Raw genomic sequence first — 57671 nt, 5'->3', positions numbered from 1 at the left:
TTACAGAAAAGGATGTAGAGTTTGTCTCTATGGGTATTCCGGATGCACAGGCTGCTTTGGCGGGCGGTACCGTTGACTGCGCTTTGCTGGCAGGCCCCACCGCATACAATGTAGCGAAGGATGGCTTTAAAATTGTAACAACGGGCAAGGGTCTTGTAGATGCAACGATTGTTGTAGCTACCAGCCAATCTTTCTACGATAAAAACCCGCTCTTAGTAAAGCGTTTCTTGCAGGCAGAGGAACAAATTCAGTCTTACATGAAAGAAAACACAGAAGATGTTCTGAAGATAACCGCCAAAGAAACAGAACTAAGCATGGATGCAGTGAAAGAAATGTACCCCATGTATGATTTTAAAACAGAGATTACCGATGCTGACATTGCTTCCATGAAAAAGACTGAGAAATTCATGAAAGACAATAAGATGATTGAAAACAATGTTGATATTGATCAATTAATTTTAGAAGTAAAATAAAGCCTTTTTTACTCAATTTTGAATTGTATTTTATGAAATATCCCCTTTTTTGCTGTTTGCGAAAAAGGGGTATTCTTTTTGCCACAAAAAACATATGTATAAAAGACATAACCGTTTTCTTTTTCTTTATGTTTAAGCATATCCGGGACAGGATGCGAATAGAAATTATGTAGAAACAGGAAAAGGAGAGAAACTCTATGGAGTATACACTCAACCGGCAGTCCATCTGCGCAAGTGAGATCATATTTGACGGTTGCCAGGAACAGCCGATCGACCTGGATTTCAGCCTTCCTGATTATTGCCCGGATATTCAACGCATCCTGAAATGCCAGGTATGCCCCCGCATAACCAACCGAAGTATTGTTGGGGACCACTTGGAGATTGAAGGCTCTGCAGCGATAAAGGTAATATATCTGGATTCCGGCGGCGGCTGTATTCGGTGCTGCGAAAATGTAAAACCATTTTCTGCATCCATTCCGCTCAAAAAGCAGGCCGATAATGCAGTTATATTCACCAGCTCTCGGGTAGAATACATTAACTGCAGGGCAACCAGCCCACGCCGTTTGGATATTCACGGCGCATTCTCCATTTGTGCTAAGGTTGCTGAAAAAGTCAACAATGAATTTGTAAGCAATATTCAAGGCGAAGATATTCAGCAAAAGCAAGAGCAAATTCCCGCCAGCCAAGTAACCTCCATCGCTCAGCAGCAGTTTTCTGTTGCGGAAGTGCTAGAAATCAGCGACAGCAAGCCGCCGGCCAATGCCATTATACGTTCCGGTGCCACCGCGAATATTTCAGACTACAAAGTAGTGTCTGGCAAGCTGATTGTAAAGGGAGAGGTAAGTGTTAAGCTTTTGTATGCTCCCGAATCAGACGATATGCTTCCGGAAGCAATGGAATATGTGATTCCATATAGCCAAATGGTGGATGGCGACGGCCTGGAGGAAGGCAACCTGTGCGATGTAAGCGTTAATGTGCTGAGTACAGATTTGCAAATTAAGAGCGACTCTTCTGGTGAAAATACGCTATTTGAAGCAGAGGTACGACTTGCCGCTAACCTAATGGCATATGAGGACACCGAAGTTTCCATTGTAACCGACGCCTACTCAACAAAATATGAACTGGAAACACAAACACAATCAAAACCGGTTTTCCGTCTCGTTGAGATGATTAGTGATAATGTAACTCAAAAGAACAGTTTCGACATTGGCGAGGGCGGAATCTCAAAGGTAATCGATGTTTGGAATGAAATAAGCAGTGTTTCTGCAGAAGAAGAAGAGAACCAAATTCGTTTTACTGGCAAGCTGAATCTATGTATTCTAGCACTAAACGCGCAGGAGAAGCCTTTCTACTTTGAAAGGGTTATCGACTTTACGGGTGGCCATGAGTGGCGCAAAAAAGATGCAGGTGTATTCTGCGCTCCCCGGGTAGAAATCAGTAACATTAGCTTCCGAATCACCGGCGGTACTGGTGTTGAAGTGAAAACAGAACTCATGTTAAATGCCGCGGTGTTCCAGTCTAACAGCCATAAAATGATTGCAGGTGCAAATGCAGATGAAAATAAACTGCGCCAAAAAGATGATTCTGCCGCACTCACGATTTACTTTGCAGATGCGGGAGAAAACCTGTGGGATATTGCACGGCGCTACTGCACATCGGTCTCTGCAATTAAAAAAGAGAATGAGCTGGAGGAAGATTTTGCTGAGAATAGGGGGATGCTTTTAATTCCTATGTGAGCAATCCTAAAAAAATAAAATTCTCTGCCTGAGGGGGAGGTAAAATGGAAGAGCGCAACATTTATCAAGATATTTCGGAACGCACCAACGGTGATATTTATATTGGTGTGGTCGGCCCGGTTCGCACGGGTAAATCTACCTTTATTAAGAAATTTATGGATACCGTCGTTATTCCCAATATGGACGAAAACAGCCGGCGTGACCGCGCGATAGACGAAATGCCTCAATCCGCCGCGGGCCGCACCATTATGACTACGGAACCCAAGTTTATTCCGGAGCAGGCAGTAACCGTACATATTGACGACAGTGCTACCTTCCGTGTGCGTATGATCGACTGCGTGGGCTATATTGTGCCCAGTGCCTTGGGGTATATTGAAAACGATTTACCGCGTATGATTCGTACCCCTTGGTACGACGAACCCATTCCCTTTAATATGGCTGCGGAAATCGGCACACAAAAGGTAATCACTGAGCATTCTACCATCGGTTTGCTCATTACAACGGATGGCAGCATCAGCGAAATACCAAGAGAAGAATACGAAGAAGCGGAAGAGCGTGTTGTTTCAGAGCTTAAAGAAATTAAGAAACCCTTTATCATGCTTTTAAACAGCACCACTCCCAATGCACCGCAAACACTTGCGTTGGCAGAAGACATGCAAAAGCGCTATAAGGTTCCGGTTCAGCCGGTAAACTGCCTGGAGCTAGAAGAGAACCAAATCCGCGAAATATTAGCAAAGATTTTGTTCGAGTTCCCTGTAAAGGAAATAAAAGTGGAAATGCCGCATTGGCTTTCTACTCTCGACAAAAAGCACTGGCTGCGTTCCTCCATCTTCCAAATCATTCAGCAGTCTGCTATGAAAATCTCGCGTATCCGCGAGGTTGGCGGTTTGGTGGAAGATATGTCGAAGTGCGAAAATGTAAGCTCGGCTCAAACACTTTCAGTGGATTTGGGTACCGGCTGTGCCAGAGTAGGTGTTCAGCTAAAAACAGACCTTTTCTACCGTATTCTAGGAGAGCAGACAGGGCTGGAGCTGCACAATGAGGGAGAATTACTCTCTTCTGTTCTGGAGCTTGCAAAAGTTAAGATGGAGTACGATAAAATTCGCGATGCTTACCAAGATGTTTTGGATACCGGCTATGGAATTATGATGCCGACAATTGATGAGATGAGTCTCGAAGAGCCTGAAATCATCAAGCAGGGAGGCAAATACGGTGTGCGCCTCAAGGCGGCCGCTCCGTCGGTTCACCTTATTCGCACGCGAATTACAACCGAGCTGACTCCCATTGTTGGTTCCGAGCAGCAATCGGAAGAGCTGGTTATGTCGATGATGAAAGAATTCGAAGAAAACCCGCAAAAAATTTGGGAATCGAATATCTTTGGTAAATCACTGCACGAACTGGTAAATGAGGGGATGCACAATAAATTGTACCGCATGCCGGGAGACGCTCGCGATAAGATGAAAGAAACAATCGAGCGTATTATTAACGACGGCTGCAACGGCCTAATTTGCATCATTTTGTAAGAAAATCTCTAAATGAAAAATCCATAGCAATTAGTGAAACCGGTGAGAGTATACTATTCCAAAATTCCCAAGCACTTTAAAAAGTGCTTGGGAATTTTTATTTCATATAGTAACCCAAAGCTCTTGATTGCTTCCGGTTTCATAGCTTGGCTGTGGGGAATGGGGATATTGACTCGGGTCTTGTTGGTGCTTTTTTGCCCATGCCTTTGCAGGAACATATAACAGTGCCTCAAACTCCATATTTTTACGAAGCTTCTTTTTCTGCATTAAAATTGCATTATAATGCGCTTTGCCTTTGATTAACGCAGTGCATCGGGAATAAAGAAAATCATCGGGTGAGAAACGATCGGATTGATACAATTCTTTGGCGATGATGGGGTTATCGATTGCATAGAGCAGCTCTGACATCTTATTTTCAAAAGTGAAAATAACCTCATCTGGCCACTGTGCCAAATAATCTATTAATGGTTCCACTACAAGCTCATCATTTCCTTTTTTTGACCAATCCAAAGCGTTGAGCATAGCAAAAAAATCGTAATCAAACATTTTATGTTCATTACATATTTTTTGTATGGCAGGAGGAAGATTCCTTTCCATTATGTACTCTCCTTTTCCGTTCTTTGCCTAGCAAACATAAGAGGTTCTATCCTTTTTAGTATTAAAAGAGAAAAAGAGAGTGGTTTTCCCTATATAATAAAAGGTGAATTTCCCACTCTCTTCCGTGAAGCTTTTTAACAGGAGACAAAATCAATAATTGTGGTAAAATACCGTTTTTGTAATCTCAAAACGGTCGTTATGAAGTCTACTAGGCTTTGAGTCCTCACGGGGATAACCCATCATTAAAATAGCTGCTGGAACAAATGCCTGCGGAATTTGAAACTCCTTGCGAGCAATCTCTGCATCAAAGTGCATCACCCAAGTAGAGCCGATTCCCAGCTCGTGTGCTTGCAGTATCATGTGCGTGCCTACAATCCCCATATCAATATCACCGCTGTCGGCATTGTCAAAATCGGCGCGTTTCCAGCTTGCTTCTCTATCGTAGCATACTAGAAGCGCTAACGTTTGCTGAAAGCGGAACGGGCAGCACTTTGCCAGCTTTTCCATTTCTTCTGGGGTGTTTAGCACCAAAATTCTTTGCGGTTGATTATTGTGGGCGGTGGGGGCAATTTGCCCTGCTTCTAAAATCAAATTCAGCTTTTCTTGCTCCACAGGCTTATCGCTGAATTTACGAACGGAATACCGATCTTTTGCTAGCTCTATAAAACTCATCATACAGCCTCCATTTTTAGTCATCCTTAATTCTAGTAAAAACTTACATCAGATTATTCAGATTATTATGAAAGATTCAATAATAACCCTTAAGCCATGCTCTTGTAGTGCTATTATAGCATGAGTAGGACTGGTTTTCTATTCAAAAGTTAATTTTGCCTAACATATTTCAGGAGAATCGTTAGAAAGTAAGAGTATAAGTTCCGTAACCAGATGTTGGGAAAAAACAAGAATCCAGTATCTTTTTGGTGCTTCTGCCATATGACTTTTCTTGCATTTAAAGTGCAAGGAGGATATAATAGAGTTGTAAAAAACGTCTTGTGCAACTTGGTATAACCGCATTCCGCTTAGGTTGCATGGGTTAATAATTGATAAAGGAAGTGGCAGAATGTTCCCAATTATAAAAAAGCGAAGACTCAATGATACCATGACGTTAATGGAGGTTGAGGCTCCTTTTATTGCGAAAAAGGCAAAGGCAGGGCAATTCATTATCCTGCGTGTGAATGAGTTCGGTGAAAGAATCCCGTTAACCATTGCCGATTATGACCGTGAGAAAGGCTCCGTAACAATCATTTACCAGAAGGTAGGGAAAACCACTCTGCTGCTCGACCAGCTAGAAGAGGGAGAGGGCATTCTCGATTTTATCGGGCCTCTCGGCACTGCCTCTCATTTGGAGGGCTATAAAAAAGCGGCAGTTATTGGCGGCGGTGCAGGCTGTGCCATTGCTTACCCGCAGGCAAAAGCTTTGCATGAGATGGGTGCGCATGTAGATATGATTGCTGGTTTCCGCAATAAAGATATTATTATTTTAGAAGACGAGATGAGTGCAGTCAGCCAAAACCTGTTCCTGATGACAGACGATGGCTCCAATGGCAATAAAGGCTTTGTAACCGATGCGTTAAAGGCTCAAATTGAAGCAGGAGCAGAGTACGATTTGGTGGTTGCAATTGGTCCCTTGCCGATGATGCGCGCAGTCTGTAACCTTACAAAGCCCTATGGGATTAAGACCATTATTAGTATGAATCCCATTATGATTGATGGTACCGGTATGTGTGGCGGCTGCCGTGTTACAGTTGGCGGAGAAACTAAGTTTGCCTGTGTTGACGGCCCCGATTTTGATGGACATCTTGTCGATTTTGATGAAGCAATTCTTCGTACCAGAACGTACCGTGAGGATGAAGAAAGAGCAACACGTGAATACAACTGTCATCTAATGGAGGGCGCAAAGAATGGCTAATATGAAACCCAATAAAACAGCAATGCCAGAGCAAGATCCTCTGGTGCGCAACCAGAATTTTGAAGAAGTTACTTTAGGCTATACAGACGAAATGGCGTTGGAAGAAGCACAGCGCTGCCTGCAGTGTAAGCACAAGCCCTGTGTGAATGGGTGTCCTGTAAATATTCGAATCCCTGAGTTTATTCGCTGTATTACAGAGGGAGATATTGAAGAGGCTTACCACGTAATTACTTCCACAAGCTCACTGCCGGCGGTTTGCGGCCGTGTTTGCCCGCAAGAATCACAGTGTGAGGCAAGGTGTGTGCGTGGTATTAAGAATGAGCCGGTCGGAATTGGCCGCTTAGAGCGCTATGTAGCTGATTGGTACATGAGTAACCGTGAGAGAAAACCGGTAGAAACGACCCGTAATGGACATAAGGTTGCGGTAATTGGAGCAGGCCCCGCTGGCTTAACCTGCGCGGGTGACCTAAACGCGCTTGGTTATTCCGTCACTATTTTTGAAGCCCTGCACACGGCTGGTGGCGTGCTTATGTACGGCATTCCCCAGTTCCGTCTCCCCAAAGAAATTGTGCAGAAAGAAATTGACTTGCTTAAGACCAACGGGGTTACCATTGAGACAGATATGGTAATCGGCAAGGTTCTTTCTGTGGACGAGCTTTTTGAAATGGGTTTTGAGGCTGTATTCATCGGTTCTGGTGCTGGTTTGCCAAGCTTTATGAAGATTCCCGGAGAAGGCCTTGTTGGGGTGTATTCTGCCAATGAGTTTTTAACGAGAATTAACTTGATGAAAGCATATAAAGAAGGCTACGACACTCCCATTATTCGACCGAAGAATGTGGCAGTCTGCGGTGGTGGTAACGTCGCAATGGATGCTGCCCGCAGTGCAAAACGCCTTGGTGCGGAGAATGTTTACATTATCTACCGCCGTGCGGAAGAGCAGATGCCCGCGCGTGTGGAAGAAATTCACCACGCAAAGGAAGAAGAAATTGATTTTCGTCTACTTACCAATCCCGTTGCCATCCACGGTGATGAAAACGGCAGAGTAACCGAAATTGAGTGCATAAAAATGGAGCTTGGTGAGCCGGACGCCAGCGGCAGACGTAAACCGGTAGAGGTGGAGGATTCAAACTTCCGTATTCCGGTTGATTGTGTTATTATGGCAATTGGCAATTCACCGAACCCGCTCCTCCGACAAACAACGGAAGGTCTGGAAGCAAACCGCCACGGATGCTTAGTTGTAAATGAAGAAACCTTGCAGACTACGCGTGAGGGAGTCTTCGCAGGTGGAGACGCCGTAACAGGTGCCGCAACGGTTATTATGGCAATGGGCGAAGGAAAGCACGCCGCTAAATCAATTCACGAATACATTCAGTCTAAGAATCAATAATTTTTCAAAGAACCGCTGTTCAGATAGAACGGCGGTTCTTTTTATAGACGAGATATTAGTCAAAAAAATTCTTTTGTATTAAGTTTACTTGGTACTTGCATCCATTTTTAGATGAAGGGGATTTGACGTTCTCTTTTGGTACTTGCTGTCATATAAATAGAGTTGACGGGAGGGATACAAAAATGATGGGCAAGTATCACAGAAAAGATTATATGGAAGAGGATTATAGCCGAGCAAATGATATTTACAGTGATTCTGAAAATTCAGACAGCCAATATAGCGCTATGGATAAAGTAGACGCGGATGGCTATGAGTATAATTATGACTACCACTACATAAAACCGCAAGGTTATGAAGATGACGAAGAGGACTACCTGCCAAAACCCAAAAAAAGGCCGAAGAAAATGCTCATTTTTATTCAGATGTTGGTTTGCATTACGGTTTTGGTTACGGCTATGCTGCTGAAAGTAACAGGAGGGAACGCGTACCAAACCATACGCGCTTGGTATATCAGTTATTCGAGCGATTCCATCATAGCACAGGAGTCATTTAATCAGTTTACACGTACATGGGTACAGTTTTTTTCAGCTTCACCTGCTGAAAATGGTAAAGGAACGGTTTCATCTGCTCAAACTCCAAATCAATCCACACCGCCTGCTTCTGCGCCATCCTCTTCGCAGCCGTCATCCTCTATGCCAGACATCTCCTCTGCTGTATCAGGGGTTGCTTATACCACCAGTGTTTCTTCAAAAACACCGGTGTTTGTTTCTGTGTTCTTAGATACGCCGGTAAAAAACGGGGTAATTACCTCAGGCTTTGGCCCCAGAGACGGCGGCACACATCTAGGGCTTGACCTAGCAGCAGATGCCGGCAGTAAAATCGTGCCCGCCATGCCGGGGAAGGTAGAGTTTAGCGGTGAAAATTCATCTTATGGAAAATACGTGGTAATTAACCATGGCTCTAATATAGAAACACGCTACGCCCATTGCGAAAAATTATTGGTCAAAAAAGGGGACTTGGTTTCCTACTCCCAGCCGATAGCCCTGGTTGGCAGTACAGGTGACTCTACCGGCCCACATGTACACTTTGAGCTTATCCTTTCCGGCGTCTGCTACGACCCGCAGCCGCTGCTGAAAAACAGGACGGTCTAATGCGGTTCCGCGTGTGGGGCTGTCAGGTTACGGTGCAGTTTTGGTTTATGGCTTTTATCACACTGGGGCTGTTGCTAGACCGAAGCGGAATGGCCGGAATAGGGCTAATTGCGGTAATTCTTCACGAAAGTGGACACCTGATGATGATGTATTGGGTAGGCACTCCTCCGGAGCGCCTGTCTATGAACCTGTTTGGGCTCGAGATTTGCCAGAAAGTCGGCAGCTGCCGCACTTACCGTCAGGATGCCTGGATCGCCGTGGCTGGTCCTTTGGCAAACCTGCTCTTTTTTGCGCTTTGCTGGCTGGCGTATATTTTCACTCATTCGTTGTACCTTGCTAATTTGGGAGTGGCAAACCTAATGCTTGCGCTTTTAAATGGATTACCGGTTGGACCCTTGGATGGTGGGCAAGCACTGTATGCCTTGCTATGTAAAAAATACCCGGCGGAGACCTGCGAAAAAATAGTGGAGATCGTTTCTTTTTTTATTATTCTTCCTATATCAATTGCAGGCTTTTTTGTGTTGCTCCAATCTCGATATAACTTTTCGTTGCTTGTTGTAAGTGGCTACCTTATGCTCATGCTCTTACTTAAAAAAGGCAGGTATTTTTAATCTGCTTTTGAGCGCTATCTTGCATTGATTCACAAAATATTTAGAATATTGTTGCTTTTATCTAAGCGGGCATTGTGATATAATAACCTCACGGCGTAAGCAAAAGCGGAGCTTTTGACGCCTGAGAGAGCATTGAATCATCAGCAATGCGATTGTACAAACAGGGCAGAGTTATCGTAAACTTGCCTGGTTATTGATGATATAATAACCTCACGGCGTAAGCGAAAGCGTGGCTTTCGGCGACTAAGAGGGCATTGAATCATCAGCTATGCGATTGCGCAAACAGGGCAGAGTTATCGTAAACTTGCCTGGTTGTTGATGATATAATAACCTCACGGCGTAAGCAAAAGCGGAGCTTTTGACGCCTAAGAGGGCATTGAATCATCAGCTATGCGATTGTACAAACAGGGCAGGGTTATCGTAAACTTGCCTGGTTATTGATGATATAATAACCTCACGGCGTAAGCGAAAGCGTGGCTTTCGGCGACTAAGAGGGCATTGAATCATCAGCTATGCGATTGCGCAAACAGGGCAGAGTTATCGTAAACTTGCCTGGTTGTTGATGATATAATAACCTCACGGCGTAAGCAAAAGCGGAGCTTTTGACGCCTAAGAGGGCATTGAATCATCAGCTATGCGATTGTACAAACAGGGCAGGGTTATCGTAAATTTTCCTTGTTATTGATGATATAATAACCTCACGGCGTAAACGATAGCGTGGCTTTGGAAAAGAATCATTAGATCTTCTCGTACAGCCATGTTTATATGCTATTCCATTCCGTTTTGAGTAACGAATCATTCAATCAAACTTGTATTTTTATTAACTTACCATTGGGATTTTATGCTATAATAGAGGAAAGAATGGCAAGTATTTATACAATTTACGTTTACCATTCATATTTACAATACAGGTCTATCCTTAAAAGCATACTTTTACAAAAGATATCCAATTAATACGATTCATTTTGTGTCTTTACGTAAATGATTAAATTTCGGGAATAATAAAGAAAAAATGGCGGTAAATAACAAGTGAGGGTAATCTTTTATGGCTTGTTGTTTGCCGAATAGGGAGATGAGTCACATGATAAAAATAGAGCAGTATCCTATATCAGAGGGGATACAATTCCGAAGTATTCGGGATACCAGATTTAAGACTCTGCGTATTGCGGTGAATTTTATGCTGCCTTTGGAGAAAGAAACGGTGGCTGCAAATGCACTGCTTCCTTTTTTATTGAGCCGTGCTAGCCGCGAATACCCCGATTTTACTCGCCTCAATGAGCGCCTTGCAGAATTATATGGCGCAGCGATTCATGCTGATGTACGTAAACTGGGAGAAGCTCAACTGCTTTCCATTGCAATAGCTGGTCTGGCAGACCGCTACGCGTTGGATGACGAGAATATTTCTGCCGAGCTTTCACACCTTCTGTGCAGCATCTTGTTTGACCCGCCATTCGTGGACGGGCTCTTCCCAGAGGATGGCTTTGAGCAGGAAAAAAGACAAACAATCGAAATGATTGAATCTGATTTTAACGACAAACGTGTTTACTCTCGTTTGCGCTGCGAACAGCTGATGTGTGACCGTGAAGCGTTTGGTGTTAGCCGCTATGGCAGCCGTGAAGATGTAACGGCATTGCAGCGTGAAGAAATGACCGAGGTTTGGAACCATGTGTTGCACACAGCTCGCATTGAGATAATGGCTCTTGGTGATTGTGATCCTGTACCGATTTATGAAAGCTTCTTACAAGCGTTTCAAAAGTTAGACCGTGAGCCTGTTGGCGAACTGAAAACGGAAGTAATCAAAGAGGTAACGAAGCCACGTGAATTTACCGATACCATGGACGTTGCTCAGTCGAAGCTGGTTATGGGCTTTCGTGCAGGCGCCGCTGTTCCGCAAGACGCAGTGGCATCCACAAAGCTGATGACCGCGGTGTTTGGCGGCTCGCCTAGTTCTAAGCTTTTCTTAAACGTTCGTGAAAAGCTTAGCCTTTGCTACTACTGCGCTGCACGCTACGACTGGAATAAGGGTATTCTCATGGTGGAAAGTGGCGTAGAAACCGAAAACATTGACCGTGCCAAAACAGAGATACTGGCTCAGCTTGATGAAATTCGTACCGGTAAGGTTACGGATGAAGAGCTGCTTGCTGCAAAGCTCAGTATCAGCAATGGCTACCGTACGGTAGGCGATTACCTTGGTGGACTTGAAAACTGGTATGTGTCTCAGGCTTTCTGCGAAAAAATTCAATCTCCCGATGAAGCAGCGGAAGAAATTAACTCCGTTACAATGGAACAGGTAGTTCAGGCCGCAAATCGTGTGGTTTTAGATACGGTCTACCGTATGGTAGGAAAGGGGGAGACGGAAGAATGAAAATGGACAAAATTACAAATGAGCGTGTACACGACAGCTATTACAGCGTAAAGCACCCGAGTGGCCTGCGCATTTTTGTATATCCCAAAGAGGGGAGCAACTCCACCTATGCTATTTTTGGCACACGCTATGGTTCGGTAGATACCAGCTTCCGCCGCTCAGACGAAAAAGAAGTTTGCACGGTTCCGGAAGGAATCGCACACTTTTTAGAGCATAAGCTTTTTGAAAGTGAAGACGGAGACGCTTTTACCCGGTTTGCAAAAACGGGTGCTTCTGCGAATGCGTATACCTCTTTTGATAAAACCTGCTACTTGTTCTCTAGCACAGAGAATGTATATGAATCCCTTGAAATTTTGCTTGATTTTGTGCAGTCCCCGTATTTTACGGAGCAAACCGTTCAAAAAGAGCAAGGTATTATTGGGCAGGAAATTCGGATGTATGACGATGACCCGCAGTGGAGGGTCATGTTTAACCTGCTCAAGGCGCTGTATCATCACCATCCGGTGAAAATTGATATTGCCGGAACCGTAGAAAGCATCGCTGAAATTACCCCGGATTATCTCTACCGCTGCTATAACACCTTTTATAACCTAAATAATATGGCTCTCTGCGTTGCGGGCAATATTGACCCCGAGCGCGTGCTGGAGCTATGTGATAAAATGCTCAAATCTTCGAAGCCTGTTGAAGTAGAGCGAATTTTTGAAGAAGAACCTGCGGGTGTGGTAGAAAAACGTGTGGAGCAAAAGCTTTCGGTTACGCTACCCTTGTTCCAATTTGGTTTTAAAGAAGCCGCTGGACACCGGAATGTAAAAGAGTTGGCACAAATGGAAGTGTTGCTCGAGCTTTTAGCGTCGGATGCATCTCCGCTCTATCGCCGCCTGTTGGATGCAAACCTGATTAATACGGCATCCTTTGGCAGTGAGTATTTTGAAGGGCCTGGCTATGCCGCCGTTATTTTCTCTGGGGAATCAAAGGATCCAGATGCCGTTGCCAAAGAAATTTGCAACGAGGTAGAACGCTTGCGCAAAGAGGGCATCCCGCAAGATGCGTTTGCCAGAGCAAGAAAAGCGTTGTACGGCAGAAATGTTGCTGCGCTCAATAGTGCGGAAGCCATTGCAAACGCTATGATTACTTTAACGTTTGACGAGCGCGAACTTTTCTCTTATATTGATGCGCTGGCCACCGTTGAGCTACAAGATGTTCAAGATATGCTGGAAAAACAGCTTCTTACCAAAAACTCTGCGCTCTCGGTGATTACCCCTATCAAATAATTGGAGGCAACCTTTCATGTACCAAGTTCATACCGTCGAGTTCCCAAAATTGGGACTCGACTTCAACATAAACCCGACTGCCTTTTCCATTGGTAACTTTACAATTCAGTGGTATGGCGTAATTATTGCAATGGGATTTCTTCTGGCCTTTTTGTACCTGATGTTCAGCTGCAGAAAGTTCAATGTAGACCAAGATCGGCTAATCGATGCCGTAATTGTAGGTATGATTGGCGGTATTATCGGTGCAAGACTGTATTATGTCATATTTTACCCCGGTGACCAATATGTCAAAGACCCTATTAGTATTTTATATATTTGGAACGGTGGTCTTGCCATTTATGGCGGCATTATTGGCGGTCTTCTTTGCGGTGCGTTTATGGCAAAGCTGCGCCGGCTTAAAATAGCCGCTGTGCTCGATTTAGCTGCGCTCGGCTTTTTAATTGGACAAACCGTGGGGCGTTGGGGCAACTATGTAAACCAAGAAGCCTTTGGCACAGCCACCGATTTGCCTTGGGGTATGATGAGTGACCGAACACGCTTGATGGTTGACGGCCCCGTTCACCCTTGTTTTTTATATGAATCGATTTGGTGCCTTATTGGCTTTGGCCTTCTGCATTTGGTTGCGACCAAAGTGCGCCGGTATGACGGGCAGGTTTTCTTGCTCTACCTGCTGTGGTATGGTCTTGGCCGCTTTTGGATTGAAGGCTTGCGTACCGACAGCCTGATTGCTCCGGTCATTAATCTAAGAATATCTCAGCTTTTGGCAGCAGCAACGGTACTGGTTGCTTTAGCTTTATTAATTATTTTCCGCAATAAAACGAGCCTTTCGGGCATCGGTTCCTCTAAGGTGATGGCTCTCAATGGAATCACATTTGCGGTCGCGGAGAGTGAAATAGGAGATGGCAAGAGCACCATTTTCAGTGATATTACTCCCAAATTGGTAAGAAACGATACCGTCAATGACTCTGATATAGAGGAAACCGCTGAGGTTGGTTCTCCTGTGATAAGGGATAATCCAGTGGAAGATACGGCTCAAAGCGAAGAAACCACAGTAACAACTCATACAGAAAATGTTGTGGAAGAATCTGCGTCAGACGAAGCTGCACAAAAAGAATAAACCGAGCCTTGGCTTGCAAGGAATACGGGAATAAGGGAAATTTATGGGAGGCTATTTATGGCTCAATTGATGGATGGAAAAGCGATCTCTGAAGCGGTTCGCAAACGGATTAGACAAGAAATAGAAGCTTTGCAAGAAGAGCAAGGGATTACCCCCGGCTTGGCCGTGGTTTTGGTTGGGGAGGATTCTGCATCCGAAGTGTATGTAAAAAATAAAGAAAAGGCCTGCGAAGAGGTGGGTATTTCTTTTGAATTGTTTCGTCTGTCTGCTTCAATTACACAACAAGAACTAGAAGAAACCATTTGCTCATTAAATGAAAGAGAAGATATAGACGGAATCTTGCTCCAGCTCCCGCTGCCAGGTAAACTGGATTCTGACCGAGTGGTCTCTCTCATTCGCCCAGACAAAGATGTGGATGCCTTCCACCCGGAGAATATTGGGCATATCATGCGGGGCGATTTCTTCTTTTTGCCCTGCACCCCTGCGGGGATTATGCAAATGCTCCGCGAATCTGGAATCAACCCCACGGGTAAACGCTGTGTTATGGTAGGCCGTAGCGATATTGTCGGCAAACCAATGGCGATGCTGCTCTTGCACGCAGATGCTACCGTTACCATTTGCCACAGTAAAACAGAAAACTTAGCGCAAATTTGCCGTGAGGCAGATATTTTAGTCAGTGCCGTAGGCAAAGCCGGCTTTATTACCAGTGATATGGTCTGCCCCGGGGCAGTCGTAATCGATGTTGGTATGAACCGCAACGCGGAAGGGAAATTATGTGGAGATGTGGATTTTGAATCGGTTGAGCCGATTGCTTCATATATCACTCCTGTTCCGGGCGGCGTTGGCCCCATGACGGTTGCAATGCTGCTGCAAAACACGCTGGTTGCAGCAAAAAGGCATGGCGGTATTACCGTATGATTGCTTCATTACAATGAACCGAGGTTTCTTGGATGGGTAAATATTTAAATGGCATCGAGTCTCCAAGGGATCTTAGATCCTTAACAATGGATGAACTGAACATATTATGCAAAGAAATCCGGCAGGAAATTATCCGCACGGTTGCAAAAAATGGCGGCCATTTGGCATCGAATTTGGGTGTGATTGAGCTTACGGTTGCGCTGCACTATGTTTTTGATGTTCCTTTCGACAATATCGTGTGGGATGTAGGACACCAGTCTTACACCCATAAAATACTAACTGGGCGCAAAAAGCAGCTTTCTTCTATTCGTACACAGGGAGGGCTTTCCGGCTACCCAAATCCCAAAGAAAGCGACTGCGACCCATTCCATTCGGGGCATAGCAGCACATCAATTTCCGTTGCCTTAGGGCTTGCCAGTGCAAAAAAGCTGCATGAAGACCCAAGTCATGTTGTAGCTGTGATTGGCGATGGTGCTCTAACTGGTGGCCTTGCTTACGAGGGTCTGAATAACGCTGGTCGTTTCCCGAAAAATTTAATCGTTATTTTAAATGATAATAAAATGTCTATCTCTAAAAATGTAGGTTCTATTGCAAGATATTTGGCGCATATTCGTACCCAGCCTGGGTACTTGAAAGCCAAAGGAACGGTGGAAGGGATTCTTGACCATCTGCCTGTGCTTGGAAGCCCTATTAGTAATGTGTTGCAAACCTCCAAAACCTTGCTTAAGCAGGCACTTTATAAGGGAACCTTATTTGAAGATATGGGCTTTGCATATTACGGCCCTTATGATGGGCATGATGTGGAGCAGCTCATAACCATACTACAAAGTGCAAAAGAGATTAACCGCCCTGTTTTATTGCATGTGATAACAGCTAAGGGAAAGGGCTACACCTTTGCAGAGAAGAACCCGGACGCATTCCATGGCGTTTCTTGTTTTGATATTAAAACCGGGGAATCGCAGGCTTCCGGCGAGAACTTTTCGAAAGTATTTGGGAAAAGTCTTATGGCGTTCGCTGAGAAAGATGAGCGAATTTGTGCTATTACTGCCGCAATGGAGAGTGGAACCGGGCTAGCGGGCTTCCACAAAGCGTACCCCAGTCGATTTTTTGATGTAGGTATTGCGGAAGAACACGCAGTTACCTTTGCAGGCGGCCTTGCTGCCGGAGGAATGCTACCGGTGTTTGCGGTATATTCCAGCTTTTTGCAGCGCAGTATCGATCAGGTAATTCATGATGCGGCTCTGCAAAACCTCAAAGTTACCCTTGCAATCGACCGCGCCGGAGTGGTAGGAGAGGATGGGGAAACCCACCAAGGCCTGTTTGATGTCTCTCTGCTTAGCGCGATACCAAACATGACCATTTTCTCGCCTGCTTACCATGACGAGCTGGAGCTACTTCTTCACCAAGCTATTTACGATTGCCCCGGAGTAACGGCAGTGCGTTATCCCCGCGGAGGGCAGCTCTACCAGCCCGACGATTTTGTGGTAACCGGGAACTCTTACGACGTTTACGGTAACCCGCAAGCACCTATTGCACTTGTTACCTATGGAAGAATGTTTTCAATGGCTTGCCTTGCGGCAAAGAAGCTAAAAAAAGAAGGCATTTCTATGCGGATTATAAAACTCAACCGAATCCACCCGGTAGACCCTCAGGCAGTGAATGCTTGTTTGGATGCCAGCCATACTTTCTTTTTTGAAGAAGGAATACGGCAAGGCGGAATAGGCGAGCATTTCTTCTACCAAATGTACCAGCAGGGCTATCAAGGCAAAACGACCTTGCAGGCGGTGGAAAACCGTTTTGTAAAGCAAGCGACGATGCGCCAGTCTTTGGCTGAACTGGGGCTGGACAGTGAGGGAATGAAAAACTTGATTCAAACGGAGTACGTGAAGTGATAGAAAAAAAAAGACTCGACACCTTAGTGTTTGAAAAGGGATTTGCAGATAGCCGAGAAAAGGCCAAAACCCTTGTTATGCTGGGGAACGTTTATGTAGATAACCAAAAATCAGACAAACCGGGCACGATGCTGCCCACAGATACTGCCATAGAGGTACGGGGGCAAGGCTTGCGTTATGTAAGCCGCGGCGGCTTAAAGCTTGAAAAGGCCATCGAGCAGTATGGACTTAACCTTACCGGCCAAATCTGTATGGATATTGGCGCTTCTACGGGTGGTTTTACCGACTGTATGCTGCAAAATAGTGCCGAAAAGGTATACGCAGTGGATGTTGGCTACGGCCAGCTTGCCTGGAAGCTCCGCACAGACCCCCGCGTTGTAAATATGGAACGCACCAACGTTCGTTACCTAACAACCGAGCAAATAACCGACTCCATTGACTTTTTTAGCGTGGATGTTTCCTTTATCTCATTAACCTTAGTATTACCCGTAGCAAGAACCTTTTTATCTGAAAACGCGCGGGCACTTTGCCTCATTAAGCCACAGTTTGAAGCAGGGCGTGAAAATGTTGGCAAAAAAGGTGTCGTGCGCGATAAAGCAGTTCATGAACAGGTGATAGAAAAAATTCGCGATTTTGTTCTTTCTCATGGTTTTTCGGTATTAGGGCTTACCTTTTCACCGGTCAAAGGGCCAGAGGGGAACATAGAATATTTAATCTATCTTCAAAAGGCTGAAGAAACCGAAGACTTAAGTGGTCAGTCCATTTCGGCTTTAGTAGAGCAATCTCATAATGAGTTAAGCGGTGGTGATACACATTGATTGCAGCAATCATACCGAATCTTACAAAAAAGAATGCCGAACAAGTAACGCAAAGCCTCCTTTGCGAGCTTCGTCGTTTGGAAATACGTGTTTGTATGGAAGCAAGCCTATACAGTACCTTTCCATACCGCGATATTGAATTTTTTGAGGATTTTTTTGGCATGATATCTGCATGCGATGTTGTAATTGCCGTTGGGGGCGACGGTACCATTATTCACGCAGCCAAACATGCTGCGTTAGCCAACAAGCCTGTTCTGGGTGTAAATGCAGGCAGAATTGGGTTTGTGGCAGGGCTGGAGCCGAACCAGCTTCACCGATTGCGCCAGCTTTTAGATGGCACCTACAAGGTGGAGCGCCGCCTTATGCTGGAAGCTTCTTTAAAAAGTGAGCAATACCAAAAGGTGTATTATGCACTCAATGAAGGGGTTATTTCTCGCGGCTCTCAGTCAAGAATTCTGGATTTTCAAGTCTCTTACAATGGGAATAATCTTTGCCATTACCGTGCGGACGGTCTAATCGTTGCAACCCCTACCGGGTCTACGGCATATTCTCTTTCTGCGGGAGGACCGGTGATCGAGCCGTCTATGCGCTGCTTACTCTTAACACCGATTTGCCCGCACTCTTTACTCACGCGCTCCGTGGTATTTGATGAAGATACCACGTTGCATATAAAAGCAGTTCCCAATGGCCAAAGCGAAATGTTCTTAACCCTTGATGGTGAGCCAACCATTCCGGTAACGGAAGAAGATTGCGTTCGCTTTCAAAAATCCAGCCGGTCGGTTAGCTTAATCGATTTAAAATACCAAACCTTTTATGAGATAGTGAATGAAAAACTTTCAGAACGGAGAGCGTGACATGAAAACAAGACGACATACGAAAATTCTGGAACTCATCAGCGAATACCAGGTTGATACCCAGGAAGAGCTTCTGCGACGCTTAAAGGATGCCGGTTTTGATGTAACGCAGGCAACGGTATCCCGAGATATTAAGGAACTTCGGTTGGTGAAAATTCTGTCTGCGGACGGTAAATACCGTTATGCCAACAACCAAGAGCCGTCGCGAGATATCTCCGGTATCTTTTATTCGCTATTTGAAGATTCTGCCATTGAAGTTGATAATGCTATGAACCTAGTTGTTATTAAGTGTTTAACCGGCATGGCAAATGCCGTTTGTGCCGCACTGGATGGCCTTCGCTGGGAGAAGGTTGTGGGTACGGTAGCTGGTGATGATACTCTTCTGGTAATTACCAAAACACCCGAAACGGCTCTGGAACTAAAAGAGGATCTTAAAAAACTGATTTCTGGCAGGTGAATACCGATGCTCTCGCAGCTTTATATTGAAAATGTGGCTGTTATTGAAAAATGCTCACTGGACTTTGATGCGGGTTTTAATGTTCTTACCGGTGAAACGGGTGCCGGTAAATCGATTCTCATTGATTCTATCGGTGCGATTCTGGGGGAGAGAACCTCTCGCGAGCTCATTCGTACCGGTGCTTCTTCTGCGTTTGTGAGTGCGGTTTTTTCTTCGCCGAATCATCTTGTACTAAAAAAGCTGGAGGAGCTTGGCTATTCTACTGATGATGACAGTACGATTTTGATACAAAGAGAAATTACTCTCTCCGGCAAAAACACCTGTCGCTTAAACAGCAGACCTGCCACCGTGTCAGTATTAAAAGAGTTAGCTCCCTTTTTGGTGAACATACATGGGCAGCATGAAAGCTACCAGCTTTTATCTCCGGATTTGCATATAAGATACATAGATCGAGTGGGCGAGCTGTTGCCGTTATTAAGTGAGTATCAGCTTGCTTACCGTACTATGTGCAAGGTTCGGGATGAACTGCAGGCGTTTGATTTGGATGAATCTCAAAAAGAACGCCGAATGGATTTGCTCAAATACCAAATTCAAGAGCTGGAAGAAGCCGAATTGCGCCCTGGTGAACAGGAAGAACTAACGGAAAAGCGTACACTGTACCGAAATAGTGAGCGAATGGTGCAGCAATTTCAGCTTGTGAAAACATTGTTGGACGGTGACGAAGAGGGCGGAGTGCTGTCTGCCATGGCTCAGATAAACACAGCGTTGCTAGATGCCAAACGATATATGTCATCTCTAGAGTCATTAGGGGAGCGTTTTCAAAACCTGGAATACGAGCTGCAAGACTGCAGTGCGGAGCTTAGCCGTGCCACAGATCTGTTGGATTACGACCCTGCAGAGCTCGAGCAAATGGAAGACCGCTTGGATTTTCTCTATCGGCTTAGCCTGAAATACGGTGAAACCGAAGAGGAAATGTTAAGCTACCTTGAAAATTGCCGCACAGAGCTGAAGAATATTGAGTTCTCGGAAGAACGCCTGGCAAAGCTGAATGAGGAATATGAGAGTGCCAAAGAAGAAGCCATACGTCTGGCTAAGCTTCTTTCTGCTCAACGTAAAAAGGCTTCCACAGGGTTTATAGAAAGCGTGAAGAACGAGCTGCAATTTTTAAATATGCCTAGTGTATCTTTTCAGGTAGAGCAGGAACGCTGCCCACTCAATTCCAACGGCTGTGATAAAATTCAGTTTCTTTTGTCGACAAACCCCGGTGAACCGCCAAAGCCGGTTGCCAAAATAGCTTCTGGCGGTGAGCTTTCCCGCATTATGCTGGCGATTAAATCGGTACTAGCGGGGAAAGATGAAGTAGATACCTTAATTTTCGATGAAGTGGATACCGGTATTAGCGGAAGTGCTGCCCAAAAGGTTGGGCTAAAGCTTCGAGAGGCGGCAGCAGGGCACCAAGTAATTTGTGTAACGCACCTTGCGCAAATTGCCGCATTGGCTCAAAATCATTTATTGATCCAAAAACAGCAGCAAGAAAATCGTACCTTTACCGAAATTACCCCTCTGAATACAGAGGGGCGGGCGAACGAGCTGGCTCGTATTATGGGAGGCTTCCCTGTTACGGAGCTTATGCTGGAGAATGCCCATGAAATGCTGCGTAATGCAGAGCAGGTATGAGTAATTGAGCAGGGCTTGACAAGGGAAAAAACATTCGTTATAATGCAAATCAATGGCGAAGAAGGAAAAAAGTACGGGAAAACGGCCGGCAAAGAGAACCTGCGGATGGTGCAAGCAGGGGCGGAAGATTCCCAGAAATACATTCCAGAGCCGTCGGGCTGAAAAAGCGGCACAATGCCGGAGTTAGGCTCGCCCGGGTGCGCCCGTTACAGCGTTTGGGTAAATTTGATTTTACCTGTGAGGCCGCTGCCGTGAGGCTGTGGTAAACTGAGGTGGTACCGCGGAATTTCCGCCCTCTGCAGAAGAAAATCGCAGGGGGCTTTTTCTTTTCCCTCTGCATACTGAATTGGAGGAAATGATAAAATGGGAGTTTACGATGAGCTCGAAGCGAGGGGCATGATTGCCCAAATTACAAATGAAGAAAAGGTAAAGAAGCTGCTCAATGAAGACAAGGTAACATTCTATATTGGTTTTGACCCAACTGCGGATAGTCTCCATGTAGGGCACTTTGTGCAGATTATGGTAATGGCACATATGCAAAAAGCAGGCCATACCCCAATTGCTTTGTTTGGTGGCGGAACCGGAATGGTTGGTGACCCCTCCGGAAAAACCGACATGCGCAAAATGCTGACTATGGAAGATATTAGCCACAATATATCTTGCTTTCAAAAGCAGATGTCGCGCCTCATTGACTTTTCAGACGGAAAAGCCATTATGGCCAACAACGGTGACTGGCTTCTGAACCTGAACTATATTGATTTTTTACGCAAGGTTGGCGTACACTTTTCTGTTAACCGTATGCTTGCCGCGGAATGCTATAAACAGCGTTTGGAGAAAGGCCTGTCTTTCTTTGAGCTGAATTATATGATTATGCAAAGCTACGACTTTCTAGAGCTTAACGAGCGCCATAATTGCGTTCTGGAGTTGGGTGGAGACGACCAGTGGAGCAATATCATCGGTGGTGTTGAGTTGCTGCGCCGTATGAAGAGCAAAGAGGTATTCGGCATGACCTTTACTCTGCTCACCACGAGTGAAGGCAAAAAGATGGGAAAAACAGAAAACGGCGCGGTTTGGCTTGACCCAGAAAAGACCTCTCCTTTCGATTTTTACCAGTATTGGCGCAATGTGGACGACGCCGACGTCATCCGCTGCATGAAGCTGTTGACTTTCCTGCCGCTAACTAAAATAGCGGAATATGAGGCAATGGAGGGCAGCGAACTGAATCAGGCAAAAGAAGTACTTGCATATGAGGTTACCAAACTCATCCACGGGGAAGAAGAGGCGAATAAAGCGCAGGAGGCTGCCCGCGCTCTATTTGGCGGCGGCAGAAACTCTGATAATATGCCAAGCTCTGAAATCCTTTCATCTGACCTGACGGACGGTTCCATTGCGATTTTAGATGTGATGCTAAAGGCTGGCCTCATTCCCTCAAAGGGCGAGGGACGCAGGCTGATTCAGCAAGGTGGTGTCTCTGTGGACGATGAGAAAATTGCTGCGTTAGACCATATGCTCACCACGGCACATTTTGAAAAGGGTTATGTTATTATTAAAAAGGGTAAGAAGGTATTTCATAAAATCATTCTGAAATAAAAGAGACATTCTCTCTTTATTTCAACGGTTTACCGTATCTTCCTCTGTAAAGCACAGGGGAAGATACCAGGTGGTAAAAATGAGCATTTATTTTTATAAAGAGAGGGAAGAATCTATGAAACAGCGCTGCTGGCCTGCTCCATTAGCAACAGCCTTGCTTACATTGTTGGTGTTCTTCCTTTTTCATTTGTACCCATTTGAGAATCAAACGTTGGCCTGGTGCGACATGAAGCAGCAGGTCATTCCCTTTTTGCTTGATTTTCAAAACATTTTAAAAGGCAATGCAGATTTTCTGTTAAACACACAGAATGCCGGTGCAATGAGCTTTTTGGGCGTTTTCTTCTTTTTTGTATCAAGCCCATTTACGTTCTTAGTTTTGCTTGTTCCAGCCGAACAGATGTATTTATTCGCCAACATTTTAGTTTTACTAAAGATGGCGTTCTGCTCTTATACCGCCGCGCTGTTCTTAAGGCACCGGTTTCATAATTTGAGTACCATTCAGATTCTTTCTTTATCGATTATGTATGCCTTTGGCGGGTACAGCATGCTATATTTTCAAAACATGGTGTGGCTGGATGTAATGGGCGTCTTTCCCGTTTTAATGATTGGTCTTGACCGGCTAATTGAGCAGAAAAAGCCGCTTTGTTATGCGCTAAGCTTAGCCGCCATCATAATTTTAAATTTCTATTTAACCTATATGGTGGTTATATTTGTTATCTTGGCCTTTGCCATATACCTGTATTTTACTTATAACAGGGAAGAGAGAAAGCAGCCCACTGTTTTATTAGGGATTTCTACCTTTTTGGCGCTGCTCACCACTAGTGTTGTGTGGCTACCGTCTTTATTTCAGTATTTATCATCTGCTAGAACGGTAGGCATTATAGAAAGTATTTCTTCGGGTTCTTTCTTTACAAGCTTTTATACAACTCTGCCGATCCTGCTTTGCAGTACCGGCGTATTTGCGGCAGTGGTAATTTTAAACCCAGTAAGCTTTTGGCAGCAGAGGAAAATGCGGAGCCTTTTCATTTTGTGGGTGCTGTTGGTAATTTCTCTATTTATTGAGCCGATTAATAAAATGTGGCATACCGGCAGTTATCAAGCCTTTCCCGCTCGCTATGGTTATATGACCGCATTTTTAGGGCTACTCTTTTTAGCGAAGGCAATTTCTGTTCTGAACAAAGAAGAACGGCATTTTCAGCGGCAAGACTGGCCGGGAATTAGCATTGGCATCTTTTTAATTACTTGCATGTCCTTGGTGGCATATTTGCTACTGTATTACCGTTACCGGGAGCTTAGTATATATACAAGAACACTCTGGCTTGATCAGAACGCTGTTTTATATTATCTTCTTTTTTCCATCTTAACGGTACTTTGCTATTACCTGCTTCTATATCTATACCAACACCGGTATTTAACGAAACGGTATTTTTCTTTGTTTTTGCTTCTTTTTATTTGTTGCGAGTCCATTTTTTCTGGCAGTGTATTTATTGGTTCTGCCGCAAACCCGGTCGCATTTTATGATTCTGTTTTTGATTTAAAAGATAAGATTCAAGACAACTCAATGTACCGAGTGAAAAATGGCCATAAGTATTTTGATGTAAATTTATTAGGTGGAATTAACTACCCTACACTCAATCACTATACTTCACTTACAGATGAAGATTTTATGTTTACGCTAAAGAGAATGGGGTATTCCTCTTATTGGATGGAGGTAAGCTCCCACGGTGGAACTGAACTAACGGATGCTTTGTGGGGAAATCGGTATACCATTCAGCGAGAATATGAGACCACTCCCAATGACCAAATACTTTACCAAAACGACCGTTACTCCTTGGTGAAAAATAAAGACCTCATGTCGTTTGGCACTGTTATTCAGGCTGATAATCTTTCAAATCTGAAAGAACTGCCAAATGGTACACGCCGCTCGATTCAGCAATATTTATTTTCGAGTGTATTTGGAACGGATGAATCGCTTACCGAGGAATACGAACCATCCTCCACTTCGAATGTATTTGTTTACGATACTGGCTCACAAATGGAGCTAGTACGTGAAAATCCAGAAATGGACGGCGACTTAGAATACCACGTCTTGGTAGATGGAACGCAAACCTTATATCTCGATTGCTTTGATCAGGTCACCAATCATTTAATGGAACCGGCCTATAAAAGCCTACGTGTTACCGTCAATGATGAAATTGTTGCATATCAGTACCCAACGCAGCAGGAAAACGGACTTTTAAACCTTGGTACCTTTACTGATGAGGCGGTTGATATTCGCGTTACTGTTCTACGAGATTTTCATGCAAAGTCTTTTGGAATCTTCAGCATGAATTTAGATACACTAGATTCCTTTGCCCAATCGGCTCCGAAATTGCAGTTAAAGCAAATTGGGAATCAGATTTCGGGCACAATACAGGCAGAGGGGAAAGCACCCAGCTTGCTGTTACCACTCTCTTATCATGAAGGGTACACGGCGAAGGTAAATGGGAAACCCGCAAAGGTATATCAAATTTTTGGCGATATGCTTGCCGTTCCTCTTCAGCAAGGAGAAAATAAGGTAGAGCTTACGTTTGTTCCGCAGGGTTTAAAGCCGGGTATCATCCTTTCCATTGCAGGTGCTTTGGCTTTATTGGGCTTCTGGCTGTTCTTAAGAAAAGGCGGGTATCGGTACCTGAAACCACTTGAATTACCTGCAATATGGATTTTCCGTATTTTATTCTTTATTGTGTTAGCTGGTATTTACTTGTTCCCGCTTATTGTATATGCAATTGGTTAAGAGCCTGATTGTATCAGTATTTGAATCGAAAAGGGCATCGTATTTTACGATGCTCTTTTCTTATATCCATAATAATTGTTTTGAAGTAAGCTCATGAGATATAAAGGATTGGCATATCTGGCAAAGCTTTTGCTAGCCTCTCGCGTAAAAAGGCCTCTGCCTCTGCACGTATTTCATTGCGATAACAATATTTGCCGCGGCCACGCCCCGTCATAATCTCTTTGTCAAACAATGGGTACCCGTTGGGGAATGCCTCTGTGTTAATTGCATTTTGAACAAAGCTATAAGTCATTAAAATAATCTCTAAAAATCCGTGCTGAGTTACTTTGGGGCTAAGCTCTGTTGCGAGCTGTTCAATTAAGTCTCCATATAGGTGTTTCCACTCAGGAACTAAAATGACGGGGGCGATTAGAATACCCACTGGGTAGCCTGCTTCAGCCATGTTATTCAGAGCGTGAATTCTGTCTTGTAGGGGAGAGGTTCCAATTTCAACATGCCGAATAATTTCATCTGGATTGATGCTCATGCGAAAGATAACTTTTTCTTGATGATTCAGCCCTAACAAAGGTTCTACCATATTAAACTTAGTTGGGAATGTAATCTTCCCGCGGCCCTCACGGGCAAATCGTTCAATGGTGTAAATCAAATTATCTGTAATGGTGTTTTCTAACACCAAATCGCTATTACTACCTATTTCAAAGGTTTCCGGTTCAATTGCTTCCGCTGCTTTTTTTATAAGCCTATCCAGCATTTGTTCTCGGTTAACAAACAAACGAAGATAGGAACATTTATTGTAATTGCATACCAAGTAGCAGTAAAGGCACATTGCTCTGCAACCGGATGAGGTGTAGGGAACCAGCCAATCAGACACTTTATGGTTGGGCGTATATTTGTGTGTTTTTCGTATACCAATAATTAAATGCTGTTTTAGTTTTGGAAAATCCTTATTTTCCGCTTCTGTCATTTCGGGGATTCGGTTATGGCTCTCGATTTCAATCCATGGTAAATCGTTGTATTTTTGTTTGAGAATTTGGCCCAGTTCGTAAAAAAGTGAGTCGGGCTCATAGTAAACCGCGTCAAAGCCTGTATTCAAAGTTCATTCCTCCTCTTACTTCAGTTTTCCCAAAAGAGAAAGGAACTATAAGCATTGAATTTTAATCTTAAAATAGAAAAAAGCACCCAGAATATCCGATTAAAGATAAACTGAGTGCTGAATTTATTACGCATTAATTATTCTTGCGGTTCTCTCATCGCCTGCTCAATTGCAGTGAGCGTTTCGGGGTAATCTGCAAAGGTAACCAGCAAAGACACCTCATCATCTGATGTTGTAATGATACGAACATCAGTAGAGACACGGGCGGCGGCGGCAAATACAGCTGCTGCAATACCGGGGGTGTTTTTCATTCGTTGGTCGCAAACAGTAATTTTGCTGTTACCACTGCTTACAATCATTTTTATTTCATGTCTGGATTGCAACTCAGAAGTAAATTGAAGCATTTTGCCCAAATCTTCATCCGCAATGGTGAATGAAAGAGAGGTAAAAGCACCTTGCGTAGGGGAGAGGGAAATCATATCTATATTTACTTCTAACGCCGCAATTTTCTCAAACAATTCGCAAATAAAAGAAATGTTTGCCGAGCAGTTTTGCAATGTGATTAAAGTGATTTCACTTGACGAAGAAACCGTCGCTCCGGGCATCAAGATTCCTCCTTATGATCGGCCAGCAGGTCACTCATATTGTACATACCGGCAGACTTACCGATTAAGAACAAAGCGGCATTGATGGAACCTGTTGAAAAAATCTCTTTGGATTGCGCCGAGTGAGTAATGCTTAAAATCTCATCTGGGCCTGCAAACACAACCTCGTGTTCCCCAACAATCGTACCGCCACGAACAGAATGAAGACCAATTTCTGTTTTACTTCTCTTTTTACGCTGAGAATGCCGGTCATATTCATAATGGGGCTCATCTTCTACTGTGGAAGAGATGGCATCCGCAATCATAAGCGCAGTGCCACTGGGGGCGTCTACTTTCTGGTTGTGGTGTTTTTCAATGATTTCTACATCGAACTGACCCCAAAGAACAGACGCAGCCTTTTTCGCTAATTCAATCATTAAATTAACCCCAAGGGACATATTACCGGAGTAAAATATCGGAATGCTTTCAGAGGCTTTTTTAATTTGAGCCACTTGGTCTTTTGAAAAACCAGTGGTGCAAATTACCATAGGCATTTTGCGAGAAACCCCCAGCTCCAGCAAAGAAGAGAGAAGAGCAGGATTGGAGAAATCGATCAAAACATCCGCTTCACAGCTAATGTCGGCCGCAGAAGAGAATACCGGGAACTCTTTTTCTGCGCCTGCAAAAGCATCAACACCCGCAACCGTAATGCAATCGGGGCGGTTTTTTATTCCTGCGGCAATGTAATTACCCATTTTTCCATTGCATCCGCTTATGATAAATCTAGTCATTTTATCATTCCATCCTTAAATTAATCACAAATGGCCTTTTTAAATCAGGCCATGCTTTTTCATTACAGAAACCATCTTTTCACGGGTGGCATCATTCATTGCAACAAGGGGGAGACGGCATTCGCCGCTCTCAAAGCCAATGAGATTTACCGCTTCCTTAATCGGAATGGGATTCACATCTACAAACATGGCATTCATTAAATCGAGGTATTGAAGGCTAAGAGCACGGCTCTTTGCCAAGTCTCCGTCAAAGAAACTCTGGCAAATATTGTGCATAACAGCGGGGCAGATATTAGCCAAAACAGAAATAATACCCTTACCGCCCAAAGACAGAATCGGCAGAGTTTGGTCATCGTTACCAGAATAAATGTGCAGGTTTTCGCCGCACAGTGCAGCCGTTTGTGCAACCGAAGAAATATCTCCGTTGGCTTCCTTTGTAGCAACAATATTCGGGTGCTTGGAAAGTTCGAAGTAAGTTGCAGGCTGAATGGCACAGCCGGTACGAGAGGGTACGTTATACAAAATCATAGGCAAATCGGTTGCATCTGCAATTTTGGTAAAATGCTGAATTAAACCTGCCTGAGAAGTTTTGTTGTAGTAAGGTGTAACGCTGAGCTGTGCATCTGCACCAAAGCGCTTTGCCTCCACAGCTAATTCAATTGCATATGCGGTATCGTTGCTTCCAGTACCTGCAATCACCGGTACACGGTGAGCAACCTTTTTAATGGAATACTCCAAAACACCGCAATGCTCTTCGTGTGAAAGTGTTGCGGATTCGCCCGTAGTGCCGCAAGAAATAATTGCATCGGTTCCATTATCAATTTGAAAATCGATTAAACGACCCAGCATATCGTAATTAACCGAGCCATCTTGGTTCATGGGTGTTACAATTGCAACGCCGGAGCCAAGAAAAGGAGCCTTCTTCATAATAGCAACCTCCTATTATTATAGTATATACCATAAGGTTAAAGTCTCTTCCCCGCAAGCAGCGGGGAAGAGGTTTCATCAAGAAAAAATAGGCTTAGTCCATATAACCTTGTGCACAAAGTAGCTCGCCTAACAGTACAGCACCACCGGCCGCACCACGCAGAGTATTGTGAGAGAGGCATACAAACTTAATGTCATACTGGCTGTCTTCACGAAGGCGACCAACGGATACCGCCATACCGCCTTCAATGTTTCTGTCCAGCTTTGTTTGTGGACGGTCGTTTTCTTCAAAATAATGCAGGAACTGCTTGGGTGCGCTGGGCAGCTCAAGCTGCTGGGGTACACCGGCAAAATTGTTCCAACGGTTTAAAATTTCATCTAAAGTCGGCTTTTTTTCAAAGGAAGCAAATACGGCGGCAATGTGGCCGTCACTAACGGGTACACGCAGGCACTGTGCAGTAATCGCCGGAGAAGTTGCATTTACAATTTGGTCACCTTCAATGTGTCCCCAAATCTTCATAGGCTCCTGTTCGGATTTCTCTTCCTCACCGCCAATATAAGGGATTACATTGTCTACCATTTCAGGCCATGTCTCAAAGTTTTTACCAGCACCGGAAATTGCCTGATAGGTGCATGCCAGAACCTTTGTAATGCCAAAATCCTTTAGGGGGTGCAGTGCAGGTACATAGCTTTGCAAGGAGCAGTTTGATTTTACTGCGATAAAACCACGTTTTGTTCCAAGGCGCTTTCTCTGGGCTTCAATAATTTGAGTATGCTCAGGGTTGAGCTCCGGTACTACCATGGGAACATCGGCTGTGCCGCGGTGTGCGCTGTTGTTCGAAACAACGGGGCACTCTGCTTTGGCGTAAGCTTCTTCCAAAGCTTTGATTTCTTCTTTTTTCATATCGACTGCGCAGAATACAAAATCGACCATCGATGCAACTTTTTCTACATCTTGTTCTGCATTGAGTACAATCATATCCGCCATCTTCTCAGGCATGGGAGAAGGCATGAGCCAGCGTTTTCCCACGGCTTCGCGGTATGTTTTCCCCGCAGAACGGGCACTTGCGGCCAGCGCGGTCACCTGGAACCACGGGTGGTTTTCTAATAATGTGGCAAATCGTTGCCCTACCATACCGGTTGCTCCAATTATGCCTACCTTATACTGTTTCATGGGTTGTTCCTCCTAATGTAAGAAAATGGGATAGAAAATAAAAAAAACCGGTTGAAAACCGGTCATCAATCAAATATAATTAAGAAGCATTCCAGTTGCAGAAAAACAGCTGCAAACTGTGATAGCTCTCCACCATACTCTCATGATGACAGTCATGCCGTTGTTCACGGTCATAACCAGGTAAATGCTTGCCGCACATTTCCTTCGGCGACTTTCCCTTTCACAGGCTCTCGTCGGTTTTGGCAACCTACATCCCGCTACTTTTGAAAGACGCGCCTCTATCTTCGTTATTTTTATCTTGTTTTATCATAGCACGGGTTGCTATCAGTTGTCAATTTATTTATAATAGAAAATAGTAATTAATTTGAACCAATTTTAGGAGATAAAGAATGGAACAAACTTTAAATACAAAAGATTTTGATTTTGATTTGCCGGAGGAGCTAATCGCACAAACTCCAGTAGAACCTCGAGATACTTCCCGGCTATTAATTTTAGATAAAAAAACCGGAGAATTAGAGCACAAGCATTTTTATAATATTATTGAGTACCTTAAGCCGGGTGATTGCCTTATTTTAAATGATTCTCGTGTACTGCCTGCCAGAATTTATGGGATTAAGGAAGGTACCGGCGCAAGGGTAGAGTTTTTATTGCTTGCCGCGAAAGGGGACGATGTTTGGGAGGTTCTTGCTGGCCCTGGCAAACGCGCCAAACCTGGCAATCGCTTTTCGTTCGGTGACGGGCTCATGACCGCTGAAGTGCTTGAAATTATGGAGGGTGGTAACCGATTAGTAAAATTTGACTACCAAGGTAATTTCTATGCCGTTTTGGATCAAATTGGTCAAATGCCCTTGCCGCCCTATATTAAAGAAAAATTACAGGATAAGGAGCGCTACCAAACCGTATATTCCCGTGAGGTTGGTTCCGCTGCTGCGCCTACCGCCGGGCTGCACTTTACCAATGAATTGTTAGCGAAAATAAAAGAAAAGGGCATTCGGGTAGGTTACGTTACGCTGCATGTGGGGCTGGGTACTTTCCGGCCTGTGAGCGTTGATAAAATTACAGACCACAAAATGCACTCCGAGCATTATTGGATGCCGCAGGAGACGGCTGACTTAATCAATGAGACAAAGAAAAACGGAGGCCGCGTGATTTCTGTTGGGACAACCAGTTGTCGCACCATTGAATCCGTAGCTAAGAAAGAAGGCTGCTTGAAAGAAAGCGGCGGCTTTACGGATATATTTATTTATCCGGGCTATGAGTTTCAGGTGCTCGATGGCCTGATTACGAATTTTCATCTCCCCGAAAGCACGTTGATTATGCTTGTGTCTGCATTGGCAGGCAGAGAGCATGTTCTAAACGCATACCGGGTTGCCGTGCAAGACAAATACCGGTTCTTCAGCTTTGGAGATGCGATGCTTATCTATTAAACATGTAGTGTTTTAGAGATTAGATTCTTACAATAATTAAGATAGTAAAGGAAAAGAAATAATGCTGAAAATACAAACCAAACAGGGACGTGCCCGCCGTGGTTCTTTTGAAACCGTACACGGTACCGTTCAAACCCCAGCCTTTATGAATGTTGCCACTGCGGGAGCAATCAAAGGCGCTGTGTCTGCACTGGATTTAAAAGAGCTGAAGTGTCAGGTTCAGCTTTGCAACACGTACCACCTTCATTTGCGCCCGGGTGATGATAAAGTAAAACAATTGGGTGGCCTGCACCGCTTTACCCGCTGGGATGGCCCTATTTTGACAGACAGCGGTGGGTTTCAGGTATTCTCCCTTGCAAAACTGCGCAATATAAAGGAGGAGGGGGTCACGTTCTCTTCCCATATTGACGGGCACAAAATCTTTATGGGTCCGGAAGAAAGCATGCGTATCCAATCGCGTTTGGCTTCTACTATTGCAATGGCATTCGATGAATGCGTAGAAAATCCAGCCGAGTACGCTTATGCAAAGCAATCTTGCGCACGCACCACGCGCTGGCTTAACCGCTGTAAGGCAGAAATGGATTTGCTTAATACACTGCCAGATACCATTAATCCGCACCAAATGCTTTGGGGCATTAATCAGGGTAGCACCTATGAAGACCTTCGTATTGACCACATGAAGCAAATTCGTGAGCTGGATTTGCCCGGCTATGCCATAGGCGGCTTAGCGGTGGGGGAAAGCGCGCAGGAAATGTACCGCATTATTGAAGCCGTAGAACCCGAGATGCCGGAAGATAAACCCCGCTACTTGATGGGAGTGGGAACTCCCGACAATATTTTAGAGGCAGTTTACCGTGGAGTCGACTTTTTTGACTGTGTGATGCCAACCCGTAATGCGCGCCATGGGCACTTATTTACCTGGCAGGGGAGAAGAAATTTGTTCAACGCCAAATATGCGCTGGATGATACACCTTTAGATGCAGAGTGCGATTGCCCGGTGTGCCGCAATTTCAGCCGTGCCTATTTGCACCACCTCTTTAAGGCGGGGGAAATGCTTGCAATGCGCCTTTCTGTAATGCACAACATCTATTTTTACAATACGCTAATGGAGAAAATTCGCTACTCATTAGAACAGGGTAGCTTCGACACATTTTATAATGAAAATGTTGAAAAATTAGGACAAAGAATCTAAATTGGCTTGCATGATTCTTTTTTTATTGCTATAATTTAAATCACTAATATGGAGGTGCTGTTTTTTTATGAATCAATTATTACCCTTGGCGGCAACCGCTGCAGCTTCTGGCGGTTCCATGTGGCAAATCATAATTATCTACGCGCTATTGTTTGGTGCGTTGTATTTCTTTATGATCCGTCCGCAGCAAAAGAAGAAAAAGGCGGAGGAAGCACTCAAAAAGAATGTACAGGTAGGCGATGAAATTACAACAATTGGCGGCATTGTTGGTCGTATTGTTGCAATTAAGGAAGAGAGCGATACCTTTGTTCTTGAGTCTGGAATCGACCGCACAAAGATTATTGTAAAGCGTTGGGCTTTGGGCAAAATCAACACCGTTCATGAGGATGATAAATAAACAATCCTCCATTTGCCAGAAAAACTAGTATATTTTACCCCTCCTGCGAATATCTATGAAACGTAGAGAACATGCAGGAGGGGTATTTTATATGAAAAGACCAAAAAGAGTCAAATCCAATAGAGAACGTATGCAAAATCCGGTATGGAAAATACTTCGCCCAATCGTGTTCGGCACGTTAGCTGGTGCGGCGGTTTGCACTGTTCTTCTTTTGGTACTATCTTTGATTTTGGTGGCTGCAAAACAGTTGCCGCAAAGCTTATTGCAGCCTTTAACGGTGCTCATTGCGGCCTTAGGCGCTTTTGCTGCCGGGTACATAGCAGCGCGTATGTCTGGTGAACGCGGTATGATGAACGGTGCGGGTTCCGCGTTCTTATTGTTTGGTCTGCTATTTATAGCAGGGCTTACCATTACAGGCGAAAGCGTTTCTGCATTTATGCTTACCAAGGGTCTGATTATGGTTATTACCGGTGCAATTGGCGGTATTTTGTCAGTAAACAAAAAATCAAGGAGAAAATAGGCTTTTCAAGTTTCCATTCTTGTGCTATAATATTGGCAATTAAAACTTGTGAAATGGGGATTTTGAAATGAAACAGATCAAAACTTTGAATAAAGCAAACCTGAAGGAGAGCGCTGTAAAGGGCGGCTGCGGCGAGTGCCAGGCTTCCTGCCAGTCTGCTTGCAAAACCTCCTGTACAGTAGCAAACCAGAAGTGTGAGAACGCGCAGAGAGCATAATGATTGTTGAACCTGCGGCGTGCCGGATAAGATCAAATGATTGAAGGGACAGAATTCTGTCCCTTCAATTTTGTGCGGATGGAGAAAGTGAAATGATACACAAATATTACCTGAACGGATATTACATTGTTCTTGACACCAATAGCGGAGCAGTTCATCTATTTGATGAGCTGCCTTACCTGATGCTGGAATTTTTTAAGGACAGTGTGCCAGAGCAACAGCCGGAGGATTTAAAGAAAAGCTTGCTCGGGCGCTTTTCAGAATCCGAAATTAATGAAGCGTACGAGGAACTGCTTGAGCTGTACCGTTCCGGGCAACTCTACTCAGAGGATGAGTACGAGCAGTTCTGCGACATGCTGCGCGATGCCCCTGTTAAATCCATGTGCCTGAACGTTGCGCACGACTGCAACCTTCGCTGTGAATATTGCTTTGCAGCCAAAGGGGACTTTGGCCGTGGCCGTATGCTCATGCCCTTCGAGGTTGGCAAACGGGCAATCGACTTTTTAATTGAGCAGTCAGAGGGACGGCACAATTTAGAGCTCGACTTTTTCGGTGGCGAGCCTCTCATGAACTTTGACGTTGTGAAGCAGGTGGTGGATTACGCCAGAAGCATAGAAAAACAGCACAACAAAAACTTCCGCTTTACGATCACCACAAACGGCATGCTGCTAACCGATGATAAGATAGAATATATTAATCGTGAAATGTCTAATGTGGTTCTTTCGCTGGATGGTCGTAAAGAGATTAACGATTTGCTTCGTGTTCGTACAGACGGTCTCGGCAGCTACGACCGCATTGTACCGAACTACCAAAAGCTCGTTTCTACCCGCGGCGACAAGGACTATTATGTGCGTGGTACCTTTACCACACATAACCTCGATTTTTCAGAGGATGTGATGCACATGGCAGATTTGGGCTTTGACCAGCTTTCCATTGAACCGGTTGTGTCAGACGAAAAGCTGGAGTACTCCCTCAAAGAAAAAGACCTGCCTGCTGTGTTTGATGAATATGAGCGTTTGGCAAAGCTTTTAATTGAGCGCAGAAAAGAGGGGAAGGGCTTTAACTTCTTCCACTTTATGCTGGACCTTGACCAAGGCCCTTGCGCCATTAAGCGGCTGCGTGGGTGCGGCTGCGGCAATGAGTATGTTGCGGTAACACCGGAGGGCGATATTTTCCCCTGCCACCAGTTTGTTGGGGATGACGATTGGAAGATGGGCAATATTCTGCAAGGTACCTTTGACCGTACCATGAAAGAGAAATTTGCACAATACAATATATATAGTAAAAAAGACTGCAAAAACTGCTGGGCAAAGTTCTATTGCAGTGGCGGGTGTAACGCCAATAGCTGGCAGTATGAGGGCGATATTCTAAAGCCCCACACAATCTCCTGTCAGCTTGAGAAAAAGCGTTTGGAGTGCGCTATTATGATGAAGGCCGCTCTGGCAGACTCTGAATAAGTACTGCTTTTAGAGTATAGATTTTCTATGTGTCGCTTATTGTAAAACGTGATAAAGGTCTTTTTTATGCACACGCTTGCTGGCAAAAAACAGGCGTGTGCATAATTATTCGTTTGCTCTCCCGCTTCTAAGTTAACATAATTATTTAGAGGGTTACATAATTCTGAGCCTTCTTTTTCTGCATACTGTATAAATTTTCTATTTTGCTAGGTTTCTGCTTGCTTTGGTGTGGGAAAAGTATTATAGTATAATATATTTAATACCATAAAGTGGAGGCAAAAGTGTAAAAAAGGCGCAATCTGAGTAGAAAATTGGTGTTAACTCTTCAATTTAAAGTATGCAAAGGAATGAGAAGAAATGGTAGTAGGTTTTATTGGTGCCGGTAATATGGCTGGAGCAATTATAAATGGGATTCTTCGCGCTGGGATTCACCCTGCACAAGATATGATTGTGTTTGATATTAGTGAAGAAAAACGTTCAGAATATGAACAAAAGGGGCTTAGCTCCGCTGTATCCGCCGCTGAAGTAGTGAAAAATGCAGATATTGTATTTCTTGCGGTAAAGCCTCAAAACTTTGCGGAAGTATTGGAAGATGCCAAATCAACCGTTACTGAAAAAACACTTTTTGTTACGATTGCGGCCGGTATTTCAATTCATTATATTACCTCTACCTTGGGCTGCAATTGCCCCGTGATTCGGGCAATGCCCAATACCCCTCTTCTCGTTGGTAAGGGAGCGACTGCTTTATGCCGTTCTGAGCTGGTGAAAGACGAAGATTTTTCGTTTGTCCGTTCCATTTTTGAAGCGTGCGGTACCGTAGAAATACTGAGAGAAGACCAGATTAATGTGGCAACCTCTGTAAACGGCAGCGGCCCGGCTTATGTATATCTGTTTGCAAAGGCAGCGGCTGAGAGTGCAGACCGCCAGGGCATACCAGCGGATGCGGCCTTGCGTTTGTTCAGCCAAACGTTAATTGGCAGCGCAGAAATGCTTTTGCATTCTGGTCACACCCCGGAAGAACTCATTAAAATGGTATCTTCGCCGGGTGGAACGACCCTCAAAGCTTTAGATGTATTTTACAGCAGAGGCTTTGAAGCGATTGTTGATGAAGCCATGCTTGCTTGCACGCACCGTGCGGAAGAGCTGGGTAAGTAAGCTTTTCCAACCCCAATTGATTGAAACCACTTTTTTTACTCCATAATGTAGGTAGAGTTTTCCGGTTGATTCATATTAAGAACCCTTCGCTCATACAATTCAGTAGGCAACTGCCCTCGGGAGGATACGTATGAACATAAAAGGGACAAGAATCATACCGGTACACTATCGCCTGCAAAAGAAATCGCGATCCGTTGTGGAACCGCGATTTCGTGTGTTCGATTTGCATAGTATGCTCGAAGTTATTCTAGAAAATCCTTTGCTAACGGTGCTTGCGTTCTTACTGCTGGTAGGAACTATTTTTGGTGCACTGTTTGCGAGGGGAGCAGACGACACAATTTTGCAGAAACTGGATTTACTGTTTGTTAGCGATGTAAAAGCAAGAGCTGTACAATCCTCGGGCTCTGCATTTGTCGCATCGCTCAGCTCTTCATTTTTCTTTGTCATGATTTCTTTTTTATTCGGAATGTCTTTATGGGGAGTGTTTATTCTTCCATTCATTCCATTATTTCGAGGATTCGGCTTTGGTCTGGCTTCCGGTTACCTATATGCGGCATACGGGTTTCAAGGAGTTTTGTTCAATGCGGTGGTGGTTTTGCCGGGTGCCTTTTTATCGATGGTTGCCATTCTTCTTGCGGCGAAGGAAGGTATGCTGTTTTCAAAATCGACCCTAATACAAGCGTTAAGACATGAGCAAAGCAAATCGCTTTCTTTAAAGGCGTATGCAGTACAGTTTGGCTCTATTTTAATTCTTTCTGCGGCTGCGGCTGCAATCGACCTGGTTACAACCGTTTGTTTTACCGGCGCATTTACCTTTTAAAGCCAATAGCCAATAGGGGGTACAATTGAGATGAAAGAATGTTGTTCCGATTACCGGGACTACCTGCGTTTTCAAAAACTGGTTTCTCAAAACACTTTGGATTCTTATACCAGAGATGTAGAGCATTTTTTGGAATACGTTGACCAACGGAACCTTCCGGGACCGGAACAGGTCACCGAATCAGATATGGAAAAGTATGTTGAGGCACTCAATGGCCGGCAGTGCTCCGTATCTACCGTAACACGTAATATGGCGTCAATACGAGGGTTTTACCAGTTTTTAATCTTAACAGGAAAAGCTTCTGCAAACCCGGCAAAGAACATACGGCTTGAAAAGGTTCAAAAAAAGCTGCCCCAAATATTAAGCAGCGAAGAAATTGAACTCTTATTTGCTCAGCCAGATATTTCTGAACCCAAAGGCTGCCGCGATAAGGCAATGCTTGAGCTTTTATATGCCACTGGTATTCGTGTGTCTGAGCTGGTGGATTTAAATGTAACAGATATTAATTTGCACTCGGCAATGCTCTGCTGTGGTGGCCACGGCAAAAACGAACGCATGATACCGATTTATTCAAAAGCGATTGCCGCTGTTTCGGATTATTTGTTCCGCGTTAGAAGCGTAATGATTCGCGCGGATGGGGGACAGGCGTTGTTCACCAATTTAAACGGGCGGCGATTAACTCGGCAGGGTTTTTGGAAAATTATTAAGGGGTATGCAGAGCAGGCAAAAATCACCAAAGAGATTACCCCTCACACTTTGCGGCATTCCTTTGCTTTACACTTGCTGGAGAACGGCGCGAGCCTAAAGGATATTCAACTTATGCTTGGCCATGCAGATATTTCTTCCACACAGGTTTATGTACAGCTAATGAATGACCATTTTAAAGAGGTTTATAACCATTGTCATCCCAAAGCAAAGCTTGGTGTAGGTTAACAAACCCATCGGTAGGTAACACAAAAGGAGTGACTCTGTTTTGTCAGGATTTTCTCTATTCGGCGGCTACCAAAAGCCAGGGCCAGGAATCAGTAAAAATGCACCGCAAAAGCCACCGCTACAACGATTTTTCGATATACTTCTAGGTAAGTTCTTTGAACTAATAAAGCTTAATTTATTGTTCGTTGTTCCATTTGCAGTGCTAGGTTTTATCTCGTATTTATTGGGTCTGCTTGTGGGTCAATCGTTTTTGTGGAGCCTTCCCTTTATTTTACTCAGCCCTTTTTTAGCAGGCCTAACGCTTGTTACCCGTAATTATGTTCGAGAAGAGCATGCGTTCATTTTATCGGACTTTAAAGATGCTGTTTTGCTCAATTGGAAGCAGTTTTCCATTCACGGCGTCATTAGTTACATTCTTTTGAGTCTAATTCTTTATTGCATTCGTTTTTACTACACTCTTGCTGCTTCACAGGGTACCATTTTTATGGTATTGTTTGGGATTAGCATTGCAGTATTTCTAATTTTTATTTTCATGCAGTACTATATTCCACTAATGATGATTACCTTTCATCTCAACCTAAAGCAAATCTATAAGAATGCTTTTATCTTTGCGATTGTTGGATTATGGCGCAATATTTTATTAACCGCACTCTTTGGTGCAATTGCATTCCTCAATTATTTTGCTTATTATATGTATCCCGTTTTAATACTACTTTTAAATGGAATATTGCTTTTGTTCTTTACTTTTTCATTTTCATCCTTTATCATTAACTTTACAGTATATCCTCTTGTTGAGAAGTTAATGATTCACCCTGCATTAGAACCAACTCATACGGAAACAATAGAAAATGCCCAAACTGCAGGGATTGAAGAGAATAATACTGAATCGGAGTATGTTTTTTACCAAGGCAAATTGGTAAAAAGAAGTACATTAGAAAATAACGATTCTATCTTTCGGGATAGTGAATGAAAAAGGGAGATTATATTATGTCGAATAGCATTCAAGATTTAATTAGCAAAGTAATTGATGGTGAAGATAAAGAGGCTCGCAATACGCTTATTCAAAAATTAAAAGAAGAAGAGACCATTTGGGTTGCGACTTGCCCATATTCTAAGAATTATAGCTTAGAATATGTAAAATCAGTACCCTGTGCCAGCATCTTCTCTCAAAAAAGCTTTTTTGAGGAGTATCAGAAGGAATGCAAGGAACAGAATATTGAGGTAAATTGTGTCGAAAATGAAGCGAAAGATCGAATGGTATTACTCGGCGATTTATATCGCAGTGGGTTTGAGGGTCTGATTTTAGATAAAGGTCAGAAAGCGGTTCACCTTAGCTTATTTGCTTTAATGGAGAAGCCGGATTTTTCGAAACTTCCAGAGATTCAGCGCCCCGTTATGAATCCTTCTTTGATTCGTGCTACAAACGAGTTATTTGAAGCAGCTGGTATGAAAACAGCTACGATTGATCAGCAGAATCGTTTTTTCCAGGAGATTAAGAAAGCGCAGTTCCTAATGCCTATGGATGGCAGTAACATGGAGCTGGGAAATGCAGATTCAAACGGAAAAGCTGTTGTGAAAAAGGATAGTGAACTGACTCTGCCTTTGATTCGCAATAGCGAAGATAAGCATTTTAATCCTGTATTCACCGATTGGAATGAATTTAGAAAATATGACCCCGATAAAAAGTACAATGGTATGCTGGTAGATCTTGATGATATTAAGAATTTTATTAAGGAATCTGATGGCGCCGTTATCAATCCTTTTGGTGCAAATATCATACTTTCAGCAGAACTTATCAAAGAAATCGAAGCTGCGCCTGATAGCGCAGTACAGTAACATTTTTTTGAGAAAAGGGGAGGGGTCACTTTTTTTGCAGAGTCAAAAGAATGCCCTCGAATATAGAATTTCATGACTTGAATCAGAAAAGGAGCCGTAAAGGCTCCTTTTTTTATAATTACTCTTTCATTTCCTTTTTCAAATCTTCTTGTGTAGTTTCTTCCAATCCACTACCAATCACTTCTTTTACTTGACTTTTTGATATGCTCTGATTGCCTCGTGACATTACCTTTGAAAGTGGATTTGAATCGGCGGCCTGCCGCATTTGCTGGCTTGATAAATGGGTATAGATTTGTGTGGTTCCTAAATTTTCATGGCCGAGTACATCTTTTAAAACTCGAATATCTACATGCCCGTGCTGATACATTAACGTTGCAGCCGTATGCCTTAATTTATGAACGGAATAACCGGGTCCTTTAAAATCTATTTTCGCCAGATATTTTTTCACCAAATGCTGTACCGTCTTTGCGCTAAGTCGTTTTCGTTGCCTACTAATGAAAAGAGCATCCCGGTCGATTAGGTTGTTGTTTGGGCGAACCTGTAAATATTGCTCAATGGCATCCAGGCAGGAATCGTTTAAATAAACGATTCGCTCTTTATTTCCTTTTCCTACAATGCGTAATGTAGATGCGTTTTGACGAACGTCATTTAAATTGATTGCCACAAGTTCTGAAAGACGCATTCCACAGTTTAAGAACAAAGTAAGAATGCAGTAATCCCGCTGCCGATCGGGGCCATCCACAGCATTAAGTAATTCAATGCTTTGCTCCAGAGTTAAATATTTCGGCAATGCTTTTTTAATATTTGGAGTTTCCAGCTCTAACATCGGATTCACAGAGAGCTTATGCGCTTTATTGGTCAAATACCCGTAAAACGCCCGTAAACTGGAGGATTTTCGTGCTCTGGTGGATGCTTTATTACCGCGTATACTCGATAAATAATTCATGTATTCAAATACATCGGTTAATGAAATCGACTTTATTAGCTCTAAATCGACATCAGAAATGCTGATTTCATCAATTGGGGTATTTTCTGGGACTAATTGTCTATGTTGTTTTATGTAGCGAAAAAACGTTCTTAAGTCACGAAAATATTCTTCCATTGTATGGTCAGATTTTCCTTTAACCGTTCCAATGTATCCGAGAAATTCTCGGATGATCAGTGGACATTCATGCATTAATTTAGGATCCAATTAAAATCACTCCAAGCGTCATGATACAAGTATTTATAAGAAACGGACTTCATAAAAATTGAACTAATATTTTTCATCCCCTAAATTAGTCAAAATAACTATTATGACTAATTGTAACATAAAAAAATCAATGAGTCAATCTTTACTGTTCCGTTGATTCATCCACTTCTTTTAACGGCAGTATTCCCCCTATATCTATGAGTGCATCATCCGTTAATTCCAGTACCTTCTTATTATGCGCTTCTATAAATTGCCGAATTGCAAATCCATCTGGATGTGTGTTGAGCTTACCTGTAAAGGCAAAAATCGATTCTGAAATAAACCCGCAGCAGCCTCCAATAAAACCATAATTGTAACCTGGTAACTCAATATTTCCCGGCTGTATTTTGAGTAACTCCAGTCCTTGTTCATTTGCGGCCTGTGCAATTCCTGCATCCGCGGTTATAATGGATTTTTCAGCTACAATTGCGGTGGAACATTTTGCGTATCCCTGCTGAATCATTATTTTATGTATTCCAGCACTATCACAAGCTTTTTGTAATGCCGGATCTAACTCACTTATTTTTCCATACAATTGTTTATTTATTAACAGAGCGTTTAACCGAATATCTTCTGGATAAGCGTTTCCTAGCTTTTGTTCTGTAAGAAGAACCTCTGCGCCCTCATTGTGTAAAATTCTATCCAGCTCGGTATCCGATTTTGCGACTAGCCATTGTTTCCCTTCAATATGTAAGCACTGTAAATCAGCATGCTGATTAATTGCAATCGGCAATGCTTTATTTACTGGTGCCGTTATAATTCGAATCCCTCTCGCCTGCAACACTTTTGTCGCTTGCGGAACTAGGTTAGCCATAATAACTGCACTTACCTGCGAGGAGGGTAAGTGGGGATTCTCTACAAAACGTTCGACTCTCATATTTTCGAATCCCCTTCCCTACAAAACTAATCACATTTATTCCATACGTAACGCATCTACGGGACTCATTTTTGCGGCCTTCATGGCTGGGTATACCCCAAAAATCAGGCCAGTTAAAACAGAAAATCCAACCGCAAGCCCCATAATGTCGAGTCGAATGCCGAGGGTGAATCCAAAATAAGATGCTCCCAGAAATGAAATTCCGTAACCCGCTATGATTCCAAAAAACGATCCAAACAGAGTGATTAAAACAGCCTCAAACATAAATTCCAGCAAAATATCCTTTTTTCGCGCACCAATGGATTTTTTGATTCCTATCTCCCTTGTGCGCTCATTCACAGACACCAGCATGACCGTCATAATACTCAAACTTGCTACAAGCAAAGATATTGCTCCTACGGAGGACAATATTAACGTAATTACGCCAAGTATGTTGGCGAGGCTATCTTTCTGTTTCATTAGATTATTCGATACAAACGCGTTGCTGCTGCCATTGGTCCGATTTAAAGATTGCACCAGCATGTCCCCTGTTTTGTCCACATCTGTACCGGTTTTCAACTTTACAGCGATTTGGTCAAATGAGTTCTTTCCCAATAGCTGCTGCATTGTGGAATAGGGTACGTAAACAAAGTTCGGTATATAGTTACCGATAAAGTTTTGCAGCAGCCCACTTCCCGTTTTTACAATACCAACTACCTCGAACTCTTCAGTACCGCTACTGCAGGAAACTAAAACCTTTTTACCAATAATATTGTTTCTTTTATAAGAAGCCTTCGAGAAATTTTCATCTACCATACAAACCTTTGCTCCTGATTTTACATCACTTACACTAATAGCCCGCCCATAAAGGATGTTTAAAGAAATAATTTGGTTTGCATCGGCATCAATTCCCCACAAAAGAGCTTTGCCAGTGATTCTTGTAGTTTGTACACTGGTAGCCTGCATCATCACCGGCATTGCTTTTTCAACATTCTCAGCTTCCCGTACCACCTTCAGGTCGGTATCGGTTAAAGTTACCTGACTATTATTTTCTAAAGCACTAATCGACAAACCGCTTAGGCCAAGGCTGTCGAACTCCTGCGTAAGTGCGTCGGTACCGCATTGACTAATGTTGCCTATCATAATAACTGAAGCAACACCAATGGCTACACCCATCATGGTTAAAGCCGTGCGAAGCCGTTTACGGCCTAGGTTTTGAAAAGCAGAACGAAAAATATCAGCCATGGGAGGCCCTCTCCTCCTTTGGCAAAACCGCGGCGCCGTCTTTTATGGAGTCAGGGTTTGTAATCAGCGAATCTTGATCTTTCAGGCCTTTCAATACCTCAAAACCAGTTTCAAATTCCTTGCGGGTTGTTACTGGTACTTTTACTGCCTTGCGCCCTTGTAGAAGATATACAAATTCTTTCCCGTCATCGTCGGCTCGAACAGCTTCATAAGGGGCTACTAAAACATTTTTGCTTTCTTCCGTGATAATTTTCGCTTTCGCTGAAAAACCTGGTTTTATATCTTTTTTGGGATTTTGAATGCGCACAATAACTTCTACAATCGTTTCTGTTCCGGTTGTATGAATTTCCTGCTTAGCTTCCGATGATATGGAGGTTACTTTTCCCTCATATACCGTGTGAAATCCTGCACCGGTAATTATCGCCCTCTGCCCAACTTTAATCTCCGATATTTGCGATTCATTAATAGATAAACGCACCTGCAAATCGGTGGATGCAGAAATCGTTATAACCGGTTTGCTGCGGTCTACCGTTGCCTGCTCTGAAACGGGAATCGACGTTACCACTCCCGCAATGGGTGCTGTAACCTCTACTTCCTTTGTTTCAGAAGAATTAATTTCAGCATCGGCTGGAGCTGAGCTTACTGCCGCAGAGCTGCTTCGAGCAGAATCGGCGGGCGTTTCCGGTGAAGCCGCTGCGGAATTGCTACCACCCGATATTTGATTATAATACGCTTGGAGAAGGCCTTGATATGTTTGTTCATCCAAGGTGTTGGAAGGTATGGAACCTGTGCTTTGGGCCAGCTGGGCAGATGAGACCGAAAGAGTCATTAATACTTGACCAGCCTTAACAGTATCACCATTTTTAACATGAATTTTTTCAACGACTGCACCTGTCTGAACAAAAACACTCCTAGAATCCACCCGCTCAACAATTCCATTGTTGGAATAAATGGAGCTTTCAGCTGTAATGGGACTTACCTTTACAATTGAAACAGGAACATAATTCCCTTTATAAACATTCCCTGCATGAATAATGAGCAAACTTAAAACCAGTGTAATGCTAAAAAGCAATCCGTACTTCTTCATATTCATCCCCCCATACACTCTTATTTTGTGATAGGAAAGTGATTTTATGAATGTAAAAGTACAGATTTTTCATGAATAATTAAACCCAGAATTCAAAGAATAGCGTTGAGGTGAAAATGCATGAATATCATTCAATGCGACGAAGACTGCATGTACCAGCGAGAAGGCTACTGTTCCCTTGAAATTCCCACAATGGTAACCAATCACACGGGGCAAGGTTGTGTGCACCGCATTCAAGCCTCAACGCGAAAGGGAGAACGAAACCCACGAACCGCACAAAAAAATGTTAGAGAACAGCCGCATCAAACGCTTCTCTAATATTGCGTACACCTAAAAGCTGAATTCCCTTGTGTTCCGTATTGATTTGTTTTAAGCATGTGTGAGGCAGAATACACGTTTCAAATCCCAAATGTGCTGCTTCCGCAATACGGGCATTTACATGAGAAACGGAACGCAGCTCGCCAGTTAAGCCGATTTCACCAAAGACCAGAACATTATCGCCTATTTGGGCATCCTTCAGACTAGAGATAAGCGCCATCGCAACCGCTAAATCTGCCGCAGGTTCATCTAAGCGCAGGCCGCCTACAATGTTTACGTAGGCATCTAAATTTGAAAAATAGTAACCTGCTTTCTTCTCCAGCACCGCTAATAGCAAAGACATTCGGTTATAGTCGAAGCCGGTAGCCGTTCGCCGTGGGTTACCAAAGCCTGTTGTGGTTGCAAGACCCTGCACCTCTGCAAGAATTGGCCGAGTACCTTCCATAACGCAAGTTACGCAAGTTCCAGATACATTTTTAGGTCGGCCAGATAATAGCGCCATTGAGGGGTTGTCCACTTGGGACAGCCCTTTTTCGCCCATGTCGAAAACACCAATTTCATTGGTAGAGCCGTACCTGTTTTTTACGGCACGCAAAATACGGTAAGACATTTGCCGGTCTCCTTCAAAGTATAACACCGCATCTACAATATGCTCCAATACCTTTGGGCCGGCAATTGCCCCATCTTTATTTACATGGCCAACTACAATAATCGGGATATCCAAAGATTTTGCAGTTCGCATCACATAGTTCGTGCATTCTCTTACCTGTGTTACGCTGCCAGGGGAGGAACTAAGCTCCGGGTGATTCATGGTTTGAATGGAGTCAATCATCACTAAATCTGGCTTGAGCTCTTGAACCTGCTCTACTACGTGCTGAATGTCCGTTTCCGTTAGAATAAGAAGATTTTCGCTGCTTACTCCTAATCGACTGGCACGAAGCTTTATTTGGCGGCTCGATTCCTCACCGGATACATATAAAATCCGCAGCTTTTGCCCTAAAAACTCACAAATTTGAAGTAAGATTGTAGATTTACCAATTCCCGGGTCACCGCTTATCAAAATCAACGAGCCGCGTACAATGCCGCCTCCCAGAACTCGATCCAACTCCGTTAGGCCGGTTTGGTAGCGCTGTTCATCTTCCGTATTAATTTCGTTTATGGACAGAGGGCGCGCCATAGAATGGTGCCCTGCTGATTTAGGTGCCGAACGGGCAGGCTCGCGTATTTCTTCACTCATGGTATTCCACTCCCCGCAACCAGGGCATTTGCCATACCATTTGGGGGATTCGAATCCGCAACCAGAACATACAAAGACAGATTTACTTTTCGGTGCCATACGTTTTCTCCATTTTATTGTTCCTTTATTTTACTCTATTATAGCACAATGGTAGGAAGATGGAAATTCTTCCTCTATGTAAATAAAGTATTAAGACACTATTTGTGAGACCGAACCCCAATAATTTAAAAAGCCTTGGTATATTGCAAATGCCATTTGCTTTTGGTATTCCTGTTGATTCAGTTTTTTGGCTTCCCCCGCATTTGAGAGAAATCCACATTCTACAATAACAGAGGGAACCGTAGCATTTCGTAATAGATAAATAGAATCGGTTGCAGGCTTTGTTTCTCTTTGATTTTCTGGCTGCAATAATGAAGTAATTGTTTTTTGTGTAGAGTCTGCTAGTAATAGGCTATTTGGATTTTTAGGGCCATAAAATATTTGAGCACCGCTATACTTTCCATTTGTAAAATGATTTTGATGAATGCTCAGAAATACACAATCGCCATTCTGTTCAATTACTTTTAAACGATTGTGCATGTCTGAAGTTTTTCTTGCTTTAACCGTATCGAGAGAGTTGTCGCCAATCGATACATCGGAATCACGAATCATTACAACGCGGAAGCCAGACATCTCTAGCATGGGTTTAAGATTTAAGGCAATTGCAAGATTGATATCTTTTTCTACAATACCAGATTTACTGACCGCACCGCCATCTTCCCCACCATGCCCGGCATCTAATACGATGGTAGGCATATAGTCACCCGCTAATGCTGACACCATTTGATCAATTTTTTCAAATGAAATATACGTTAAGCGGATAAACATCATACAGCAAAATATGAGTAATAAAAGGGGTAGTCGAAGCTTCTTCAAAGTCATCACCTCTGAGCAAGTATATGCAAGCTTCAACGAAAAAACAACGGTATTTTAGATTCATTTCAGTACGAAGAAGCTTATTCTTTAAATCAAACGAAATAAAAATTAATCAGTACAGCCAGAAATTATTTTTCAATATAAAAAGAGAGAAAATGTATTCTCTCTCTTTTTATATTAATAAATTTTTAAAAAAATAAAATTACAAATATAATCAATAATAAAAATAATTGCAAGTTTTTAATACGACATTTTTAACTGCCTACTTATTTATGATATAAAGTAGAAAAGAAAAAAACCGTAGGCTGTTAAACAGCTTACGGTTCTTGGAGGCGTCACCCAGATTTGAACTGGGGAATCAGGGTTTTGCAGACCCTTGCCTTACCACTTGGCTATGACGCCATATTTCGTTTTTAGTGACAAAGATAACGCTTAAGAATATTAAGCGTTATCCCCATCATACCAATGGAGCGGATGACGAGGCTCGAACTCGCTACCTCCACCTTGGCAAGGTGGCGCTCTACCAGATGAGCTACATCCGCATTTATTGGTGCCTCCGGACGGAATCGAACCATCGACACGGGGATTTTCAGTCCCCTGCTCTACCAACTGAGCTACAGAGGCAAATATTGGCGACTCGGAACGGGTTCGAACCGTCGACCTCTAGCGTGACAGGCTAGCGTTCTAACCAACTGAACTACCGAGCCGTATGGTGGGAGTAATAGGACTCGAACCTATGACCCCCTGCTTGTAAGGCAGGTGCTCTAACCAGCTGAGCTATACTCCCATATCGGCTGTCGCTGTGCGCCGTGCATCAGCGACGTGTTATATAATACTATATATTCTGCCAGATGTCAACAGGTATTTTCAAAATTTTTAAAAAAACTTTTGGATATTTTTAAAGGGTTATTTTTCCTCGTTTTTCCTCTCTAAAGAGGTCGCTAAAGCCTCTAGGTGTTGTTGGTCAAACTCGTATGATTTGCCGCAGTATTGGCATTTAGCTTCCATCTTCCCACTCTCGTCTGCTAGGGTACGAATATCGTCTGGGGGCAATGTGGAGATCGCACGGGTAACTCGATCCTCACTGCAATTGCAAACATACTTTACGGGGGATTCATCAAGAATCTCCATTTCAAAGCCTTCCAGTGCCTGGCGGCACATGTCTTCCATACTCATGCCTTTTGCAAGCATAGTAGTGACAGGCTCAAGAACAGCAACATTGCGCTCCAGCTTCTCTATAGCGGCACTATCGGCTCCGGGTAATACCTGAATCAGCATTCCACCAGAGAGCAAAGACTGGCTGCTTTCTCGGTCAACCAATACACCTAAGGCACAAACTGTTGGGATTTGTTCGCTAATTGCAAAATACTGGCTAATATCATCGCCTATCTCACCGCTTACAAGCTCAACCTGGCCAATGTAGGGCTCCCCCTCACCTAAATCGCGCATAACGCTTAAAAGGCCTTCTGAGCCAATTGCCATGCCTACATCCAGTTTGCCGTTTGGTTTATTGGGCACCATTACCTCCGGGTGCTCTACATAGCCTCGGCAGTTCCCGCTACTGTCTGCAATTGCTACGATTGCCCCAGCAGGGCCGTTGCCTTTGATTTTAAGCGTAATAACAGCATCCTTCTTCTTGAGCATGTTCCCCATCAAAGAGGAAGCCGACAAAAGGCGCCCCAGAGCTGCTGTTGTAACAGAGCTAGTGTGGTGTATTTGCTGGGCAGTGTATACAATATCGGTTGTTTCAACCGCAGAGGCCATAATGCTGCCGTCTGTGGTTATACAGCGAATAATTCGATCCATTTTTTATCGTTCCTTTTCTGTTTCTGTTGTAGGTTCTTTTCTTGCAACAATTACCACTCGCTCACTATTCGGCTGCGGCGGCAAAAAGCTGCAATCGTCATAACAAGCCACAAATGATAAGCCTGCGGTATGTAATAGTTCTTTTATTATATCGTTTGAATATGCTTTTTCATAAAAATGTTCGGAGCTTCTGTGATATACGGCTCCCTCTTTTTCAAAGAAATCAAGATCAATGCTCACACGATCCGTTTTTTCTTCGAATTGATTTTGCCACACACAAAATACATGCTTTGTATCATATACAAAAACATGGTCCGCTAGAACTTCCCTGTGCTTATATTGTGTGTTCATGTCAAACAGAAAATACCCGCCGGGGTTCAGGAAAAGAGATACTCTGCGAAATGCCGCCAGAACATCTTTTTCTGTGGTTAAATGATTAATGCTGTCCAATGCACAAATTACAGTATCTACCGTACCGTATAAATCCAGCTTCTGCATTGATTGGCATAGAAAAAGGATTTGTTGCTCGGCATCGGCAGCTTTCTGCTGCGCAATGGACAGCATCTCAAAGGAAGCATCCGCACCGTATACATCTAACCCGCGCTGTTTGAGCTGCAGGGTTAAACTTCCAGTGCCGCAAGCTAAATCTAACACAAGACCGGGAGAATGGCTCAGACTTTTTAAAAGCCCGCAGAAATACTCTGCCCGCTCACTATACTTTACATTTTGTGTTAGCTCATCGTAATACTGTGCAAAGGTGGTATAAGAGCTCATAGTTCTGTGTTCCCGTCCTCTTCCAAACGCTTAAATACAGTCTCATATCCATCGCACCCATAATTTAACGAGCGATTCACACGGCTGATGGTAGCAGTGGATGCACCAGTTTTTGCAACAATATCACTGTAAACACACTTGCTACGCAGCATGTGTGCAACGGTAAGGCGCTGTGACATTGCTTTGATTTCGGGAACTGTGCATAGGTCTTCAAAAAAATCGTAGCATTCTTCAATGTTTTCAAGAGATAACACGGCTTGAAAGAGCAGGTCTACGCTTTTGTCTTTGATTTTAGAATTCATAATACTCCATCCTTCTTTTTCATACTAAAGCCGGGTATGCGCACTCTAAAAGCCCTCAAACGCCATCCGCCAAACCGGCACAGATAGTTGAAAGCGTTAAAGTGTGAAAGCGATAACGGCATAACAACAACCCCTGTGCCGGAATAGGCAAGGCGATGATTTACAGATCGTTTCGAATCAAATCTTCATATGACTCGCGCCGAACTACAACACGCGGTTCGCCATCTTTCACCATAACAACGGCTGGGCGAGGATTGCGGTTATAGTTTGATGCCATAGAATAGTTGTATGCGCCAGTAGAAAGCACGGCTAAAATATCGCCTACCTCTGGTTCTTGAATCATAGTGTTTTCCTGAATTAAATCGCCGCTTTCGCAGCATTTGCCTGCAATGGTAACTTTGGTTTTTGCTGGTTGGTTTGCCTTATTGGCAATTAAAGCAGTGTACTTTGCCTGGTACAGAATATAACGAGGGTTGTCCGTCATGCCACCGTTTATCGATACATAAGTACGAACCGCCGGTATTTGTTTGATACCGCCAACTTGGTACAGGGTAATCCCTGTTTCTCCTACCATAGACCGGCCTGGCTCAATAAAAATAAAGGGTACCTTTAGGCCAAGCTCGTCGCATTTATGGAATACAGCAGTAGAAACCAGCTCCATGTACTGGTCATACGGCAGAGGAGCATCTTCTTCTGCATAATGGATCCCGAAGCCGCCGCCAAGATTCAGTTCTTCTATCTCAATACCTGTATCTTTCTTAATGTCTGCAATAAATTGCAGCATAACTTCTGCTGCAAGCACAAAGGGAGAGCTTTCAAATATTTGCGAACCAATATGGCAATGAACACCCTTTAGATCAATGTTTTTGTACTTCAAGGCAAATTTAACGGCTTCCATTGCTTCACCAGTCTCAAGAGCAAAACCGAATTTCGAATCGATTTGTCCTGTTTGAATAAAGCTGTGGGTATGCGCGTCAATACCCGGCTTAATTCGCAGGGATACATGTGCTACCTTTCCAGCTTCACAGGCAAGGCGGTCAATAGTTTGCAGCTCGGTCAGATTATCCGCAATAAAATGGCCGATTTCATATTCCAATGCCAAACGTATCTCTTGTTCGGTTTTGTTATTGCCGTGAAAATGAATGCGCGCAGCCGGGAAGCCTGCCTGAATTGCTGTGTACAGCTCGCCGCCGGAGGCAACGTCTAACCCAAGACCCTCTTCCTCAATGATACGACAAATTGCTTTGCAGTTAAATGCCTTACTGGCATAAACAGTCATACCCTTGCCTTTATAATGCTTTTCAAAAGAGCTTTGGTAGCTGCGGCAATTGCGGCGAATTTGGTTTTCATCCATCACATACAGAGGCGTACCGAACTGCTCTGCAAGCTGAACGGTATCGCAGCCACCAATGGTGAGGTGCCCTTGTGAATTGATTTGTAAGTGTTCAGTATCGTACATTGGTCGAATTTCCCCCTTCGGAATATCTTACTCTTCAACGGCGCAAGCCGCCGCTATCCATTCTTTTAGCGTATCAAGGCCTTCCCCGTTGGAAGAAGAGAAAGGCAAACGCCGAACCTGCTTCTGATTTTGGAACAAATCGTTATAAAGCTGTATTTGAGCCGCTCTTTCCCCTTTATTGAGCTTGTCGCACTTTGTCATAACAACAATAAAAGGGAAATCACCGGCACTCAAAAAATCAATCATATGCATATCATCTGCGGTTGGTTTGTGGCGCATATCCACAATTTGTACCACAAGACCAATTTGGCGTCCAGCTGAAAAATAACCCTCTACCAAATTCGCCCACCGTAGCTTTTCAGACTGTGAAACCTTCGCGTAACCGTAACCCGGTAAATCGACTAGCCGGCAGTTTGAAAGCCGATAAAAATTGATGGTTCCCGTTTTACCGGGGGTAGCACTCACTCGTGCTAACGCCTTACGGTTGACCAGTTTGTTAATTAAAGATGATTTTCCAACGTTAGAACGCCCGGAAAACACAATCTCCGGCAAGTCGTCGGGCGGGAGTTGATCTACCCGGCCGGCAGCAAATTCAAATGCGGCATTATCAAATCTCAATTTTACACCTCTAGCATTGAGGCTGCTCCCGCATAACTGGCGGCTGATTCTGCGCGGCGGGATCCACATTTTGAGTGGATTCCACAGCCGGAGCCGTTGCTTTTGTTTGTGGAAGCGGGCGGGGCTTACGCGTAAGAGCTAAGCCGAGCACCTCATCAATTTTCTTTACTGGAACAAAATGAATGTTCTCTTTTACCACATCATCAAATTCCGAAATATCGGAGAAATTATCCTCCGGAATAATTACTGTACGAATACCATTGCGATAAGCTGCCATTGATTTTTCTTTCAGGCCACCAATGGGCAGCACCCTACCTCGCAGGGTTATTTCACCGGTCATCGCAACGTCGTGACGTATCGATATTTGTGAAAGTGCCGACGTAATGGCAGTTGCCATTGCGATACCAGCGGATGGGCCGTCTTTTGGGATTGCTCCCTCCGGCACATGAATGTGAATGTCTGTTTTATTATAGAACTGCCCATCAATGCCAAGCTGTGCTGCTTTTGAGCGTATACAGCTAATTGCTGTTTGAGCAGATTCTTTCATCACATTACCGAGGGAGCCAGTAAGCTGAAGCTTACCATTTCCTTCCATAACTGCTACTTCAATCGGCATGGTTTGGCCGCCCACACTGGTCCAAGCCAACCCGTTTACAAGGCCAACTTCATCTGTTTTATTGCGGCCTTCCGGTTTGAAACGTCTAGGCCCGAGCAAGCTCTCTAAATCTGCCGGTTTGATTGAAAGCTTTAGATTTTCTTCCGCCACAATACGCTTTGCACTTTTCCTGCAAATGGCTGCAATGGAACGCTCCAGGTTACGCACACCCGCTTCTCGAGTATAGCTGTCAATTAAATCACGAATGGCAGCAGGAGTAATCTGCAAGGTTTGCGCGCTAATGCCGTGTTTTTTTAGCTGCTTTGGAACCAGATATTTTTTGGCAATCTGATATTTTTCTTCATGCGTATAGCTTGAAAGAAAGATAACATCCATACGGTCAAAAAGAGGACCCGGAATGGAGCTCGCATCATTTGCTGTAGTTAAAAACAGCACCTTACTTAAGTCAAAGGGCATGTCGATATAGTGGTCATAAAATGCAGAATTCTGCTCAGAATCCAAAACCTCGAGTAATGCGGCTGCTGGGTCACCCCGAAAGCTACTGCTCAGCTTGTCGATTTCATCAAGCAAAATAAGAGGATTACTTACTCCAGCTTGCTTGACTGCATTCATAATACGCCCCGGCATAGAACCAATATAAGTGCGGCGATGCCCCATAATATCGGATTCATCGTGGACGCCGCCTAAGGATACCCGAACATATTTGCGGCCAATTGCCTTTGCAATCGAGCGTGCAATCGATGTTTTACCAACACCGGGCGGGCCAACTAGGCAAACAATTTGCCCGTTAATATCTGGAGCCAGTTTTCTGACAGCCAGTGTTTCAATAATACGTTCTTTTACTTTCTTAAGACCATAGTGATCCTTATCTAAAACGCGTTGGGCTTTGTTCAAGTCTATGGTTTCTTTCGAAAAATTGTTCCAGGGCAATTCAATGCAAACATCTAAATAATTACGAATCACATTTGCCTCGTGCGAGCCGAACGGCATCTTCCCAAAACGGTCGCATTCTTTTAGCAGCTTTTCACGCTGTTTTTCTGGCATTTCAAGCTGTAAAATACGCTCCCGCAGTTCTTCGGATTCTTCCTGAGGATTATCGTCCTCCCCCAGTTCAAAATTGATTGCTTTCATCTGCTCCCGAAGAAAATAGTCGCGTTGGTTTTGGTTCATCTGCTCCCGTGCTTTTTCTGTGATTTCATTCTCAATTTCAAGCACCTGCACTTCATGCTCAAGAATATCCACCAATTTTTCAAGTCGTCGTACCGGATGCAGTTCTTCCAAAATCACCTGTTTCTGCTCATAGTCGAGCATCAGGTTGGAGGCAATGTAATCAGCCAAAGGCCCACAGCTTTTATTTTTGACAACACCGATTACAATGTCTGGTGAAATACGCTTGTAATTCTGCAGGTATTTTTCAAACAGAGTTTGTGTGTAACGAACGAGAGCCTCTGTTTTATTTGTAACTCGGGTAGGCGTGGTATGAAGCGGCGCAACCTTTACAGTTAAAAAAGGGGTTTCGCTTACCACCTCTTCCATACGCGCACGGCTAACTCCCTCCGCCAATAAGCGAACTCCGTCTTCTGTGTGATGAAGAATTTGCTTTATTTTCGCAATAACGCCAACCTGGTACATTTGTTCCGAATTGGGGTCGTTATCCTCCAAGTCTTTTTGAGCCACCAGAAAAATCGTTTGGTTTTGCTCCATAGCCTCATGTAGGGCTAAAATCGATTTTTTTCTTCCTGCGTCAAATTGCAGAATCATACCGGGAAACAAAACCAGCCCGCGCAATGCCAAAACCGGCAAGGTTTGTAGTTCTGTTTGTCGCTCGATTTTTTTGCTCATATTTCACTCCTGTATTCATTCAGTGAAGAAAAAAGCTGTTGCGAACAAGGATGAATTCTGTTCCTTGTCAGCAACAGCTATGCTGTGAATTAAGACGCGGTATCCTTGCGCCCGCGTTTTTGTGGATTTGAAATTTTAATTTTAACCGGCTTCCGGTTTTCATTATAACCCAACTCTGGCTCCGTACCTTTTTGTACGGCCTCAGGTGTAATTGTCACTTTCTCTACCGTATATTCCGTTGGTACGTCATACATCAGCGGAGTGAGGATCTCTTCCATAATGGAACGAAGTCCACGAGCACCCGTTTGGCGTTCAATTGTCTTTTTGGCAATCTCACGAAGCGCATCCGGTAAAAACTCAAGGTCAACCTTATCGAGCTGGAAGAGGTGTTTATACTGCTTAACCAGAGAGTTTTTCGGCTCGGTAAGAATTCTTACCAAGGCCTCTTCATCTAGCCCGTTTAATGCGGTAATGACCGGTAAACGCCCTACAAGCTCTGGAATAAGACCGTATTTGACCAAATCATGAGGAATCACCTCAGACATCCATGCAGTGGTGTCCAGCTCTTTTTTGGTTTGGATTTGTGCACCAAAGCCCATAGAAGAGGAGGCTGTCCTTCTTTCAATGATTTTTTCCAATCCGTCAAATGCGCCACCGCAAATAAACAGGATATTAGAAGTATCAATTTGAAGAAACTCCTGCTGTGGGTGCTTGCGACCACCCTGTGGCGGCACATTGCAAACTGAGCCCTCCAGAATTTTCAGCAATGCTTGCTGAACGCCTTCACCGCTTACATCACGAGTGATGGAAGGATTCTCTGATTTTCTAGCAATTTTATCGATTTCATCAATATAGATGATCCCGTTTTCTGCGCGTTCTATATCAAAATCAGCTGCTTGAATTAAGCGAAGCAGGATATTCTCCACATCCTCACCTACATAGCCTGCCTCAGTTAAGGTTGTAGCGTCCGCAATTGCAAACGGTACATCGAGGAGCTTTGCAAGCGTTTGTGCGAGCAGGGTTTTACCTACACCGGTTGGCCCTAGCAAAAGCACATTGCTCTTGCTTATCTCTACATCTTCTCCGCCGTAATATACTCGCTTATAATGATTGTAAACGGCTACGGAAAGAGCTATTTTTGCTCTATCCTGACCAATTACATATTCATCCAGCTTCTTCTTAATTTCCTGCGGTTTGAGCAGGATTGTGCCGGTATCACCCGTGTAGGTCTTTTTTCGGTTCGATAAATGAGATTCATCTTCCAAAATAGAATTACAAAGCTGAACGCATTCATCACAAATATAAACGCCCGGACCAGCAATTAAGCGGCGTGCCTGACTTTGTGGTTTGCCACAAAAGGAGCAGCACAATTCTCTCTCCTTGGTATCGTCGTTATTCGGCATTCTATTATCACCTGCTTCACATAGAAGTTATCTCGTAGAGATTACTTTATCTATCAGTCCGTACGCTGCGGCTTGTTCCGCAGTCATAAAATTATCACGCTCGGTATCTTTAATAATGGTCTCTATAGGTTGCCCCGTTTTCTCGGCTAAAATTTCATTTAACTTCTTTTTGGTGGCAATAATATGATCCGCATGAATCATAATGTCGGTTGCTTGGCCCTGCGCACCGCCGCTGGGCTGGTGAATCATAATTTCACTGTTGGGCAAAGCGAAACGTTTACCCTTGGTGCCGGCAGCCAGCAAGAATGAGCCCATAGAAGCAGCCATGCCCATGCAGATGGTAGAAACATCGCACTTAATATACTGCATCGTATCATAAATTGCCAGGCCAGCTGTTACAACTCCGCCGGGACTGTTGATGTAAAGGCTAATATCCTTTGAGGGGTCTTGGCCTTCCAAATACAGAAGCTGTGCAACAATAAGGCTTGCCGAAGTGTTGTTAACCTCTTCGTTTAACATAATAATTCTATCATTTAACAAGCGGGAAAAAATGTCGTACGAGCGCTCACCGCGATTGGTTTGCTCAATAACATATGGGACTAAACTCATCATAACCACCTTTCTTCACATGCGGGTTTTTATTGTGTTTTCGCCGCCGATTCGCACGGTAATCGGCGGCGGAATAAAATTAGCATCTTTAACGCTTTAAAAGGGAAAGCAATTAGTCTTTCTTCTCTGTGATTTTCGCATTGTCACGAACAACGTTAACAGCCTTCTCTACAGCTAAATCCTGAGCCAAGTCTGCTTCCGGAATAAAGCCCTTTACTTTGTCAACTTCCATGCTGTAGGTTTTGGAAAGCTTCTCAAATTCAGCTTCAATCTCTTCTGCAGTTGCCTTAATGTTTTCAAGCTCTGCAATCTTTTCAAGTGCCAAACGTACCTTAACCTGCTTCTCAGCCTGAGGCTTGAAGTGATCGCGGATGGAGTTCTGATCCATACCGGTATATTTCAGGTAGGTGTTAAAGTCCAGACCCTGAGACTGTAGGCGATATGCAAAATCACGAAGATCGTCGTTGATCTTATTCTGGAACATCGCCTCGGGAATTTCACCCTCCAGCTTTTCAACGAGCTGATCAATCAGTTGAGCCTCAACCTCATCCTGCGCAGCCTTTTCGCGGGAATCAAGCAGATTCTTTTTAATATCCTCTTTATAAGCTTCGAGGGTATCGAATTCGCTTACGTCCTTTGCAAAGTCATCGTCCACTTCGGGAAGCTCTTTTTGCTTAATTTCATGCAGCTTAATTTTAAATACTGCCTCTTTGTTCTGAAGAGTAGATGCCTGGTAATCCTCCGGGAATGTGACAGTAATGTCGAACTCTTCTCCAGTGGTGTGGCCAACTACCTTCTCTTCAAAGCCAGGAATAAACTGGCCGGAGCCCAAGTCAAGAGTATGGTTCTCTGCCTTGCCGCCTTCAAATGCAACACCGTCAACAAAACCTTCAAAATCAATTACAACGGCATCGCCGAGCTGTGCCGGGCGGTCTTCCACAGTAATCATTCTGGAGTTGCGATCCTGAACCTTTTTGATTTCATTATTAATGTCCTCATCGGTTACTTCAACCGCAGTTTTGGATGCTTCGAGTCCCTTATAATCTTTGATTGTAACTTCAGGCCATGTAGTAACAACTGCCTTAAATACCAGACCGTCTTTGCCGATGCTAACTACATCAAAATCGATCTTGTCTTCAACCAGTCTCAATTGAGCCGCATTAACAGCAGCGTCTAAAGCAGCAGGATAAACAGCGTTTACAGCGTCCTCGTAGAAAAACTGCTCTCCATAAAATTTTTCAATAAATTTGCGCGGAGCCTTTCCTTTACGGAAGCCCGGAATCGTAATTTTTTTGCCCTGTTTATGAAAAGCCTGATTCAACGCCTTTTCAAAAGTATCCGCATCAACCTCAACCTCCAGTTGATAACGGTTAGTTTCTACCTGATTGGACGATTTTAAACTCATTTTGTTTTCCTCCTGCTAATTGCAAATTAATCTTAATTTATTATTAAAGAAATTTAGAAGCTATTTTACTGTTTTTGTTAGATAAGTACGTAAGGACATTACCGACTAGCTATTATTACTACGCTTTCAGCCGTCCAAAGCTTCGCTTTGGCATACGGCGTGAGGTTATTATAGTGCAAAATTCGAGATGCTAAAATATTAATATCTAAAACAAACAGAATCATACAGCTGGCACTTCAATGCTCTTTCAGCCGTCCAAAGCTTTGCTTTAGCATACGGCGTGAAGTTATTATAGTGCAAAAT

Annotated in this window: 52 protein-coding genes, 5 tRNA genes, 1 riboswitch and 1 other annotated feature (1 of these 59 running past the window's edge); of the genes, 30 read left to right on the top strand and 27 right to left on the bottom strand. The window is 43.8% G+C overall.

Translation table 11 applies throughout. The features are described from left to right. From CAN90_RS08455 to spoIVA, 3 genes are all read left to right on the top strand, one after another. A protein-coding gene (locus CAN90_RS08455) for an ABC transporter substrate-binding protein (RefSeq protein ID WP_085833396.1) crosses the window boundary here: on the top strand, window positions 1-473 show its end. It extends 529 nt beyond the left edge of the window; 473 of the gene's 1002 nt are visible here — the last part of the coding sequence; its start codon lies beyond the left edge, outside the window; its stop codon occupies window positions 471-473. Window positions 474-670: 197 nt separating this feature from the next. Then, entirely contained in the window at window positions 671-2209 is a 1539-nt protein-coding gene (locus tag CAN90_RS08450; RefSeq protein ID WP_085833395.1) for a DUF3794 and LysM peptidoglycan-binding domain-containing protein, read from the top strand. A gap of 44 nt (window positions 2210-2253) precedes the next feature. Further along, window positions 2254-3732 carry a stage IV sporulation protein A gene (spoIVA, locus tag CAN90_RS08445; RefSeq protein ID WP_085833394.1) on the top strand — a complete coding sequence of 493 codons (1479 nt, stop codon included), beginning with the start codon at window positions 2254-2256 and terminating at the stop codon, window positions 3730-3732. Between the two features lie 102 nt (window positions 3733-3834). On the opposite strand, the gene CAN90_RS08440 is transcribed toward spoIVA, so the two are convergent. Both CAN90_RS08440 and CAN90_RS08435 read right to left on the bottom strand, forming a co-directional pair. Beyond that, complete coding sequence (locus CAN90_RS08440; protein WP_085833393.1) at window positions 3835-4329, bottom strand: DUF4240 domain-containing protein; 495 nt, start codon at window positions 4327-4329, stop codon at window positions 3835-3837. Between the two features lie 150 nt (window positions 4330-4479). After that, entirely contained in the window at window positions 4480-5001 is a 522-nt protein-coding gene (locus tag CAN90_RS08435; RefSeq protein ID WP_085833392.1) for a nitroreductase family protein, read from the bottom strand. A 388-nt stretch (window positions 5002-5389) separates the two neighbouring features. Between CAN90_RS08435 and CAN90_RS08430 the strand changes: the two genes are divergently transcribed. The 15 genes from CAN90_RS08430 (at window position 5390) to CAN90_RS08360 (ending at window position 25122) form a co-directional block, all read left to right on the top strand. After that, window positions 5390-6238, top strand: coding sequence for a sulfide/dihydroorotate dehydrogenase-like FAD/NAD-binding protein (locus CAN90_RS08430; protein WP_085833391.1), 849 nt, complete (start codon window positions 5390-5392; stop codon window positions 6236-6238). Then, a complete protein-coding gene (gltA, locus tag CAN90_RS08425) occupies window positions 6231-7625 on the top strand; it encodes an NADPH-dependent glutamate synthase (protein ID WP_085833390.1) in 1395 nt (464 codons plus the stop codon). Before CAN90_RS08430 ends, gltA begins: the two co-directional genes overlap by 8 nt. 182 nt (window positions 7626-7807) lie before the next feature. Then, window positions 7808-8776 (top strand): M23 family metallopeptidase, encoded by a 969-nt coding sequence (locus tag CAN90_RS08420; protein ID WP_085833389.1) that lies wholly within the window; start codon window positions 7808-7810, stop codon window positions 8774-8776. Next, complete coding sequence (locus CAN90_RS08415) at window positions 8776-9387, top strand: metalloprotease (RefSeq protein WP_085833388.1); 612 nt, start codon at window positions 8776-8778, stop codon at window positions 9385-9387. The genes CAN90_RS08420 and CAN90_RS08415 overlap by 1 nt, the downstream gene beginning before the upstream one ends. 1081 nt (window positions 9388-10468) lie before the next feature. Then, window positions 10469-11752: an EF-P 5-aminopentanol modification-associated protein YfmF gene (gene yfmF, locus CAN90_RS08410; protein WP_085833387.1), complete on the top strand. Its 1284-nt coding sequence runs from the start codon at window positions 10469-10471 to the stop codon at window positions 11750-11752. After that, window positions 11749-13023, top strand: coding sequence for an EF-P 5-aminopentanol modification-associated protein YfmH (yfmH, locus tag CAN90_RS08405; RefSeq protein ID WP_085833386.1), 1275 nt, complete (start codon window positions 11749-11751; stop codon window positions 13021-13023). The genes yfmF and yfmH overlap by 4 nt, the downstream gene beginning before the upstream one ends. Before the next feature lie 16 nt (window positions 13024-13039). Then, window positions 13040-14140: a prolipoprotein diacylglyceryl transferase gene (gene lgt, locus CAN90_RS08400; protein WP_085833385.1), complete on the top strand. Its 1101-nt coding sequence runs from the start codon at window positions 13040-13042 to the stop codon at window positions 14138-14140. A gap of 57 nt (window positions 14141-14197) precedes the next feature. Then, window positions 14198-15058 (top strand): bifunctional methylenetetrahydrofolate dehydrogenase/methenyltetrahydrofolate cyclohydrolase FolD, encoded by an 861-nt coding sequence (gene folD, locus CAN90_RS08395; RefSeq protein ID WP_085833384.1) that lies wholly within the window; start codon window positions 14198-14200, stop codon window positions 15056-15058. A 32-nt stretch (window positions 15059-15090) separates the two neighbouring features. Next, window positions 15091-16950: a 1-deoxy-D-xylulose-5-phosphate synthase gene (gene dxs / locus CAN90_RS08390; protein WP_085833383.1), complete on the top strand. Its 1860-nt coding sequence runs from the start codon at window positions 15091-15093 to the stop codon at window positions 16948-16950. Beyond that, window positions 16947-17768 carry a TlyA family RNA methyltransferase gene (locus tag CAN90_RS08385; protein WP_085833382.1) on the top strand — a complete coding sequence of 274 codons (822 nt, stop codon included), beginning with the start codon at window positions 16947-16949 and terminating at the stop codon, window positions 17766-17768. The genes dxs and CAN90_RS08385 overlap by 4 nt, the downstream gene beginning before the upstream one ends. Further along, on the top strand, window positions 17765-18622 hold the full coding sequence (locus tag CAN90_RS08380; RefSeq protein ID WP_085833381.1) for an NAD(+)/NADH kinase: 858 nt from the start codon (window positions 17765-17767) through the stop codon (window positions 18620-18622). The genes CAN90_RS08385 and CAN90_RS08380 overlap by 4 nt, the downstream gene beginning before the upstream one ends. A gap of 1 nt (window position 18623) precedes the next feature. Continuing rightward, on the top strand, window positions 18624-19079 hold the full coding sequence (argR, locus tag CAN90_RS08375) for an arginine repressor (protein ID WP_085833380.1): 456 nt from the start codon (window positions 18624-18626) through the stop codon (window positions 19077-19079). Between the two features lie 6 nt (window positions 19080-19085). Beyond that, window positions 19086-20756 carry a DNA repair protein RecN gene (gene recN / locus CAN90_RS08370; RefSeq protein WP_085833379.1) on the top strand — a complete coding sequence of 557 codons (1671 nt, stop codon included), beginning with the start codon at window positions 19086-19088 and terminating at the stop codon, window positions 20754-20756. Between the two features lie 49 nt (window positions 20757-20805). Next, window positions 20806-21056 (top strand) — a binding site (T-box leader). Window positions 21057-21119: 63 nt separating this feature from the next. Beyond that, window positions 21120-22346 carry a tyrosine--tRNA ligase gene (gene tyrS / locus CAN90_RS08365; protein WP_085833378.1) on the top strand — a complete coding sequence of 409 codons (1227 nt, stop codon included), beginning with the start codon at window positions 21120-21122 and terminating at the stop codon, window positions 22344-22346. A gap of 79 nt (window positions 22347-22425) precedes the next feature. Beyond that, the gene (locus CAN90_RS08360; protein ID WP_242953609.1) at window positions 22426-25122 is read left to right on the top strand and encodes a YfhO family protein; all 2697 of its coding nucleotides are present in this window, start codon (window positions 22426-22428) and stop codon (window positions 25120-25122) included. Between the two features lie 91 nt (window positions 25123-25213). Here CAN90_RS08360 and CAN90_RS08355 read toward each other — a convergent pair whose 3' ends face one another. The 5 genes from CAN90_RS08355 to asd all read right to left on the bottom strand — a co-directional run bounded on the left by CAN90_RS08355 (window position 25214) and on the right by asd (window position 29691). After that, window positions 25214-26215, bottom strand: coding sequence for an SPL family radical SAM protein (locus tag CAN90_RS08355; RefSeq protein ID WP_085833377.1), 1002 nt, complete (start codon window positions 26213-26215; stop codon window positions 25214-25216). Between the two features lie 137 nt (window positions 26216-26352). After that, window positions 26353-26820 carry an ACT domain-containing protein gene (locus tag CAN90_RS08350; RefSeq protein ID WP_085833376.1) on the bottom strand — a complete coding sequence of 156 codons (468 nt, stop codon included), beginning with the start codon at window positions 26818-26820 and terminating at the stop codon, window positions 26353-26355. Continuing rightward, a complete protein-coding gene (gene dapB / locus CAN90_RS08345; RefSeq protein ID WP_085833375.1) occupies window positions 26820-27590 on the bottom strand; it encodes a 4-hydroxy-tetrahydrodipicolinate reductase in 771 nt (256 codons plus the stop codon). Before dapB ends, CAN90_RS08350 begins: the two co-directional genes overlap by 1 nt. A gap of 39 nt (window positions 27591-27629) precedes the next feature. Next, window positions 27630-28517 carry a 4-hydroxy-tetrahydrodipicolinate synthase gene (dapA, locus tag CAN90_RS08340; RefSeq protein WP_085833374.1) on the bottom strand — a complete coding sequence of 296 codons (888 nt, stop codon included), beginning with the start codon at window positions 28515-28517 and terminating at the stop codon, window positions 27630-27632. Window positions 28518-28611: 94 nt separating this feature from the next. Next, on the bottom strand, window positions 28612-29691 hold the full coding sequence (asd, locus tag CAN90_RS08335; RefSeq protein ID WP_085833373.1) for an aspartate-semialdehyde dehydrogenase: 1080 nt from the start codon (window positions 29689-29691) through the stop codon (window positions 28612-28614). A gap of 114 nt (window positions 29692-29805) precedes the next feature. Beyond that, window positions 29806-29980, bottom strand: a riboswitch (Lysine riboswitch). Between the two features lie 100 nt (window positions 29981-30080). Between asd and queA the strand changes: the two genes are divergently transcribed. The 11 genes from queA to CAN90_RS08280 all read left to right on the top strand — a co-directional run bounded on the left by queA (window position 30081) and on the right by CAN90_RS08280 (window position 39645). Next, on the top strand, window positions 30081-31118 hold the full coding sequence (gene queA / locus CAN90_RS08330; RefSeq protein ID WP_085833372.1) for a tRNA preQ1(34) S-adenosylmethionine ribosyltransferase-isomerase QueA: 1038 nt from the start codon (window positions 30081-30083) through the stop codon (window positions 31116-31118). 61 nt (window positions 31119-31179) lie between these two features. After that, window positions 31180-32310: a tRNA guanosine(34) transglycosylase Tgt gene (tgt, locus tag CAN90_RS08325; protein WP_085833371.1), complete on the top strand. Its 1131-nt coding sequence runs from the start codon at window positions 31180-31182 to the stop codon at window positions 32308-32310. 67 nt (window positions 32311-32377) lie between these two features. Further along, window positions 32378-32707 carry a preprotein translocase subunit YajC gene (yajC, locus tag CAN90_RS08320; RefSeq protein WP_085833370.1) on the top strand — a complete coding sequence of 110 codons (330 nt, stop codon included), beginning with the start codon at window positions 32378-32380 and terminating at the stop codon, window positions 32705-32707. 91 nt (window positions 32708-32798) lie between these two features. Next, window positions 32799-33227, top strand: coding sequence for a TIGR04086 family membrane protein (locus CAN90_RS08315; protein ID WP_085833369.1), 429 nt, complete (start codon window positions 32799-32801; stop codon window positions 33225-33227). 67 nt (window positions 33228-33294) lie between these two features. Next, complete coding sequence (gene scfA / locus CAN90_RS08310) at window positions 33295-33444, top strand: six-cysteine ranthipeptide SCIFF (RefSeq protein WP_009063491.1); 150 nt, start codon at window positions 33295-33297, stop codon at window positions 33442-33444. A 92-nt stretch (window positions 33445-33536) separates the two neighbouring features. Next, a complete protein-coding gene (scfB, locus tag CAN90_RS08305) occupies window positions 33537-34901 on the top strand; it encodes a thioether cross-link-forming SCIFF peptide maturase (protein ID WP_085833368.1) in 1365 nt (454 codons plus the stop codon). A 357-nt stretch (window positions 34902-35258) separates the two neighbouring features. Continuing rightward, entirely contained in the window at window positions 35259-36056 is a 798-nt protein-coding gene (gene proC / locus CAN90_RS08300; protein ID WP_085833367.1) for a pyrroline-5-carboxylate reductase, read from the top strand. Window positions 36057-36186: 130 nt separating this feature from the next. Beyond that, a complete protein-coding gene (locus CAN90_RS08295) occupies window positions 36187-36876 on the top strand; it encodes a stage II sporulation protein M (RefSeq protein WP_085833366.1) in 690 nt (229 codons plus the stop codon). Between the two features lie 30 nt (window positions 36877-36906). Further along, window positions 36907-37809: a site-specific tyrosine recombinase XerD gene (gene xerD / locus CAN90_RS08290; RefSeq protein ID WP_085833365.1), complete on the top strand. Its 903-nt coding sequence runs from the start codon at window positions 36907-36909 to the stop codon at window positions 37807-37809. A 40-nt stretch (window positions 37810-37849) separates the two neighbouring features. Beyond that, window positions 37850-38779 (top strand): hypothetical protein, encoded by a 930-nt coding sequence (locus tag CAN90_RS08285; RefSeq protein WP_085833364.1) that lies wholly within the window; start codon window positions 37850-37852, stop codon window positions 38777-38779. Window positions 38780-38796: 17 nt separating this feature from the next. Then, on the top strand, window positions 38797-39645 hold the full coding sequence (locus CAN90_RS08280) for an SseB family protein (RefSeq protein WP_242953608.1): 849 nt from the start codon (window positions 38797-38799) through the stop codon (window positions 39643-39645). A gap of 118 nt (window positions 39646-39763) precedes the next feature. Here CAN90_RS08280 and CAN90_RS08275 read toward each other — a convergent pair whose 3' ends face one another. The 4 genes from CAN90_RS08275 to CAN90_RS08260 all read right to left on the bottom strand — a co-directional run bounded on the left by CAN90_RS08275 (window position 39764) and on the right by CAN90_RS08260 (window position 44064). Continuing rightward, window positions 39764-40822 (bottom strand): tyrosine recombinase XerC, encoded by a 1059-nt coding sequence (locus CAN90_RS08275; protein ID WP_085834322.1) that lies wholly within the window; start codon window positions 40820-40822, stop codon window positions 39764-39766. Window positions 40823-40979: 157 nt separating this feature from the next. Continuing rightward, a complete protein-coding gene (locus CAN90_RS08270; protein ID WP_242953607.1) occupies window positions 40980-41753 on the bottom strand; it encodes a DUF6873 family GME fold protein in 774 nt (257 codons plus the stop codon). Between the two features lie 36 nt (window positions 41754-41789). After that, entirely contained in the window at window positions 41790-42977 is a 1188-nt protein-coding gene (locus tag CAN90_RS08265; protein WP_085833362.1) for an ABC transporter permease, read from the bottom strand. Next, on the bottom strand, window positions 42970-44064 hold the full coding sequence (locus CAN90_RS08260; protein WP_085833361.1) for an efflux RND transporter periplasmic adaptor subunit: 1095 nt from the start codon (window positions 44062-44064) through the stop codon (window positions 42970-42972). The genes CAN90_RS08265 and CAN90_RS08260 overlap by 8 nt, the downstream gene beginning before the upstream one ends. 120 nt (window positions 44065-44184) lie before the next feature. On the opposite strand from CAN90_RS08260, the gene CAN90_RS13475 reads away from it, so the two are divergent. After that, window positions 44185-44382: a hypothetical protein gene (locus CAN90_RS13475; protein WP_143750812.1), complete on the top strand. Its 198-nt coding sequence runs from the start codon at window positions 44185-44187 to the stop codon at window positions 44380-44382. Here CAN90_RS13475 and radA read toward each other — a convergent pair. The 16 genes from radA to tig form a co-directional block, all read right to left on the bottom strand. After that, on the bottom strand, window positions 44351-45718 hold the full coding sequence (gene radA, locus CAN90_RS08255) for a DNA repair protein RadA (RefSeq protein WP_085833360.1): 1368 nt from the start codon (window positions 45716-45718) through the stop codon (window positions 44351-44353). The two genes, CAN90_RS13475 and radA, sit on opposite strands and share 32 nt — an antisense overlap. Before the next feature lie 90 nt (window positions 45719-45808). Continuing rightward, on the bottom strand, window positions 45809-46540 hold the full coding sequence (locus tag CAN90_RS08250; protein ID WP_242953606.1) for an N-acetylmuramoyl-L-alanine amidase: 732 nt from the start codon (window positions 46538-46540) through the stop codon (window positions 45809-45811). A gap of 321 nt (window positions 46541-46861) precedes the next feature. Beyond that, window positions 46862-46936: transfer RNA gene (locus CAN90_RS08245), tRNA-Cys, on the bottom strand. A 64-nt stretch (window positions 46937-47000) separates the two neighbouring features. After that, window positions 47001-47076, bottom strand: a tRNA-Gly gene (locus tag CAN90_RS08240). Between the two features lie 6 nt (window positions 47077-47082). Then, window positions 47083-47158 (bottom strand) — tRNA-Phe (locus tag CAN90_RS08235). A 6-nt stretch (window positions 47159-47164) separates the two neighbouring features. Then, a tRNA-Asp gene (locus tag CAN90_RS08230) sits at window positions 47165-47241 on the bottom strand. A 3-nt stretch (window positions 47242-47244) separates the two neighbouring features. Beyond that, window positions 47245-47321: transfer RNA gene (locus tag CAN90_RS08225), tRNA-Val, on the bottom strand. Between the two features lie 119 nt (window positions 47322-47440). Then, complete coding sequence (gene hslO / locus CAN90_RS08220) at window positions 47441-48340, bottom strand: Hsp33 family molecular chaperone HslO (protein WP_085833358.1); 900 nt, start codon at window positions 48338-48340, stop codon at window positions 47441-47443. 3 nt (window positions 48341-48343) lie between these two features. Then, window positions 48344-49114 (bottom strand): class I SAM-dependent DNA methyltransferase, encoded by a 771-nt coding sequence (locus CAN90_RS08215; protein ID WP_085833357.1) that lies wholly within the window; start codon window positions 49112-49114, stop codon window positions 48344-48346. After that, a complete protein-coding gene (locus CAN90_RS08210; RefSeq protein WP_085833356.1) occupies window positions 49111-49416 on the bottom strand; it encodes a YerC/YecD family TrpR-related protein in 306 nt (101 codons plus the stop codon). Before CAN90_RS08210 ends, CAN90_RS08215 begins: the two co-directional genes overlap by 4 nt. A gap of 160 nt (window positions 49417-49576) precedes the next feature. Further along, window positions 49577-50875, bottom strand: a complete 1299-nt coding sequence (lysA, locus tag CAN90_RS08205) for a diaminopimelate decarboxylase (protein ID WP_085833355.1) — start codon at window positions 50873-50875, stop codon at window positions 49577-49579. Window positions 50876-50902: 27 nt separating this feature from the next. Next, on the bottom strand, window positions 50903-51493 hold the full coding sequence (gene yihA, locus CAN90_RS08200) for a ribosome biogenesis GTP-binding protein YihA/YsxC (RefSeq protein WP_085833354.1): 591 nt from the start codon (window positions 51491-51493) through the stop codon (window positions 50903-50905). Between the two features lie 10 nt (window positions 51494-51503). Beyond that, on the bottom strand, window positions 51504-53951 hold the full coding sequence (lon, locus tag CAN90_RS08195; RefSeq protein WP_085833353.1) for an endopeptidase La: 2448 nt from the start codon (window positions 53949-53951) through the stop codon (window positions 51504-51506). An 89-nt stretch (window positions 53952-54040) separates the two neighbouring features. Beyond that, entirely contained in the window at window positions 54041-55354 is a 1314-nt protein-coding gene (gene clpX / locus CAN90_RS08190) for an ATP-dependent Clp protease ATP-binding subunit ClpX (protein ID WP_085833352.1), read from the bottom strand. Between the two features lie 27 nt (window positions 55355-55381). After that, window positions 55382-55963: an ATP-dependent Clp endopeptidase proteolytic subunit ClpP gene (gene clpP / locus CAN90_RS08185; RefSeq protein WP_085833351.1), complete on the bottom strand. Its 582-nt coding sequence runs from the start codon at window positions 55961-55963 to the stop codon at window positions 55382-55384. A 112-nt stretch (window positions 55964-56075) separates the two neighbouring features. Next, window positions 56076-57368 (bottom strand): trigger factor, encoded by a 1293-nt coding sequence (tig, locus tag CAN90_RS08180; protein ID WP_085833350.1) that lies wholly within the window; start codon window positions 57366-57368, stop codon window positions 56076-56078. Window positions 57369-57671: the final 303 nt, after the last annotated feature.

It is taken from the genome of Clostridium merdae (genome assembly GCF_900176635.1).
Classification (GTDB): domain Bacteria; phylum Bacillota; class Clostridia; order Oscillospirales; family Acutalibacteraceae; genus Faecalispora; species Faecalispora merdae.
Note: the sequence above shows the minus strand (reverse complement) of the source record. Positions and strands in the feature narration are given on the sequence as shown.

Coding starts and splice junctions, on each gene's coding strand:
- CAN90_RS08450 (WP_085833395.1), top strand. CDS start 671: ATGGAGTATACACTCAACCGGCAGTCCATCTGCGCAAGTGAGATCATA.
- spoIVA (WP_085833394.1), top strand. CDS start 2,254: ATGGAAGAGCGCAACATTTATCAAGATATTTCGGAACGCACCAACGGT.
- CAN90_RS08440 (WP_085833393.1), bottom strand. CDS start 4,329: ATGGAAAGGAATCTTCCTCCTGCCATACAAAAAATATGTAATGAACAT.
- CAN90_RS08435 (WP_085833392.1), bottom strand. CDS start 5,001: ATGAGTTTTATAGAGCTAGCAAAAGATCGGTATTCCGTTCGTAAATTC.
- CAN90_RS08430 (WP_085833391.1), top strand. CDS start 5,390: ATGTTCCCAATTATAAAAAAGCGAAGACTCAATGATACCATGACGTTA.
- gltA (WP_085833390.1), top strand. CDS start 6,231: ATGGCTAATATGAAACCCAATAAAACAGCAATGCCAGAGCAAGATCCT.
- CAN90_RS08420 (WP_085833389.1), top strand. CDS start 7,808: ATGATGGGCAAGTATCACAGAAAAGATTATATGGAAGAGGATTATAGC.
- CAN90_RS08415 (WP_085833388.1), top strand. CDS start 8,776: ATGCGGTTCCGCGTGTGGGGCTGTCAGGTTACGGTGCAGTTTTGGTTT.
- yfmF (WP_085833387.1), top strand. CDS start 10,469: ATGATAAAAATAGAGCAGTATCCTATATCAGAGGGGATACAATTCCGA.
- yfmH (WP_085833386.1), top strand. CDS start 11,749: ATGAAAATGGACAAAATTACAAATGAGCGTGTACACGACAGCTATTAC.
- lgt (WP_085833385.1), top strand. CDS start 13,040: ATGTACCAAGTTCATACCGTCGAGTTCCCAAAATTGGGACTCGACTTC.
- folD (WP_085833384.1), top strand. CDS start 14,198: ATGGCTCAATTGATGGATGGAAAAGCGATCTCTGAAGCGGTTCGCAAA.
- dxs (WP_085833383.1), top strand. CDS start 15,091: ATGGGTAAATATTTAAATGGCATCGAGTCTCCAAGGGATCTTAGATCC.
- argR (WP_085833380.1), top strand. CDS start 18,624: ATGAAAACAAGACGACATACGAAAATTCTGGAACTCATCAGCGAATAC.
- recN (WP_085833379.1), top strand. CDS start 19,086: ATGCTCTCGCAGCTTTATATTGAAAATGTGGCTGTTATTGAAAAATGC.
- tyrS (WP_085833378.1), top strand. CDS start 21,120: ATGGGAGTTTACGATGAGCTCGAAGCGAGGGGCATGATTGCCCAAATT.
- CAN90_RS08360 (WP_242953609.1), top strand. CDS start 22,426: ATGAGCATTTATTTTTATAAAGAGAGGGAAGAATCTATGAAACAGCGC.
- CAN90_RS08350 (WP_085833376.1), bottom strand. CDS start 26,820: ATGCCCGGAGCGACGGTTTCTTCGTCAAGTGAAATCACTTTAATCACA.
- dapB (WP_085833375.1), bottom strand. CDS start 27,590: ATGACTAGATTTATCATAAGCGGATGCAATGGAAAAATGGGTAATTAC.
- dapA (WP_085833374.1), bottom strand. CDS start 28,517: ATGAAGAAGGCTCCTTTTCTTGGCTCCGGCGTTGCAATTGTAACACCC.
- asd (WP_085833373.1), bottom strand. CDS start 29,691: ATGAAACAGTATAAGGTAGGCATAATTGGAGCAACCGGTATGGTAGGG.
- queA (WP_085833372.1), top strand. CDS start 30,081: ATGGAACAAACTTTAAATACAAAAGATTTTGATTTTGATTTGCCGGAG.
- tgt (WP_085833371.1), top strand. CDS start 31,180: ATGCTGAAAATACAAACCAAACAGGGACGTGCCCGCCGTGGTTCTTTT.
- yajC (WP_085833370.1), top strand. CDS start 32,378: ATGAATCAATTATTACCCTTGGCGGCAACCGCTGCAGCTTCTGGCGGT.
- CAN90_RS08315 (WP_085833369.1), top strand. CDS start 32,799: ATGAAAAGACCAAAAAGAGTCAAATCCAATAGAGAACGTATGCAAAAT.
- scfA (WP_009063491.1), top strand. CDS start 33,295: ATGAAACAGATCAAAACTTTGAATAAAGCAAACCTGAAGGAGAGCGCT.
- scfB (WP_085833368.1), top strand. CDS start 33,537: ATGATACACAAATATTACCTGAACGGATATTACATTGTTCTTGACACC.
- proC (WP_085833367.1), top strand. CDS start 35,259: ATGGTAGTAGGTTTTATTGGTGCCGGTAATATGGCTGGAGCAATTATA.
- CAN90_RS08295 (WP_085833366.1), top strand. CDS start 36,187: ATGAACATAAAAGGGACAAGAATCATACCGGTACACTATCGCCTGCAA.
- xerD (WP_085833365.1), top strand. CDS start 36,907: ATGAAAGAATGTTGTTCCGATTACCGGGACTACCTGCGTTTTCAAAAA.
- CAN90_RS08280 (WP_242953608.1), top strand. CDS start 38,797: ATGTCGAATAGCATTCAAGATTTAATTAGCAAAGTAATTGATGGTGAA.
- CAN90_RS08275 (WP_085834322.1), bottom strand. CDS start 40,822: ATGCATGAATGTCCACTGATCATCCGAGAATTTCTCGGATACATTGGA.
- CAN90_RS08270 (WP_242953607.1), bottom strand. CDS start 41,753: ATGAGAGTCGAACGTTTTGTAGAGAATCCCCACTTACCCTCCTCGCAG.
- CAN90_RS08265 (WP_085833362.1), bottom strand. CDS start 42,977: ATGGCTGATATTTTTCGTTCTGCTTTTCAAAACCTAGGCCGTAAACGG.
- CAN90_RS08260 (WP_085833361.1), bottom strand. CDS start 44,064: ATGAAGAAGTACGGATTGCTTTTTAGCATTACACTGGTTTTAAGTTTG.
- CAN90_RS13475 (WP_143750812.1), top strand. CDS start 44,185: ATGAATATCATTCAATGCGACGAAGACTGCATGTACCAGCGAGAAGGC.
- radA (WP_085833360.1), bottom strand. CDS start 45,718: ATGGCACCGAAAAGTAAATCTGTCTTTGTATGTTCTGGTTGCGGATTC.
- CAN90_RS08250 (WP_242953606.1), bottom strand. CDS start 46,540: ATGACTTTGAAGAAGCTTCGACTACCCCTTTTATTACTCATATTTTGC.
- hslO (WP_085833358.1), bottom strand. CDS start 48,340: ATGGATCGAATTATTCGCTGTATAACCACAGACGGCAGCATTATGGCC.
- CAN90_RS08215 (WP_085833357.1), bottom strand. CDS start 49,114: ATGAGCTCTTATACCACCTTTGCACAGTATTACGATGAGCTAACACAA.
- CAN90_RS08210 (WP_085833356.1), bottom strand. CDS start 49,416: ATGAATTCTAAAATCAAAGACAAAAGCGTAGACCTGCTCTTTCAAGCC.
- lysA (WP_085833355.1), bottom strand. CDS start 50,875: ATGTACGATACTGAACACTTACAAATCAATTCACAAGGGCACCTCACC.
- lon (WP_085833353.1), bottom strand. CDS start 53,951: ATGAGCAAAAAAATCGAGCGACAAACAGAACTACAAACCTTGCCGGTT.
- clpX (WP_085833352.1), bottom strand. CDS start 55,354: ATGCCGAATAACGACGATACCAAGGAGAGAGAATTGTGCTGCTCCTTT.
- clpP (WP_085833351.1), bottom strand. CDS start 55,963: ATGAGTTTAGTCCCATATGTTATTGAGCAAACCAATCGCGGTGAGCGC.
- tig (WP_085833350.1), bottom strand. CDS start 57,368: ATGAGTTTAAAATCGTCCAATCAGGTAGAAACTAACCGTTATCAACTG.